Here is a 56,718-nt window from a genome sequence, read left to right as displayed (position 1 = left end):
TTGAGCTGTATGAATCCGGCAGGAAGGCCGCGGCCAAATTTTTCGATAAATGGTCGTACGAGGATTACCTTGCCAAATGCAAAAAGACGGACGTAGCCGCAATGGCAGTCGTCCGTCAGTGATACCGGGGCGGCTCGTCTTCATCCCCGGAATTATTCTTGTTTCCTTCAATGACCCGGAAGCGAGCCCGTTTTCTCTGTGCGGGTCCGCTCCTCCCCGTCCGCTGCTTGGGCTTGGGCCGGGAATAAGACGAGGAGGACGTGAACAGGCGGCGAAGGCGGGCCGGAGGGAATTTATACAGCAGAAAAATCGCTCCGAAGATAATGACCGGGAGCAGGAAGGACCCCGGCGATTTGACTAAATTATATAATATACCAATGGCGATCAGTGTTAGTACGATATAAACCGCAGTCGGATATCGTCTTCTCATGGACGGCCTCCTTAGGGAACTAGGGATTTTTTGCCGAAATCGGAATCCAGTTCTCTCATGCGGTTGAACGAAGCGATCGACACCTCCACCTGGTCGTCTGTAGGCTGTTTGGTTGTCAGCATCTGAAGCCAAAGCCCCGGATAGCCCAAGTATTTAAGCACAGGGGTATCCCGCAGCAGGTTGGTGAAGCGCAGAGCTTCATAAGATACGCCGATTACGACCGGCAGAAGAACGATCCGCTGCCAGATTCTATCCCATAAGTTATCGTATGGCACGAAGGAATAAATGATGACCCCGATCAGAACTGTCAGTACCATAAAGCTGCTTCCGCAGCGGTAATGCAGGGTGCTGAACTTCTGCACATTCTGGACGGTCAGCGGGACCCCCGCTTCATAAGCGCTGATCACTTTATGCTCGGCCCCGTGATATTGGAACAGTCTCTTAATCAGCGGTGTTAAAGAAATAATATAAATATAGCCGACGAGGAAAATGATTTTGATCAGGCCTTCAATCAGATTGTGCAAAATTTGGTTCTCGAATCGATCTTTAAAAATGATGTGTTCCACAAAGGCAGGGACAACGGTGAAAATAAGCTTGCCGAAAATAAAGGAAAGCACTCCGACCACGGCTACCCCGAGTACCAGCGTCAGCTTGCCCATCATTGACGATTCTTCCTGCTTGACTTCCTCGCCTTCCTCCTCGGCAAATACCTCTGCGGAAAAATTAAGATGGCGGGAGCCGTTAGCGGTAGATTCCACAATAGCGACAAGTCCCCTCAGGAAGGGAATTTTCTTGAGTATGCGAACCCATTCCTTACCGCTTTTACGAGGAACCTCCAGAAACGAGATTTCCTTGTCCTTGCGGCGCACGGCCGTAACATGGACGGACTTACCGGCAAACATAACCCCTTCGATTACCGCCTGTCCGCCATAGATGTTGTTCTGAGACAATAAGTTCACCTTCTCAACATTAATCTTTTTCTTTATTTTAACGAAAACGGGTACGGAATGCCAATGATTTACGCAATCATATAATGGATATACTATCGGAAGCATGCCAACCATCGACCTTATAAGTCTTTCCAAGTTTTTTCAACAACTCATAGACCCCCGCGAAAATCAAAAAGTATTCTCAAACCGGGGAAACTTATGGTAAAATGGCTACGTTATCAAGCCAAACTATCCAGGTGATCTGATTGAAAAAAATTTTGGTGCTGCACGGTCCGAATTTAAACATGCTCGGAATTCGTGAACCCGGCGTCTACGGCACAACTTCATTGCCGGACATAGAGCGTAACCTGCAGCAGCTGGCCGGAAGGCTGTCTGTGGAATTGGAATGCTTCCAATCCAACCACGAAGGAGAGCTCATCGACCGCATCCATCAAGCGTACGGGGTTATGGACGGGATTCTCATCAACCCCGGTGCCTTCACTCATTACAGCTATGCGATCCGCGATGCGATCTCCTCGGTGAAGCTGCCGGTCGTAGAAGTGCATCTGTCGAATATCCATCAGCGCGAAGCTTTCCGTCATGTATCTGTTACTGCTCCGGTGTCTGTGGGCCAAATAACCGGATTCGGGGAATACAGCTATGAGCTTGGCCTGATGGCTTTGCACCGGCATCTTACAAAGGAAGTCAGGTGATTGCGATGAAAACGTCCAGATTGACCCGGTTAAGAGAAGCGATGGAAAAAGCCGAGCTGGAAGCACTTTTTGTAACCAATGGCTATAACCGAAAATATCTTACCGGATTTACAGGAAGCTCCGGATACGTTCTTGTGACGCAGGACCGGGCTGTTCTGCTGACCGATTTTCGCTATACCGCTCAAGCGGCCGAGCAGGCCAATGACTTCGAAGTCATAGAACATCAGCGCAAGATTATGCTCTCGGTCAAGGAGATTCTGCACAAGCATGGAATCCGCAGACTCGGCTTCGAGCAGAATGACGTCACCTACGGCACGTATTTGAGTTACTCCGCCGATTTGGGTGATGTAGAGCTGGTGCCGACAGAATCGCTCGTACAGAAGCTTCGAATGATCAAGGATCAGGATGAGCTGCGAATTATGAAGGAGGCCGCCGCTTTGGCCGATGACACTTTCTCCTTCATTCAGACGAAGCTTAAGCCGGGTGTTTCCGAGAAGCAAATTGCGCTGGAGATGGAATTTTATATGCGCAGCCGGGGGGCCGCATCTTCTTCCTTCGAAACGATTGTCGCCTCCGGGGAAAGATCCGCGCTTCCTCATGGAGTCGCCAGTGATCGTTTGCTGGGAACGAATGAATATGTTAAGCTCGATTTCGGAGCCTATTACAAAGACTACTGTTCGGATTTGACCCGCACGGTCTGCCTCGGACAGCCGACAGACAAGCATAAGGAAATTTACCAGATCGTGCTGGAGGCTCAGATGCATACGCTGGCTAATCTTAAGCCGGGAATGACAGGCAAAGAAGCCGATGCGTTAGCCAGGGATATCATCAAGCGGGCAGGGTACGGCGATAACTTCGGGCACAGCACCGGCCACGGCCTTGGCATGGAGGTTCACGAAGCCCCGGGCTTGTCCTATTTGTCCGAAACCGTGTTGGAGCCTGGAATGACCGTTACGGTCGAGCCGGGCATCTATATTCCGGGCTTCGGAGGCGTCCGCATTGAGGACGATATCGTCATAACGGATACCGGAATAGAACGGTTGACATATTCGGACAAAAATTTGATCGTCATTGATTAATTTCACTCGTGAGCCCTGGGTTCACTTTCTTCAAGGAGGATAAACCATGATTTCTGTTAACGACTTTAAAACCGGATTGACAATTGAGCATGATGGAGACCTGTTCTCGGTTATCGATTTCCAGCATGTGAAACCAGGTAAAGGAGCGGCATTCGTCCGTTCCAAATTGAAGAATATGCGCAATGGCAACATTGTGGAGAAGACATTCCGCGCCGGAGAAACTGTCGGACGGGCCCATGTGGAAAATCGTGAAACCCAATACTTATACTCTGCCGGAACGGAGCATACGTTCATGGATACGGAAACGTATGACCAGTTCAGCCTTCCTTCCTCTCGTCTGGAATGGGAGCTAAAGTTCCTCAAGGAGAATATGAGCGTTAACATTATTAGCTATCAGGGAGAAATTCTGGGCATCAGCCTTCCTAACAGCGTGGAGCTCAAGGTCGTTGAGACGGAGCCGGGGGTTAAAGGAAATACGGCAACCGGCGCTACCAAGAATGCAGTACTCGAGACCGGCTTGAACGTACAGGTTCCTCTGTTTATTAATGAAGGGGACGTGCTTCTGATCGACACCCGGGATGGCAAGTATATCTCCCGTGCCTAATCTAAGCTTCTGTGGCAAGCAGGTTTAACTAAAGCCTTCTGTCCGGAAAGGGAATTTTAATTCTTTTTCTGGATTGAAGGCTTTTTATACGTATTAATAAACCGGCTGATCGAACCTTTCTGAGGCAGGGGGATAACATCGAAAGCTATAGCAAGAGGGTGGTTAAAGAAGCAGAAGAAACAGCGTTTCTCCTTAGCGTTACTTTTAGCAAATAAAATCCTATTGGAAGGCGAGGAAGTACCTGCCGCTGAATAGAATTAAACATGGCTTTTACCCTCGATTGTTCTGCAGGAGAATTTCACAGTTTCTTGTCACAATTTGTCGGGAGTATGCTATAATAGAAAATTGTTAAATGCTTGGGTGGGGAGTGAACCAACTTGTCATTAATCGTTATGAAATTTGGCGGCAGCTCTGTTGGGGATGCCGATCGCATGAAGCGTGTCGCGGCAAGAATAGTGGATAGACAAAGACAAGGAAACCGATGTGTTGTTGTGGTATCTGCTATGGGTGACACGACGGATGATTTGATAGATTTGTCCAAACAAATAGTTTCAGGCGCTCCTCCCGCTCGTGAGATGGATATGCTGTTATCTACCGGTGAGCAGGTTTCCATGGCGCTCTTGGCTATGGCAATCCGGGAATTGGGAGAATCAGCCGTATCTTATACGGGTTGGCAGGCCGGGATGATAACGGATCCTGTTCATAGCAAAGCCCGCATTACCGATATACGCCCGGACCGGGTTATTAAATCTGTAGAAGAGGGCCATATTGTCATTGTTGCCGGCTTCCAGGGAATGACTGAAGACGGACAGATTACGACGCTCGGCCGCGGAGGTTCGGATACGACGGCGGTAGCGTTAGCCGCAGCTATTAAAGCTGATTTATGTGAAATTTACACGGATGTGGACGGAATCTACTCGACCGATCCGCGGGTAGTTAAAGTCGCCCGTAAATTAAACGAGATTTGTTATGATGAAATGCTGGAGCTGGCCAATTTGGGTGCCGCGGTGCTGCATCCGCGCGCGGTAGAATACGCCAAGCATTATCAGGTCCCGCTGGTGGTACGATCCAGCTTCTCAACTAACGAAGGTACTTATGTGAAGGAGGAAGCAGTGATGGAGCAAGGGGTTGTCGTGAAGGGCATCGCCTACGATAAGAACGTGTCCCGCATTAGCATATTGGGGGTTCCGGAGAAGGTGGGGCAGCTGGCCAAAGTATTCTCCGCTCTTGCCAAAGAAGGCATCGATGTGGATATTATCGTGCAAAGCGGAGTCAAAGACGGAGCCGCCGATTTCTCGTTCACCGTCTCTTCCTCCGACAAAGACAGAGCTATGGAAGTGATTGCTTCCATTCAGTCCGAAATCGGATTCCGCGAAGCCGTATCTGAGGTTAACCTGGTGAAGGTTTCGATCGTCGGAGCGGGAATGGTCAGCAATCCCGGAGTGGCAGCCACCATGTTTGAGACGATTTCCGAGCTGGGTGTCAGTATCAATATGGTAAGCACATCCGAAATTAAAATGTCCTGTGTCATCGATGCCGACCGGTTGAACGATGTTGTTCGCGCGCTGCACACCGCTTACGGTCTGGATACGGATGTCCAGGCATTCGTTGGCGGACCGGCGGAACGGAGATAAGGGCCTAGCCGAAACGCTCGAAAATATAATTGAAAATTTTCAATAATAGAGCGGTTATTCCGGCGGCCATCAAGGGGCCTACCGGAATACCGCGCATGAAGACGATCCCGAAGATCGATCCGATTACCAGACCCACAATAATTTGTGGGTCTATTTTTAATAGTTCAAGCCCTTTGCCGTTCATATAAGTGGCGATCGCTCCTCCGGCAAGAGCAAGAATACCCGGCCAGGACGTGAAGACGGTGGATACTTCCTTCCAGGAAATTTTCTCGCTGGCAAAAGGCACGAGAACTCCCATAGTCAGGAACAGCAGGCCTAATTCAAGCCCTCTGCGCTCGATTCCCGGCAAATAGCGGTCCAGACTGACCAGCTTGACGACTAACAGTATGCAGGCAGCCGTTGTAATAATATGGGACCGTCCGATAAGACCGATAATGATCAATGCGACGAGGATGAAATTTCCGTTCATTCAGGATTGCCCCTTGTCCAAGTGGATTCTATTTAAGTGTATGAGGGGCATGTGGAATTAGAACAGGCTTTTGAGGGAGCTAGCAGGCTGCGGACTATCCGGCAAGGCCAACAAGCATACCTTCCGCTCCTCGTCCAGCACCGGCACGACCGGCATAGCATCGACCTGACAGCAGAACAGCACATCATCCTTACAGCCCAGACGACTGAGCCTGATTCCGTTGGCGCAGCTCAGAACGATACGGGACAAGTCCCTGCTTGCCTGACGATAGCTCTGTTCCATAGCCAGGCCGAAATCGTTCATCCTTCCTTCGTCTCCCAGACCGCGCAGGATCAATCCCCCGATCAATCCCGCGCACAGACCATCCTCCAGGGAAAATTGTCCCTGGGTGCCGGAGCAGAGCAGCATGACGTCTCTTCCAGATGCTGAGGCTGCGGCTGCGCAGGCTGACGCATTAAGGAAAGAACCGATGAACACCTGCTTGGCTTTCCTCGCTTTGCTTATGGCTGACGTTCCGTTAGTGGTGGTCATGACGATTTTTCTGCCTCTTACCGCAGGTGACATATATTCGGAAGGTGAATTTCCGAGATCGAATCCGGCTATTCGCTCGCAGTTGCGTTCGCCGCCGAGCAGATCGCCCGCTTCTTTCATTTCCCAGGCTTGCTGAATAGTTTTAACCGGTATGACCGATACGCAGCCATGAGACAGCCCTGTAACGATATTGCTGGTGGCGCGCAGAACGTCAATGACAACGACTGTTTTGTCAGCCAACTCTTGTTCTGTCTTCTCGTTAAGAGTGGGAATGACCTCAATCTGCATATTCTTTTCCTCTCTATTAACTTATTCATTCACAACAACAGCGTTATTTAGGTTTATGCAGGCTGCTCACCTTGGCGAGCGGTTCGTCAATACGCCATTCGGATGCTTCATACCCCAAATTGAGAGAATCACCGGTTTTTGCTGCGGGATCGGTTTCAATATCAAACTTCTGGGCGGCGGCCGCCAGCGTGAAGGTATCCGCACGCAGCCCTCGGCGAAGCGCCTCCAGCGAGAGAACTTCCTGCGGAGCTACGTTACCCAGATTGATCGTCGGCCCCAACCGGTTAATAAGATGGACCTGCTGGGATTTCTGAGGCGCTTCCCACATGAGAATATGCTGTCCCGGAATTTGGCTTAATACCTGCTCAATCTGATCGTCCCGGCATTCCCCGTTCTCATCGAAGATTCCGACCCCGGCTCCGGATTCTCTTCCCTCGATCGTTACCAATTCCGCTCCCAGCCGGATATCCTCATTCATGGTTTCCACCAACTCAGAGGCTTCAATGGTGGAGCCCCATCCTTTTTTTCCATATTCCGTGTAGACCTTCAATCCGTGTGAAAGCGCGCAGCTGATAAGCTCATTCCTTCTCCTACGGTCCAGATCAATGATTCCATCGGATATTTCAATGGAATTAAAGCCAATTTCCTTAATCATGGCAAAATATTCATCGACCGCCCCTCCATGGACAGCGACTTCCAGAAAAGTTCCTCCGGGATAAATGTCGATTCCGAAGGCTTTGGTCATTTCCACCTTGTGGGCCAAAAGACGCTTCGGATATAAGGGCGATGTGCCGAATCCGATTTTGATCATATCGATATACGGGGCTGTCGTGGCCAGCAAATCCTCCAGCGCATGCAGTCCCAGCCCTTTGTCAATCACCATGGTTTTACCGCAGGTCCGCGGCTTCTCTAATCGGCTTCGGGTCGGATCCGATAGAAGCGGATGCCAATCCAGTGAGGTTGCTTCCATAGAAATAATCTCCTCGCGTTAAGAATTGATTCCACATGTGACCATCATATGCATTTGAAAATAGCGTTGTGCCCATCATCCTAAAAAGAGACAAGCCCGCATAGAGTAGAGTAAATGAATCAAGAAGGAAGGGGGGAGTCTATTGATTAACAAAATCGTTATGAGCATGGCTTCGCTTCGGATTATATCGGGGAGCCTGGAAATTTTGGCCGCTCTGCTTATTCTTCGGCTCAATCAGGTGGACAAAGCTCTCTTGGTCAACACGGGTCTGGCGGTCGTCGGACCGATCGTTCTATTAACTACCACGACCATTGGTTTAATAGGAATCGCAGACAAGCTGTCCTGGGGTAAATTCGCTTGGGTGATTGTCGGGGTAACCTGCATTTTTATTGGGATTTTAAAAAAGTAATCTGTCATAAATCATTCGGCCAAGCATAAGTATGTTGTAGACACTGGACAACTTGGAGGCAGCCGAAAATGCTAGAGTCCTTAAAGAACATTCTACCTCATCCATTGAAATCCGCCGTAGAGCGTCTGCCTTCTCCTATCGGCTCTCAATTGGAAGAGCTGCGAATCAGGGAGGGCAGGCCTTTAGAGATTGGGTATGGGGGCCGCTATGGTTTCGTTACCCGGGAAGGGACGGTTGCCAGTCATCCGGCGGAAGCGATGCGTCCTACGAACGAAGATTGCACGATGCTGCTCGATCTGCTGACCAATCATTCGGTATATTCCTTCGAAGAAGAGCTGAGGCGAGGGTATATTACGATTGCCGGCGGGCATAGAGTAGGCCTGGCTGGTAGAACTGTCTTGGGCCAGGGGCAGGTGAAGCTGATCCGGGACATCTCCAGCTTCAATATCCGGGTCGCCCGGGAGAAGCCGGACAGCGGTCTTCCCGTATTGCCGCTGCTGCTGGACCGGGAGCGGCGAAAGGTTCGCTCCACTCTGATTGTTTCACCACCTCAGCACGGCAAGACGACAATCATCCGGGATTTGGCCAGATTGATCAGCGGTGGAGGGGCTTCATGGCCCCGGGAAATGGACACATTCAAAGTGGGCATCGTCGATGAGCGCTCCGAGATTGCAGCTTGCTACAAGGGGGTTCCGCGATTCGACGTCGGTCCGCGAACCGATGTGCTGGACTGCTGTCCCAAAGCGGAGGGGATGATGATGCTGATTCGTTCCATGTCGCCCGACGTGCTGATTGTGGATGAAATCGGCCGGGCCGAAGATGCACTGGCTGTTCACGAGGCGGCCCATGCAGGCATAGCGGTCATTGCCACCGCCCATGGAGCGGACCTCGCAGACATCCGCCGCCGGCCTGTTCTGAAGGAGCTTTGGGAATCCGGGGCTTTCGAACGCTATGTGCAATTGCGCAAAACAGGCTCCTCCGTTAGGGTCGAAGCGGCATACGACAGCGCCGGAAAGCGGCTTGATGCACTTGTGCCGGCCACGGGCCTGCGGAGGAAGGCGGATGCTTAAGCTGCTGGGAGGATTACTCATTATTGGTGCCGGAACGATGTTTGGCTTTTACCAATCGATGCAGCTCAGCAGACGCCCCAGGCAAATACGGGAGCTTATCCACATGCTGCAGAGACTGGAAACGGAAATTGGGTACGGCTCCACTCCTCTCTCGGATGCGCTTCTGGCTTCAAGCAAGTCTCTGTCGGAGCCTGTAGCCGTTCTGTTCCGCCGGGCCGCCGAATATTTGGACCAGCCTACGGGAATGACGACAGAGGCGTGCTGGCGCAAGGCCGTGGTCGAAGGCTGGCGGGATACCGCCATGAAAGCCGGGGAAAGAGAGGTTCTTCTGCAGCTCGGACATTCCCTTGGAATAACGGACAGAGAGGATCAGCTCAAGCATTTGCGGCTCGCCGTCAACCATCTGCTGGCGGAGGAGGAGCAAGCTGCCGAGGATCAGAGAAAGTATGCGAAAATGTGGAAAAGCCTGGGGGCGCTGGCCGGAGCTCTTATCGTTATTCTTGTTTACTAAATGGCTGGCCGCCAGCCAACGCTCGGAATGAAGAATGAGGTGCCGTCTATGAACGTGGATGTGAACGCGATATTCCAGATTGCGGGAATTGGCATCATCATTGCCATGATCCATACCGTACTCAAGCAGATGGGAAAGGAAGACATGGCTCACTGGGTCACCGTCATCGGCTTTGTCGTGGTGCTTTTCATGGTCGTCAGCATGCTGAACGATTTATTCAGGGAAATCAAGACGATATTTCTTTTTCAGTAGGTGAAGGCAGTGGAAATCATCCAAATTGTAGGGGTGGGCCTGCTTGCCACCATTCTGATTCTCGTCCTGAAGGAACAAATGCCGTTATTCGCATTCCTGCTCGCTGTTTTTACGGGGATCGTCATTTTTTTCTTCCTGCTTGGCAAAATCTCTTCGGTGATCAACGTTCTCGAGGGATTGGCACGTAATTCCGGGGTCAATCCCGTCTTTCTCAAGACGATTCTGAAGATTATCGGGATCGCCTACATAGCGGAATTCGGGGCGCAGATTGTCAGGGACGCGGGACAGGAAGCCATAGCCGCGAAGATTGAATTGTCCGGCAAAATTTTGATTATCGTCATGGCCATTCCCATCATAACTGTCATTATCGAAACCGTAGTCAAACTGCTGCCGGTTTGACGGTACGAAGCAAGCATAGGAGCTGATCGCCGATGACCCTGCGGAACAGATGGGCGTGGACGGCCCTGTGGCTGTTCATTCTTGTATTCGGCGCCTCGCTGGGAGAAACTGCAGCACACGCTATGGCGGGACCGGTTGATATCATCATACGGGAGCAAGCCGAGAATTTGCCGACGGACAAGGTGGAGCAGTTCTGGAACCGGCTGATGAAAGAATACGGCGGTTATTTTCCGGAAGGCCGGACTCCCGGATTTTTCGAACAGTTAATCCCGGGCCAACAGGGCTTCAGTTTCTCGGGAGTTTTGAAAGCAATTCTTTCTTACTTCTTTCACGAAATTTTGGTTAACGGCAAGCTGATGCTGACGATCGTGATTCTCACCGTATTCAGCATGATACTGGAAACCTTGCAGAGCGCCTTCGAGAAAAATGCGGTCAGCAAGATCGCCTACGCCATCTCTTACATGGTTCTGATCGTCATCGCGATCAACAGCTTTAACGTGGCCATCGGATACGCCAAGTCGGCCATTACCGACATGATCAATTTTATGATAGCGGTCGTTCCGCTGCTGATGACGATGCTTGCATCCATGGGAAATTTGGCCACCGTGTCCATCATGCATCCGCTGATCGTCTTTATGATCCATACCATTGGGACTGCCGTCTATGTATTTATTTTCCCGCTCCTGTTCTTCTCTGTAGTGCTGCATATTGTCAGCTCATTGTCGGACAGGTACAAGGTGACCCAATTGGCGAATCTTATTCGCAAGGTCAGTATGGGGTTGTTGGGCTTTTTTGCCACCGTCTTCCTTGGAGTGGTATCGGTTCAGGGGTTTTCCGGAGGTGCTGCAGACGGAGTGACCATCCGGACGGCCAAGTATATTACCGGGAACTTCGTACCTGTCGTCGGCAAGATGTTTACTGACGCTTCCGACACCGTCATTGGCGCGTCTCTTCTGGTCAAGAATGCGATTGGCCTGGTAGGTGTGGTCATCATTGTCCTGCTGTGCGCTTTCCCCGCGGTCAAAATATTAACGTTGGCCTTCATCTACCATTTGTCCGCGGCCGTCATTCAACCGATGGGTGACAGCCCGATTGTTACCTGCCTGCAAACGATAGGGAAGAGCATGATTTATATATTCGCGGCCATGGCGGTCGTCGGGCTGATGTTCTTCCTATCGATCACGATAATGATCACGGCCGGCAATATTTCCGTCATGATGAGATAGAAGATCGGGCAGTCTTGGAGGGGAAGAGGATGCAATGGCTTAGCGGCTGGTTGAAAGAATTGATATTGCTCATCTTGATTGCCACGTTTGCGGACTTGATTCTTCCTAACAATTCTTTACAGAGATATGTTAAAACAGTCATCGGCTTGTTTCTGATTCTGGTGCTTCTCTCTCCCGTCGTTCGCTTGCTGCAAAACCAGTGGGATGCGAATCGAATGATGAGGGCGGCCGAAGCCCTGCAGACGGAATCCGGCCGCCGAGGGATTCCTTCCCTGGAATCGATCACCCGCGAGGCGGAGAAGCTGGCAGCCTCCAATGAACGGCAGGCGGTGGCCATTCTGGAAACGAGGCTGGCGGAGGAAGTGAAGAAGGATTTGATTGAGAATACAACGGAACGGGTCGAGAGTGTCCAGATAACGGCGGGACAGGATTCCGAGGGGAAGCTGACGATTGAACGAATGAATATCGTTCTTGCCCTCGTTAAGCCGAAGGACGAGTCGTCCAAGGATGCCATTCCGGCTGCCGGCGGCCGGAAGATAGACATCGAACCGGTCCGGCCTATCGAGCCCGTTGAACCGGTAAAGCCGGTCATTATCGGCCGGGATTCGCCGCCGGAAGCGGAAGGGGCGACCGGGACAAGCGGGGGAGGCCGGTCTGCGGAGCTCGAATCCAGACGGGAGACGGTTATCCGGTATTTGCATACACAGTGGCAGATTGGGCCGGGGCAAATCCATCTAACCTTTGGGGGAAGGCCGGAAGGTACTAATGGCAATCGAACGAAGGGATGACGGGCATTCCGAACGCATCCGCGGTCTCCAATAGATGAATCAACGACAGCGATTCCGAAGTCCAATATGGGCTCGTAGTGAGGTGCCGTATGGGTAAGTGGAAACAAATGATAGAACAATGGATGAGCGGCGGCCCAGGCGGGCCTAAACGGATACAAGCCCTGCGAATGCTGCTCATTATCGGATTGGCGGGAGCAGCCCTGATGATTTTGAACTCCTTCATTACGGTCAAAGAGATCGATCCCGCGAGTACCGGACCGCCGTGGCGGGAGGACGCGCAGGAGACTATCGCCTTCGGGGGAGGCGGCAAGGACCGTTCGGTCTTCCGTGAATATGAGCAGGCTTACGAATCGCAATTGAAGGATATTTTGGCGAAGGTTGTAGGAGTCGGAGAGGTCGAAGTGCTGGTTACGATTGATTCCACGGAAGAGATAACCGTTGAGAAGAATACCCAGGAGAGCCAGCAGGTCACCAACGAGAGGGACCAGAACGGTTCCACGAGAAATAACTCGGATGTCACGCGCAGCAGTAACGCCGTCATGATGCAGCAATCGGGCGGCGAACAACCGCTCGTGCTGAAATATATCAAGCCGAAAATCAGGGGGGTGATGGTGGTAGCCAATGGCGCCGAAAATGCCACAGTCAAAAAGCTGATTGTCGAAGCCGTAAGCAGAGGCCTGGATGTTCCGGCCAACCGGATCTCGGTCGTTCCGCGCAAACAATAATTGCGGCAGGGGCAACACCCACCCATACCAAAGCGCATATCAAGGAGGAATAGATCAATGAATACCAAACGGCAAACGATATGGTTAGTTTCCATGCTCAGTTTAATGGTTGTGTTATCCGCCTACTATTTGTTCACCGAGGATGTAAACAAGATGGATTTAAATGCGGGCGGCGCAGCGCTGGAGCAGGTTAATGTGGATATTCAGCAGCTTGATCAGCATCCTAAGACCGATTCGGATCAGGCGGTTTCCGGCCAGGTTCAGAAGGAGACTGCCGGGCAGCAAGAAGCCGATAAGGGAGCGATCAGCCAGTCCGATCAGCAGATCCTGGAGCAATTGGAGAGCACGGCGACTTCCGGTGCCGACTATTTCTCCGCGTTGAGTCTGAAGCGGTTGGAAAGTCTGCAGAAACGGACCGAAGAATTGATGGAGCTGGCCAATAGCAAGGAGAAGAGCAGTGAGGAAGTGGGCCAGGCCTTGGAGGAGCTTCAGCAAATTGAAATGACTAACGCTAAAGTGGAAAGCTTGGAGGAACAGCTTACGCAAGACTATAAGAGCGCCATTGTTATGGAGCAGGACAATAAGTGGAAGGTCATCGTGCAAGCGGACAAATTGGAAAAAAGCGAAGCGGTCACCATTGCCGACTTGGTAATGACAGAAATGAACATAGGTCCTGAGAAAATTCAAGTACAATACATTCCATAAAAAAAGCTCCTGACGGAGCCTCTTCGAAGATGAATAACCCGGTATTAGAGGTAGCTTTTTATGCCAATTAGAAAGTTGTTCCATTTTAATGCTTTAATGAACTTAAACTTTCTAATGTGGTAAAAAAGAATCCTGTCGAAAATTCCGTTTTCAGCGTTTTTTTCTCGCTTTTTGTCGCCGGAGCCCGGGTAAACTGGGCTCTTTCCATTTCCATCGTTTATGTTATAATTACTAACGTTGCAAGTGATGCCGCTGCCTGTCCTTCCATAAGGACAGTGTCATTTTACAAATTCCAAAGCCCTATGCTTTCGAAGCCGGTTTTTGCTTCGCAAAAACATTAAGGAGTGAACGAGTTTCATGTTTAAATTAAGTGAAATCAAGGAATTGATTCAACTGGTGGATCAGTCCTCCCTTCAGGAATTGGAGATCCAGAATGAAAATTGCAAGCTGTTCATCCGCAAGCCTTCTCCATCCAAATCGGAGACGGTCTACGTAGCTTCGGCCCCCCAGCAGCAGGTCGCAGCCACTCCACAAGCTTCGCCATTACCTCAGGCCGCTGCCGTTCAAGCGGAAGCCGAGAGCAAGGATGGCCAACAACCTGACAGGTCCCATTTACATACAATCACATCGCCTATGGTCGGCACATTCTATTCGGCTCCTTCCCCGGAAGCACCGCCATTTGTCAGTGAAGGCTCCAAGGTTAAAGAAAACACAGTGGTTTGTATTGTTGAAGCGATGAAGCTGATGAATGAAATCGAAGCCGAAGTAAACGGAGAAATAGTCGAGGTTCTTGTAGATAACGGTCAGCTCGTTGAATTCGGTCAGCCTTTGTTCCTGGTTAAACCGATATAATCAGCCATACCTTCAGGAGGAAATCGAATGAAGTTCCAAAAAATATTAATTGCAAACCGTGGTGAAATAGCTGTCCGAATCATTCGCGCTTGCCGGGAATTAGGGATTTACAGCGTGGCGGTTTATTCCGAAGCCGACCGTGATTCGCTGCATGTCAAGCTGGCGGACGAGGCCTACTGCATCGGTCCTACGCTTTCCAAGGACAGCTATCTTAATTTTACGAATCTGATGAGTGTTGCCACACTTACGGAAGCGGACGCGATTCACCCGGGCTACGGATTTCTTGCGGAGAACGCCGACTTTGCGGAAATTTGCGAGCGATGCAACATTACCTTCATAGGCCCATCGCCGGATGCGATTTCCCGGATGGGGGACAAGTCGGTAGCCAAGCAGACGATGAAGGAAGCCGGAGTCCCGGTCATCCCGGGTTCGGACGGTCTGATCGTTGAAGTGGAGGATGCTGTCCGGATAGCCCGTGAAATCGGGTATCCCGTCATTATCAAGGCCACCGCAGGCGGCGGGGGCAAGGGGATAAGGATTGCCGAGAACGAGGAATCGCTCATCCAGCAGATTACGACCGCACGTCAGGAAGCGGAGAAGGCGTTCGGAAACGCAGGCGTATATTTGGAGAAATACTTGACGGGCATGAAGCACGTTGAAATACAGATCATTGCCGACAAGTATGGGAACGTTGTTCATTTGGGCGAAAGGGATTGCTCTGTCCAGCGCAGGAGACAGAAGCTGGTGGAAGAAGCTCCATGCCCGGTATTGACGCCGGAAATTCGGGAAAGAATGGGAGAAGCGGCCGTTCGCGCCGCGAAAGCCGTTCAGTATTCGGGGGCGGGAACGCTGGAGTTTCTGCTCGGACCGGATGGAAACTTCTATTTTATGGAAATGAATACGAGAATTCAGGTGGAGCACCCGGTTACCGAAATGATCACGGGCGTCGATATCATCAAGGAAATGATTATGGTTGCACAAGGAGAAGCGCTGTCCATCTCTCAAGAGGATGTTCAAATCGACGGCTGGGCGATAGAATGCCGAATCAACGCAGAGGACCCGGACCGGAATTTCATGCCTTCGCCGGGGCAGATCGATTTCTATCTCGCACCGGGAGGATTCGGGGTCCGCGTCGACAGTGCAGCTTATCCCGGGTACATGATATCCCCCCATTACGACTCCATGATTGCCAAGCTGATCGTATGGGGCAAGACGCGGGAGGAAGCGATAGAACGAATGAAACGCGCACTGATCGAATTTGCGATTGATGGGATCAAGACGACGATTCCTTTCCATCTCAAGCTGCTGAACCATCCGAAATTTCTTAAGGGAGATTTCGATATCAAGTTTCTGGAAGAATATGATGTCAATAAGCAAGGGTAGCCTATTGGCTGTTCGAAGCAAGATGACCGGGAGAGTTCGATCTTTCGCCTGAATTTCCAAGAACCCGGCCCGAAAGAACTTGGATTGTCATATTTTTTCAGCAATGGTATAGTATTTAGATAAGACAGACCTGTCCTTGTACGAGATTCGCACGGTCTGAAAGCGATCAGGAGGTCATTTATTATGAGTACAATTGCCCCGGATTATGAGAAAACGGATTTGGGCAACATTCAGATTGCCCCGGAAGTCATTGAGGTAATTGCCGGTCTGGCAACGATTGAGGTGCCTGGCGTCGCGGGAATGAGCGGCGGTTTCGCGGGCGGTATCGCCGAGCTGCTGGGACGGAAGAACCTGTCCAAGGGAGTCAAGGTGGAAGTAGGACAGAAGGAAGCCGCGATCGATGTTTCTATCATTGTTGAATTCGGTCATAAGATTCCGGAGGTAGCCGGAGAGATTCAACAGAACGTCAAGCAGGCGATTGAGTCGATGACCGGTCTGGATGTAGTGGAAGTCAACGTACATATTCATGATGTTCAATTTAAAGCCGTGGATAAGACGAACGAAGAAGAAACGGCTGTTCAACGTGTTAAGTAAGCCCGCTGAAACCGACTTTAACCCCCTCTTCCAAGCAGGGGGTTTCCTTTAAGGAGGGACAAGCCGCAGTGGCCAAAATCATCGACCGATTGTTATTGTTTATATTCAGTTTGTTTATTATCGTGGCGGCCAGTGTTATGCTGATAGCTACGTTTAATGCTATTCCTATGGAGACGACCAAAAAATTCGTAGAGCAGGTCTATACGGAATATCCGACAGCCGCCGCAGTGATCGCCACGCTCGTCGTCGTTATTCTGATCAGCATCCGGCTATTTGTCATAGCTGTACGTCCGGCTCAAGCGAATGCGGCTTCCATTGATCAGAGAACCGATTATGGAGATATTAGAATATCGCTGGATACGGTTGAGAACCTCGCTTTGAAATCCGCCAACCGGACCCGCGGGGTCAGAGATTTGCGTGCGAGAGTGCGCGTAAGCAATTCCGGGATTGAAATTGAATTGCGCACGGTCGTCGACGGCGAGACGCCTATTCCCGAGATGACCGAGGAGATCCAGCAAGCCGTTAAGCAGTATGTGGAGGAAATCACAGGAATTCCGGTAGCTATCGTTTCGGTCTATGTGGCCAATATCGTCCAGTCCTCCCCAACGTTCAAAAGCCGGGTTGAATAAAGGGGGGTACCGGGATGTTTAAACAGATGCTGGAGGATCGTCCGGGGACCGTCATCGGAACGTTAGGCGGAATTATTCTCGGCATTCTTTATTTGATAGTCGGTTTCTGGGATATGCTGATTTTTGCTTTTATCGTATTTATCGGGTATTATGTTGGAAAAAAAATCGATCTCAAGGAGCTTCGGCTGCAAGCGGGGAACCTTTGGCAATGGTTATCGGAAAGATGGAGAATGTTCAGATAAAATTCCTGCAAAGGACAACTACTCTGATCCGGTTGTTCCTTGCAGGTTTTTTGGCTTTGGATAGAGCCGGGGAAATAGCCCTGGATTTCATGCAGGAAGCTTTCCTGGGCAGAGGTTTCGCGGGGGCAGAAGCTTTATTGGAATAGGGTTAACGGGGCCGCTCGGATTCCGCCGGGATAACCGGAACGTATAGTAGGCTTAACCGCTGAACGCAGAAATTTAGCTGCCAAATTCATCTTCGAAAAGGTTCCGTCAGGAGCTTTTTTACCCTAGATCACAGGAGGAAAATCAATGAAACGGCGCTTAGCCAGAGAATTAGCATTGCAGAGCCTTTATCAAATGCAAATGAACGAGGTCACTTCACGGGAAGCGATTCAGATGGCCATCGAAGAGGCGGTCCATGAGAATGAGGCCGGACTGGAGGTCACTAATGAAGAGATCAGCACCGAGTACATCCGGGAGCTGGTGGATGGAACCTATAACCGTCTTGAGGAGATAGACCGGCTGCTGGAGAAATACATCAAAGGCTGGAAGATGGACCGGCTTTCGAAGGTGGACCGAGAAATACTGCGTCTGGCCACCTACGAAATGATTTACCGGGACGACGTACCGGCGAAGGTTGTCGTCAACGAGGCGATTGAACTGGCCAAGCACTTCGGCAGTGAGGAATCGGGCAAATTCGTTAACGGGGTTCTCGGACAGATGATTCGCGAAGTCGATCAAATCAAAGTGAATTTACAATAAAACACGAACATTCAGCTAGTTTTCCTTCTTATTTTTCGCCTTTACACTACCCGCTCAAAAGGTTAAACTGAAATTAGGAAAACCCTTGACACTAAGGAGGAAAATGAATGGCAGCGGAGAGAATTAACGGAAAACAGATCGTGGCTGAAATCCGCGAGCAAATTTCACAAGAGGTTCAGAGCTTGAAGGATAAAGGAATCCAGCCCGGATTGGCGGTTGTGCTTGTTGGGGACGACCCGGCTTCTGCCGTTTATGTTAGGAATAAGGCGAAGTCCTGCGCGGATGTCGGAATTCATTCCGAGGTCTACCGGCTTCCGGCCGAAACGAGTCAATCGGAGCTATTGCAATTAATCGGGAAGCTTAATGCAGACAGCCATATTCACGGAATTCTGGTGCAGCTTCCGCTGCCTGCTCATATTAACGAAGACGCAGTCATTGACGCCATATCGCCGGACAAGGATGTCGATTGCTTCCATCCCGTCAATGTAGGCAACCTGATGATCGGCAAGCCGGGAATGCTTCCGTGTACGCCTGCGGGGGTTATCGAGGTTTTGAAGAAGATCGGTATTTCGATCGAAGGTAAGCACGCCGTCGTAGTGGGCCGCAGCAATATTGTCGGCAAGCCTATGGCGATGCTGTTATTGCGCGAGAATGCAACGGTTACCGTCTGCCATTCCCGTACTCCGAATATGGAGGAAATAACGAAGCAGGCCGACATTCTGGTTGTTGCCGTGGGCCGGGCGCAGATGATAGAGGCCAGACATATCAAACCGGGGGCCGTAGTCATTGACGTCGGCATGAACCGTCTGGATAACGGAAAGCTGACGGGAGATGTTCATTACGATGATGCCGCGCAAGTGGCGGGCTATATTACTCCCGTACCCGGATGTGTCGGACCCATGACGATTACCATGCTGCTGCAGAATACGCTGCAGGCCGCCAAGAACAAGGCATCTCAAGCCTAGACAAGCGAAAGGTGAACATGAACCGGGATACGATATTTTCTGTAAAAGATCTTACCCGGCATATCAAGGTGACACTGGAAGGCGATGAGCGGCTGCAAAATGTTTGGGTAAGAGGAGAAATTTCGAACTTTACCCACCATTCGAGCGGGCACATGTATTTTACGCTTAAAGACGCCCAAAGCCGGGTAAAGAGCATTATGTTCAACTCCCACAACCAAAGGCTGTCCTTCGTTCCCAAGGAAGGGATGAGGGTGCTGGCGAGAGGGAGTATCTCCATTTATGAAAGAGACGGCCAGTACCAGTTTTATATCAATCAGATGCAGCCCGACGGGATAGGAAACTTGTATCTTGCCTTTGAACAGTTGAAGAAGAAGCTGGAAGCCGAGGGTTTATTCGCGGCGTCGCGCAAGAGGCCGATTCCCCGTTTTCCCCGGGCCATCGGGGTAGTGACTTCGCCCACCGGGGCAGCCGTCCGGGATATTATGACCACCTTGCAGCGGAGGCTCCCTTCGGTGCCGGTACAATTATACCCGGTGCTTGTCCAGGGAAAGCAGGCGGCACCCTCGATCGTCAAAGCGATTGAGACATTCAACCGGACAAGGGAGGTTGACGTGCTCATCGTCGGGCGAGGGGGCGGTTCGCTAGAGGAGCTGTGGGCCTTCAATGAAGAGATCGTCGCCCGCAGCATTTACGCCTCGGAAATTCCCGTTATATCCGCGGTTGGGCATGAGACGGATTTTACGATAGCCGATTTCGTTGCCGATCTGAGGGCGGCAACGCCTACCGCGGCGGCAGAACTGGCGGTTCCCCATCATATGGAACTGAAGCAGCAGCTTCATTATTCGGTTCATCGGCTGCGTCGCGGATTGTACCGAATGCTTCAGGAGCAGCGCGAAAGACTCGACCGGATTAACCGGTCCCAGGTTCTTACGAATCCGCTCAAGCAGCTCCAGCAGCCGGCGGAGCGCTTGGACAGGCTTAAGGAACAACTGCAATTCCGCATTCAGCAGCGATTGTCCGAAGCCAGGAGGAAGCAGTCCCGTCTGGAACAGGCTATCAGCGGCTATAATCCCAAGCGGCAAGCGGAATATGCCCGCAGGCGAACAGCGGACTCGTACAAGCGCATGGTCCAGGCTATGCAGGTGATGTACCGGATGGAGCGAAGCCGGTTCGAATCCCAACTGCGACAGTTGGATTCTCTAAGCCCGCTGAAAATTATGCAGCGCGGATACAGTCTGGTCTATGACGAACAGGAGAAGCGGTTGATCAAATCGATTCGGAGCGTGCAGCCCGGGGATATAGTGAAAGTAAGGTTGACGGACGGACAATTGGATTGCCATGTATGGGGGATGGAGGAAAGGAACGATGACAACGGACAAAACGGAGCTTAGCTTCGAGCAAGCGATGGATAAGCTGGAGGAAATCGTAACCCAGTTGGAAAATGGAGATGTGCCGCTTGAGAAAGCGATTGGCTTATTTCAGGAAGGGATGGAGATGTCCCGGATGTGCAGCCAAAAGCTGGACCAGATCGAACGCAAAATCGAGATGCTGGTGGAGGAGAACGGCACGATAGGCAAGAAGCCTTTTCTAGCGGAAATGGATGAAGGTGAATCAGTTTGAACCGAACTCTAAATATCCAGCAGTATATTAAAGCCTCGGCTGCATCGGTGGAGCAGGAGCTTAAACGTTCGATTCCCGAAGAATGGGAAATACCGGACACCCTGCGGGAAGCGGTCATGTATTCGCTTCTGGCCGGAGGCAAAAGGCTGCGGCCTGTTCTCATGATGGCGGCTGTGGAGGCGCTGGGAGGCGAAGCCGAGACGGCTTTGCCTGTTGCTTGTGCCGTCGAGATGATCCATACCTATTCGCTGATCCATGACGATCTGCCGGCAATGGATAACGATGATTACCGCCGGGGCAAGCTGACGAACCATAAGGTCTACGGGGAAGCCATGGCTATTCTTGCCGGGGATGCTCTGCTTACGCATGCGTTCTACACAGCTGCCCAAGTGTCCCGCAGAGCCGAGGTTCCCGCTGAACGGGCTCTCGCCATTATCGAAATGCTGTCCGAGCTGGCAGGGCCCAAGGGGATGGTAGGCGGACAAGTGGCCGATATGCTCGGTGAGCAGGGGTTGACCAAGCAAGAAGAGCTGGACGGTATCCATAGGCATAAGACCGGGGACTTGATTGTATTTTCGCTCAAAGCGGGAGGGATTCTCGGGGGAGCCAATGCGGAACAATTGACTGCCCTGGAACGATTCGGATACAAGATCGGGCTGGCCTTTCAAATTCAGGACGATATTCTTGATATTACCGGCGACGAGAAGAAGCTGGGCAAATCGGTCAACAGCGACGAGAAGCAGCAGAAGGTGACCTATCCGTATCTTATCGGCCTTGAGGCCTCGCGGCGGAGAGTGGAGAAGCTCACGGAAGAAGGGAAGCAAGCGATCGCTTCCGCAGGCTTCGTTCATCCCGAGCGGTTGAATGATCTTGCCGATTATTTAATGCAGCGCGATTATTGATAGAAGCGCTTTACGCAGGAGATTTGCGCTTATTTGGACGGATACCCCATTTTTCTGTAAGAAGGCTTCCATTGAGAAGGATTTGACTCCTGTGCTATAATGGTAGTCATTATAGGGTGGCGCAGTATTCTAGTCAGTCTACCATTTCTGAGGGCGGGCCTAAAAATTCGCCAAAGGGCACATCGATGAAGTTCCTGGTGTTGGCTTCTAACGCCCAGTTGGGGGCTGATGCTGGGAGTTAAGGTTGGAGGGCGATCCACAAAGGCATGTGGGCGTTGACCCTACTTCCGCGGAGGCCCAAGTTCGTGGCTTTTGCGCCACCGTGCGCTCGGCTACGGCTTGGGGTATGAACCTGCAAAGGCGAGCCTCACTTGTATCAGGGCGGTCAGCCCATGTATACTAAAACGGCTTGCGTGCAGCGTAGCCTGCCTTGAGTGAGTCAGAGGGGATTACAGAAAGTAGGACACTGTTTTTTCGGCCAAAAAAACAGTGGCTGGATGCTGTATGAAATCTGGCTTGCAAAAGAGGCTAAGGAATGGTTAAGGACTGCTGAGGAAAACTCCTAGACTGTTCACTTTCGTGAGGCTTTTTGGGGATTATAGTGTGGACTAAGTGGTAATCCAGTCTGGCGGTCGGTGACGGCGTCAAGACAGGCATAAAGGGAAACCGCCCTGTCGGCGACGACAGGGAGACTTGTCTGGGAAAACCTACTGGACCTAAGCCACAGCGTTTACTCAAGAAGCTGCCACTCCAATCCATGGAATGGGAGACGGTTTTCGAATAATGAAATATTCGTTAAGGCACTCCATGAAATGGAGTATTTTTATATCGGTTGTCACCTTCCTTCTGGCCAGCCTGTTTACGGTTACCTCGACATCTGTTCTCGAAGGAGTTTCCTGGGGCGTCGGGATGATTATTGTTTTAGTGCTGGTTCTGATCGGAGTCTTTTTTGATATATTGGGCTTGGCTGCCGCGGCGGCCAGTGAGGCCCCTTTTCACGGAATGGCATCGGAACGGGTCAGGGGTTCTAAGCATTCCATATACATTGTCCGCAATGCGGATCGGTTTTCGAACTTTTGTAATGACGTTGTAGGGGATATATCCGGGGTGATTAGCGGTGCGGCATCCGCAGTTGTCGTGATCAAGCTGATGGGCAACATCGGGAGCAGCAGCCAGGCGCTAAGCATTGCGGTCAGCGTAGTTTTTACGGCATTGGTTTCGGCCTTGACCGTCGGCGGCAAAGCGATGGGTAAATCGTTTGCTATCCATTATTCAACGGATATCGTGCTCATGATCGGGAAATTATTCTATTATCTGGAGCGTCATCTGAAGATTCGATTCTTTAACCCGAAAAAGCGGAAGCGCAAATCACTCAACGGGAAGCGAGGGAATAAACGTGCTCGAACTAGTGAATCAGCCTGAAGATTTAAAGAGGCTGTCCGTAGCTGAATTGGAAATTTTGGCCGATGAAATCCGTCAATTTTTAATTGAAAAGCTTTCGGTCACCGGGGGCCACCTCGCCCCAAACTTGGGTGTTGTTGAGCTTACGCTGGCGATGCACTATTTGTTTGATAGCCCGAAAGACAAATTTATTTACGACGTAGGCCACCAGTCCTACGTACATAAGATATTGACCGGACGCAAGGATCAATTCCATACCCTGCGCAAGTACAAGGGCTTGTGCGGCTTTGTCAAAAAATCCGAAAGCGAGCACGATGTATGGGAGGCCGGCCACAGCAGCACCTCTCTGTCCGCTGCTATGGGGATGGCGGTTGCCCGGGATTTGAAGGGCGAGGATAATAAAATTATCGCCGTTATCGGAGACGGAGCTATGACCGGGGGTATGGCCCTGGAAGCCATGAATCATATCGGTCATGAGAAGAAGAGGATGATCGTTGTCCTGAATGACAATGAAATGTCCATTGCTCCGAATGTCGGCGCTATTCATAATTATTTGAGCCGGATTCGATCGGATAAGCATTACAAGAAGGCCAAGGAAGAGGTCGAGAATATATTAAAGAAAATTCCCGCCATCGGGGATTCTTTGGCCAAGAAAGCCGAGAAAATAAAAGACAGCTTCAAATATTTGTTAGTGAACGGAGTGCTTTTTGAGGAGCTGGGCTTCACTTATATGGGGCCGATTGACGGGCATAACCTTCCTCTTCTGTTGGATTCGTTCCAGCAGGCGGATAAGGTGGATGGTCCCGTCTTGCTGCATGTCGTTACCATTAAGGGCAAAGGCTACAAGCCGGCGGAGGCCAACTCTCAGGCTTGGCACGGAGCGAGCCCTTACAAAATCGAGTCCGGCCAGATGCTGAAATCGGTAGGTCCGCCAATGTATACCGAAGTGTTCGGCAGTACGCTTATCGAGCTGGCAGAACAAGATTCCCGGATTATTGCGGTGACTCCCGCGATGTCGGCTGGCTCCGGTCTGCTTAAATTCGCTGAACGTTTTCCAAACCGGATGATTGATGTCGGTATCGCCGAGCAGCATGCCGCCACCCTCTGCGGGGCTCTGGCGGGTGAAGGAATGAAGCCGGTATTCGCGGTCTATTCGACCTTCCTGCAGAGAGCGTATGACCAGGTGGTGCACGATATTTGCCGGCAAAATCTGAACGTCGCCTTCGCCATTGACCGTGCGGGGTTCGTTGGACCCGATGGGGAAACCCATCAAGGTGTGTATGATATTGCTTATTTAAGAAGCATTCCGAATATGGTGCTGATGATGCCCAAGGACGAGAATGAATTGCGCCATATGCTGAAAACAGCCATTGAGTACAACGAGGGGCCGATTGCTGTGCGCTATCCGAGGATCAATGGTCTGGGAGTGGCGATGGATGAGCAGATGAAGCCCATACCGATAGGGACGTGGGAAGTCGTAAGGGAAGGTGCCGGTTACGCCATTCTCGCGGTTGGACCGATGGTGCAGCTTGCCGAGCAGGCGGCTGAGCTGTTGAAGCCGCAAGGGATGAATGTGCGTGTAATTAACGCCCGCTTCATCAAGCCTTTGGATGAAGCAATGCTGCTGCAATTGGCCAAAGAGCGGGTCAACTTGATCACTATGGAAGAAGGCGCAGCAATGGGCGGCTTCGGAAGTGCGGTGCTCGAGTTCTATGCGAATAAAGGTATTTATGGAATGCAGATTAAGCCGATCGGAGTGCCGGATTATTTTGTAGAGCATGGAAGCATTGCTGAACAGCGGACAGAGGTCGGGCTCACTCCCGAAAATATCGCGCTGCAAATTCAGGCCATGCTGCCCCGCAAAAAAGTCAGAGCCTAGAACGGAGAATAGGTAAAGGAATGCCTTCGGATAAAGAAAGAATTGATTTGCTGTTAGTGGAGCGAGGCTATTATGGCAGTCAGGAGAAAGCTAAAGCAGCCATCATGGCCGGAATAGTCTTCGTCGGTGAGGAACGTGTGGAGAAAGCGGGGACCAAGGTTCCCCGTTCTTCCGCGCTGCGGGTCAAAGGCGCCTCGCATCCCTATGTAAGCCGTGGAGGGCTTAAGCTGGAGAAAGCTCTCCGGACCTTCGGGATCGATCTTCGGGAGAAGGTGATGCTGGATATAGGAGCCTCTACCGGCGGCTTTACCGACTGTGCCCTCCGGCACGGCGCTTCCTATGTCTATGCCGTTGATGTCGGTTATAATCAGCTCGATTGGGCCATTCGCAGCGATAAGCGAGTGTGTGTTATGGAGCGGACGAACTTCCGCTATTTGGAGCCGGATGCGCTACAAGGCCCGAAGCCGGAATTCGCATCGATTGACGTTTCGTTTATTTCGCTCAAGCTCATCCTGCCTCCTCTTAAGGCTATACTGGGAGCGGGTTCGGAAACCGTTGCGCTGATCAAGCCGCAATTTGAAGCGGACAGAGGCCAGGTCGGCCCATCGGGGGTCGTCCGCAGCCAGGACGTTCATCGGGAGGTTCTGGCCGATATTCTCGATTATGCATCAGAATTAGGATTCGCGCTTCAGGGGCTGACCTTCTCACCGATAACCGGAGGGGAAGGAAACATCGAGTTTTTGGCTTATTGGAAGCTGGCTGACACCGCAGGGGAGATGCCGGATGGAATGAACGGATTGATCAGTGAAGTCGTTAGTGAGGCGGCTTGTACATTAGTGGGGAACCCATCGGAATGATGGGTTTTTTTGTTTAAATATAAGAATAAGTATAAGTTTCACCTTATACTTATTCTTATATTTCATCGGCAAACGCGCCTGTCCAAAGGACGGCGATAGCCGTTTATCCTTGCATGGAACAGAAAATTTGACGGCTTGTTAAAGGAATTTCGGATCTCGAAAGAGAATAATTGTACCGAGGTGATGGGATGCAAAATATCGATCGGTACATCCTTCTTCTCATTTTGGTTCTTCTTATCGTTTGGGGATGGTCGCGGCTCCGCCGCTGGTGGAGCAAGCCTCCGGAGAGCGAATGGGAAATTGAAGTCGATGAGGAAATTCCGGTAACGGACGCTGTAGCCCTGCTGGAAGAGTCGGGCTATGAAGTGATGACCTTGAAGCGCAGAGTAAATATTCATATTATGGTTAATGATGAACAGGAATACCAAAGCCGGCTTTTCGTCGATCATTTCGCCCGCAAGGATGACGGACTGTATGTCGTCAAGCTGGCCAAGGATCGCATGCCGTTGGATATGACGGGGAGCGGGTTGAGAGATCGGCTGATGCCTTATGCTTTAATATTCAAGGAAGCCGAAGGAATTCTCTATGTCGATCCGAAGCTTCGCACAATTCATAATATTCGATTTGAAATCGATGGAGATAAAGGTGATGATTAAGTGAAAGGACAAAGACATATTAAGATACGGGAAATTTTAGCCAGCCAGGAAATCGAGACACAGGATGAATTGGTAGATGCTTTGCGGCAGGCGGGCTTTCAGGTTACGCAGGCGACCGTTTCGAGGGATATTAAGGAGCTCCAATTGGTGAAGACTCCTTTGAATGACGGCCGGTATAAGTATTCTCTTCCTCAGGACAAGCATTTTAACCCGTCTTATCGTTTGAAGAGGTCTCTGACCGATCATTATGTAGGAATTGATTTCACGGACAATCTAGTCGTTATGAAATGTATGCCGGGAACGGCCAATGCGATCGGAGCCTTGATGGACAACTTGGAATGGGAGGAGGTCATGGGCACGATTTGCGGCGACGATACAATCCTCATTATATGCCGGAGCAAGGAACAGAGCAAACAGGTGGTGGACCGCATCCACAGCATGATTTCTTAAGGGGCTTGGCGAAATATTGAAATTTGATTAAAGGGCTACTAGGCAGAAGCATTAGGTCAATTAACTAGAGCCGTTAGTTTAAATTACTGAGCTGCATGGGAGGCTATATATGTTAGCAGAACTGTCCATCCGTAATTTGGCTGTTATCGAATCCGTCCAGCTTTCTTTCCGGGAAGGCTTTCAAGTGCTGACGGGGGAGACGGGAGCCGGTAAATCCATTATTATTGACGCTCTTGGACTGATCGCCGGAGGCCGCAGTTCCTCGGAGCTTGTCCGCTATGGATGCGATAAGGCGGAGATCGAAGCCTTATTCGATCTGGAACCGGATCATCCCGTTTGGGATGTGCTGGCGCAGCTGGGGATTGAGGCTTCGCGGGAAGAGCATCTGGTCATACGCAGAGAGGTATCGGCCCAAGGCAAGAGTGTCAGCCGTATTAACGGGCAATTGGCCAATCTGTCCATGCTGCGCGAAGCCGGGGAATGGCTGGTCAACATACACGGACAGCATGAGCATCAATCTCTGATGAAGCCGGAGCAGCATATTCATTGGCTGGATCTTTATGGCGGTAAGACACTCCAAGCCGCCAAAGAGGAATATCAGGCCGCGTATACAAAATACAAGAGTTTGCAGAAGCAGTTGAAGGAATTGCAGGAATCCGCCAGGGAAGCGCTTCATCTTCAGGATTTGTACCGGTTTCAGGTAGAGGAGATTTCCGCAGCCGAATTAAAAGCCGGAGAGGATGAATGGTTATCGGAAGAAAAGCACAAGCTAGGAAATGCGGAAAAATTGTTCCAGAGTGTGACGGAGGCTTATGATACCATTTATGGCGGTGGCGGACGAAGTGCATTGGACGCGGTGGGCAAATGCATTCAGAAGCTGCAGGATATAGCCAGAGTGGATTCCAAGGTCCTTCAGCCGTTGGTTGAGCAGATTCAATCGGCATTTTATCAGCTTGAGGATGCCGCTTACCAGCTTCGCGATTACCGGGAGCAAATTGAATTCAATCCAATAAGGCTGGAGGAAATCGAACAGAGACTGGATTTGATCTCTTCCTTTAAACGAAAATACGGCCAAAGCACGGAGGAAATCCTGGCTTATTTGGAGCAAATTCAGAAGGAACTGGAGCTTCTGGAAAATAAGGATGAGACGATGCTCAAGCTTCAGAAGGAATGGACGGAATTAAGGGCAGAAGTGATGGCCAAGGCCGAGCGTCTTTCCTCTCTGCGCAAGGAGGCGGCGGTCAAGCTGGCCTCAAGCATAGAGCGTGAGCTGCAAGATTTACATATGGAACGCACCCGGATAGCGGTTCGGGTAGATAGAATGGAAGACCCTAACGGTCCTTCCGTAGATGGTCAGAACGTCCGGATCGGCTCTAATGGAATTGATCAGGTGGAGTTCGTCCTATCCGCCAATCCCGGCGAGCCTCTGCGGCCGCTTAGCAAAATTGCTTCGGGAGGAGAATTGTCGCGCGTCATGCTCGCGATGAAGACGATCTTCGCCAAAGTCGATCAAATTCCTGTATTGGTATTTGACGAAGTGGATACAGGAGTAAGCGGCAGGGCCGCCCAGGCCATAGCGGAGAAATTGTCCCGGCTTTCCAGGGAATGCCAGGTTTTCTCCATTACTCATTTGCCCCAAGTAGCCTGCATGGCGGACGGACATTACCTTATACGCAAAGAGGTGGAAGGGGAGCGAACGTTCACCCTTGTGACCGCTTTGGACGAGCAAGGCCGTATAGTCGAGCTGGCCAGAATGCTCGGCGGAGTCGAGGTGACCGAAACCACCCTTCATCATGCCCAGGAAATGATCCGTTTGGCTATGGACAGAAAGGCTTCCGAAGAAGCGCCAAGCCGTTAATTTCCTTGTCTTTCGTGGCATCATTTACAGTAATAAAACGATTTGGCTGGGGTTAACTTATAGGTACGCTTTTGACGACAAGCCTCGTCAGGCAGCAGAAGTAAGGGAGCGTGGTATGTTTGAACCCCAGCAACAGAACAAGATGGATTGGATTACTCCTCGTCTTCTTCGTAGGTTTAATCAGCGTCTCCGCACCTTTCCAAAGTTTTGCGGCATTCCCCGAGGAGCTGCACATCTTTTCGGGACAAGGCAAGCAGTTGGCATTGTCTATGCCTGTTCAGGCGCAAGTGAGTGTCAAAGACCCGGGAATCATCAAAGTGAACGGCTCCTCCCAGCCTTCGTTCGAATTGAATTTGAAGGAACCATTCACCCTTCAGTCGGAAAAAGTGGGACAGACGGAAATGAAAGTCAAGCTGTTTGGCAAAATTCCGCTAAAGACAGTCAAAGTGAATGTCGTTCCCGATCTGAAGGTCATCCCGGGCGGACAGACGATTGGCGTTAAATTAAAATCGTCCGGAATTCTTGTCGTCGGGCATCATCTGGTGCCGGTATCCGAGGATAAGAAGGTATCCCCGGGGGAGGAAGCGAAGATTCAGGTGGGAGATCTGATTACAGGCATTAACGGGGTGGCCATTAACGATGTCACCAAAGTAGGGGAGCTGGTCAAGAAAGCCGGCGAATCCAATCAGCCATTGAAGCTGACCGTGAAACGGAACAAAGAACAATTCGATGTTTCCTTGCAGCCCGCTTATGATTTCATCGATAAGGCTTACCGTCTCGGACTTTATATTCGTGATTCTGCTGCAGGTGTCGGAACATTAACCTTCTATGCTCAGGATCAGGGGGTGTATGGTGCTCTAGGACATGTCATTACCGACATGGATGCCCAAACGCCTATTGAAGTGGGGGGTGGCGAGATTGTTCATTCCAACGTTACCTCCATTTCCAAAAGCCAAAGCGGAGAACCGGGGGAGAAGAGAGCTCATTTCTTCAAGGAGAGCAAAGTGATTGGAAACATTGAGAAAAATACGCCTTTCGGTATTTTCGGCCGGATGTTCCAGCAGCCTGACCATGGACTGGAGCACAAATCGATCCCGGTAGCTTTTGCCGAGGAAGTAAAGGAAGGACCTGCACATATTTACACTGTAGTGAACGGCCAGAAGGTCGAGAAATTCGATATTGAAATTATGCATGCAGCAAAGCAGGAGTTTCCGGCAACCAAAGGACTCGTAATTAAAATAACCGATCAGAGACTGTTGGATAAGACCGGAGGAATCGTGCAGGGCATGAGCGGAAGCCCGATTATTCAGAACGGCAAGCTGATTGGAGCGGTGACTCACGTATTTGTTAATGACCCGAGCTCAGGCTATGGCTGTTATATTGAATGGATGCTGCAGGATGCGGGAATTTTACTGAGAAATCCGAATGCCAATAAAGAAAATGCTGCGTAGCCCCAGAATAGGGGCTTTTTTATTTTGCGGAGAAATATGCGGAATTTGTCTGAAGAAAACGCCGGTTTTGTGGGATTTTGTAGAAAAAGAAAGAAATATAACTAAAATTATTAATTATAAATCATTACCGAAAAAAAAGAAAGAAAAATAATTTTCGACAGCAGGAATTTAAATTCAGATGTCGAAATGGTTTAAGGTAAGAAGCTCTCATTCCAGTTCATAAGGAGGATAATAGCTTGCAAAAGATCGAAGTGCTGTTAGCGGATGACAACCGGGAATTTACAAACTTGCTTTCGGAGTTTATTGATAACCAAGAGGATATGGAAGTTACTGGCGTTGCTTATAACGGAAATGAGGTTCTTCGTTTGATTGAACAGCAGGACAAGGTTCCGGACATTCTGATCCTGGACATTATAATGCCGCATCTGGACGGTTTGGGCGTGCTGGAGAAGCTGCGCGAGATGAATTTGTCGCCTCAACCGAAAATTATAATGCTGACCGCATTCGGGCAGGAGACCATCACGCAGAAAGCTGTACAGCTCGGTGCTTCTTATTATATTTTGAAGCCGTTTGACATGGAAGTGCTGACCAGCCGTATCCGGCAGCTCGTCGCCAATAACCAGAACTCGGTCACTTCCACTGCCGCTTCTTCTTCGAAGAGCAATGTTGTTCCAATGACGAAGGGCCGCAATCTGGATGCCAATATTACAAGCATTATCCATGAAATCGGAGTACCTGCCCACATTAAGGGCTATCAATATTTGCGCGAAGCGATAACGATGGTCTACAACAACATCGAAATTTTGGGCGCCATTACCAAGACATTATACCCGGCCATTGCGGAGAGGTATAAGACGACTCCGAGCCGGGTGGAGAGAGCCATTCGCCATGCTATTGAAGTAGCCTGGACGCGCGGCAATATCGATTCCATCTCGCACTTGTTCGGTTATACGATCAACATCAGCAAAGCTAAGCCGACCAACAGCGAATTTATCGCAATGGTGGCGGACAAGCTGCGTATTGAGCATAAGGTGTCGTGAAAGCAAGAGCAGGATTCCGGAAATTCCTGATTGCCTAAACGGAAGCTATGCTGCTCAGTCGAAGGACGGCTGAGAATCATCGGGTTGTCCAGTGAATCATATAAACCCGTTTTGTTTGAAAATTATACAACCTAAGGCAGAGCCGGTACGAATCCGGACTCTGCTTTTTTTACCACATTAGAAAGTTTAAGTTCATTAAAGCATTAAAATGGAACAACTTTCATTCATCTTCGAATAGGCTCCGTTAAGAGCTTTTTTTAAAATCTACACTCCCGGCCGGGTGTTTTTACAATCGGGGCTTCGTTACCAAGAATGGTTTGCGCCGGATAGGCAACACTAAAGAGAAGCAAATCAATACGGAACGGAGTGCTTGACATTGGCAGTAGTTGCGGAGGATACGGCAGGCATCGTCATTAAAGGCAGAATAAAAGCGGGACGAAGGACCAAGACTCTTCTTCCTTTCCTTAAGCAAGGCATGATTGCCTTATTGCAGCATTCCAATCTGGATGTGACGACGGCTGAGACTATAGCGAGGGCCGGGGTGTCGGCCGTCATTAATGCGGGCAAATTTATTACCGGCGACTTTCCCGCTGGTGGAGCGAATGTACTGCTCCAGGCAGGCATCCCGATGTATGAAATCAGCCCGCAGCAGTATGACCGGTTTGATGATGGGCAAGAGGTCTGTATAACGGGACCGATGATTCACACGGACGATTTCCTGATCCCTTGCCGCAAGCTCGATGAAGACGGCTTAAGGGAGGCTTATGTACGCTCACTCAACGACTACCCCGACCTTTGCTACCAATTTGTTACCAACTCATTAATCTTTGCCGATATGGACAAAGAATGGCTGTTTGAGCCGGGCAAGCCGCTTCGCTTGCGGACATCCCTGCAAGGGAAAGAGGTGCTTGCAGTCATTCGCGGTCCCCATCATGAAGATGATTTGGAGGCGCTTGAACCATACATTGCCGCCTCCCGACCGATCTTGATAGGAGTGGACGGAGGGGCCGACGCCTTGCTCCACTGCGGATATACACCAAACATCATTATCGGGGATATGGACAGCGTGAGCGACAGGGCCCTCTGCTGTGGCGCTGAAATCGTCGTCCATGCTTATACGGACGGAAGAGCCCCCGGTTTGCAGAAAACCGCACTATACGGACTGTCCGCCCAGGTTTGGAAATGCCGGGGGACAAGTGAGGATGCTGCTTTACTGCTTGCTTATGAACAAGGAGCCGACAAAATCGTCGCCGTCGGCACCCATACGGGTATATTGGATTTCCTGGGCAAAGGACGGAAGGGAATGGGCAGCTCGCTGTTGGTGCGGATGATGCTGGGGGACAAGCTGATCGATGCCAAAGGATATAGCCGGTTAACCCGATCGATAATCGCGGGAGCCCTGCAATGAAGGCTGTCTCCATCATTATTCCGGCCTGGAACGAGGAACGGACGATTGCCGCTACTTTACAGGCGTTGCAGTCTCTGGTTGAAGAAATCGGCGCCGAAATCATCGTCGTGGACGACGGAAGTACGGACCGGACGGCGGAGGAGGCGGAACCTTTATGCACACGGCTGATTCGTCTGCCCCTCAATCTCGGGAAAGGCAGGGCGCTTCATTCAGGGATTGAAGCGGCTTCCGGAGAGATTTTCCTATTTCTGGATGCGGATTTGCAAGAAAGCGCCGAACACGCAGGCTTATTGCTAAGACCTGTATTGGAGGATACGGCGGATATGGCGGTGGCCTGCTTTGCTCCCGCCAAGAAGCGGGGAGGATTGGGCTTGGTCAAGCTGCTTGCGCGCTATGGGATTATGGCGCTGAGCGGCTTCCGATGCCAAGCGCCATTATCCGGCCAAAGAGCCGTTCGCAAGCAGGTGCTGGAGAAGATTACTTTATCCGACGGATTCGGTGTTGAAGTGGGGCTGACCATTGATGCCGCTGTGCTGGGCTTCAGAATCGTAGAGGTGGGAATTCCGTTCCGGCACAGGCTGACGGGCAATGATGCAGCGGGATGGATGCACCGGGGCAAGCAATTCGCTGAAGTAGGGCGAACATTATGGAGTAAATGGAGGAAGCCGGTATGCTAGCTTGGGCTATTTTGTTTACAGTCTTATTCATAGCTTCCGCTTATTTGCTTCTTCCTCCGACTCTCCGTTTATTGACGGCTCAAGGGCTGGTCAGGGAAAATTATACCGGCAAAGCGATACCGACCGGTCTCGGAATTTATTTGCTTCTATTGGCTATCGGCTATGGTTGGATAATGGAAGCTGCAGCTTCCGTCGACTGGCTTCGGGAACCGCTCAGAAGTGCACTTGTGCAGGGCGGAATTCCTTTCTCGTATCCCGTTTATCTGATCGCACTCACGGCGGTAGGGTTGACCGGCTGGTGGGATGACCGGTGGGGGGATGCGGAAATAAAGGGTCTCAAAGGTCATTGGAACACGTTAATCCGGGATGGAATCGTTACCTCGGGGACGGCTAAAGCTCTAGTTGCTTTAGCTATGGCGGTATGGATTTCTTTCATGACGGCAGGAATGGAGCTGCGGGGAATGCTGGGGGTTCTGCTGATCCCGCTTATGACCAATACCATTAATCTTATGGACGTACGCCCCGGCAGAGCGCTAAAGGCGTTTACCGTCATATCGCTAATGCTGATCGGTGTAGCGGCCGCAGCCGGGAAAGCGCCGGGTATCGCCGTTTATATGTTCCCACTGTGGGTCGGTGCGTTTATGCTATTTCCCCGGGATCTGCGGGGGGAGCTGATGATCGGCGATACGGGGGCCAATCTACTAGGGTTCGCCGCAGGCAGTCTATGGTTCGCAGTTTCCCCGGTCTGGCTGACCATATGCGTCGTCCTCCTCCTGGCTTTGCTACACCGCTTCGCAGAGCGCCGCTCGATTACGGAACTTATTGCCGGCATTCGCTGGCTCTCGCGGATGGACCGGTGGGGCAGAACTCAAGAATAGTGTTAGCGGGTCCGCTTTTTCTTGAAGCGGGGAGCCACATAGTTTCTTTTCTGATCCCGGAAGAAAATCCAGCCGGCAATAAAGCCTACCCCGACTATAAATAAAAGCAGTCCCAGTAAAAATTTCCCCCAGGCAAAAGAAACCTGCGGATCAAATTGCTCAAAGATCGTATTTTTCATTAGCAGGAAGCCATAGGTTGCTCCAATTCCCGGTATGACCAACAACAGTGCCGCGATCATTCGGGAAGCGGAGCTTGGATTTTTGTCGCTCATCTTGTATTCTCCATCCAATTGATCTATTTCTCTTTATCATACAAGGAATGGGCGAATGTGTCTAATTCGACTCTATGATAATATTTTCCGATATTCTTTCGCTATGTAGACAAGCTTGTCCGAATTATAGGAAAATAACGCCTCTGTGCTGTTTGGTTAACTTTTCATCGTATCGGGGGCTTGCGAGCTCTTGTGGTACCGTTAGAGAAGTTTTTCGCACAAATACTATATTTATGGCAGACAAAAAGAGTACAATAAATGATGCAGCCGTCTATTCATTCCGGCTCAAAACGTTTAATGGATCAGTAATTAATTATTATAGCAGGCGAGCCTGTCAATATATCAGGGGGTAAGAGGATGTCCAACCAATATGATATAGCTGTGCTTGGGGGCGGTACAGGAGGATACGCAGCCGCCATCCGTGCGGCCCAATTGGGCAAGAAGGTTGTCGTAATAGAAAGGGACAAGCTGGGGGGAACCTGCCTTCACCGGGGATGCATTCCCAGCAAGTCGCTGCTGAGAAGCGCAGAGCTCTATGCCGAGATGAAGCAGAGTGAAGACTATGGGATTAGCGTCTCTTCCTTGGCTCTAAATTATTCCAAGGTGCTGGAGCGCAAACAGAAGGTGGTCGAACAGCTGCATCAAGGCGTTCAATATTTGATGAAGAAAAACAAAATCGATGTCGTTTCCGGGAACGGCCGCATCATCGGGCCTTCTATTTTCTCCCCCAGAAGCGGCTCTATTGCCGTTGAGAAGGCGGACGGAGAGATGGAGACGATTGTTCCCCAGCATCTTATCATTGCTACGGGCTCCAGACCGAAAACTCTTGACGGCCTCGAGGTGGACGGGGAGACCGTCTTAACCAGTGATGAGGCGCTCGGATTGGAAGAGCTTCCTTCTTCCGTTCTCATTGTGGGGGGCGGAGTGATCGGTGTGGAGTGGGCTTCCATGCTTAACGATTTCGGGGTTAGCGTGACCTTGGTTGAATTCGCAGAGCGGATTCTTCCGATGGAGGACGATGAGATTTCGAAGGAAATGGCAAGAATCCTCGCGAGAAGAGGGATCAAGCTTTATACCGGGGCTAAGGTGCTTCCTGATACTATGGTCAAGGAAGCCGGCACAGTCCGTATTGAAGCTGTACATAACGGAAGCTCAATTGAGCTGACAGCCGACAAGATCATTGTTAGCGTCGGCAGACAGGCGAATGTCGAGAATATTGGGCTGGAGAATACCGACATCCGTGTGGAGCGCGGGGTAATTAAAGTCAACAAGCATTTGCAGACGGCGGAGCCTCACATCTATGCGATAGGGGATGTCATTGGAGGACTGCAGCTTGCCCATGCGGCCACTCATGAAGCGATAGCGGCTGTGGATCATATAGCGGGCCTGGAGCCGAACCGACTGCCCGACCACCGGATTCCCCGCTGTATTTATACCCGGACTGAAGCGGCCAGCACCGGATGGACCGAGGCGCAGGCCAGGGAGCAGGGGTATGATGTCAAGGTCGGCAAAATTCCATTCAAAGCGATCGGCAAGGCGTTGATTCACGGAGACAGCGAAGGGTTTGTCAAGGTTATCGCCGACCGCAAGACCAACGACCTCCTGGGAGTTCATATGATCGGGCCGAGGGTAACCGAATACATTGCCGAGGCTTCATTGGCTCAGCTTCTGGACGCTGCTCCATGGGAAGTATCCTTGGCGGTGCATCCTCATCCCACACTTTCGGAAATTTTGGGCGAAGCGATGCTGGCCGTTGACGGCCGGGCCATCGGATTGTAATTGGGATTGCATCCGAGAAACTGGAACTATTCATAGACCTGGCTGAATATAGTATGATATACTAAAGTTAAGTCTTAAGACCAGGTAATAATTTTGTGAGAAACCTGGTAATAATGATTATAGGAAGTTTGAAGACCGATAAGAGATTACAACGATTGGAAACAACTTATTTCAGGCACGAAGTTGATCAGACTTTAGACTATGCACTTAATCGATGGAAATGAGTAGCCAATTGTCCCGATTCGAGCAAGCTGCATGTTTTCAAGACCTAGAGGATTTAACCAGCTTTTCAAAAAAAGGAGGTTTCGCTCCATGTCTATCGGACAACTGACCAAACACCGTTCCTTGGGCTTATCCGATCAGCAGGTCATAGAAATGTATCGAAATATGGTGAGAGCGCGGAAATTCGACGAGCGGTGCTTGCTTCTGCAACGAGCGGGCAAAATTCAGTTCCATGTTTCCGGGATCGGCCAGGAGGCTGCCCAGGTTGGATCGGCCTTTGCCCTGAACCGGGAAGAGGATTATTTTCTGCCGTATTATCGGGATTACGCCTTTGTGTTAAGTGTCGGAATGACCATGAAGGAATTGATGCTTTCGGTATTTGCCAAGGCGGAAGATCCGAATAGCGGGGGTCGGCAAATGCCCGGGCATTTCGGCCATAAGAAACTCCGTATCGTGACCGGATCGAGCCCTGTAACGACACAGGTGCCTCATGCGGTTGGCATTGCTCTGGCCGCCAAGATGAACCGCAAGCCGTTCGTATCCTTCGCCACCTTCGGTGAAGGATCCAGCAATCAGGGAGATTTTCATGAAGGCTGCAACTTCGCGGGAGTGCATAATCTGCCGGTCATTCTTATGTGCGAGAACAATCAATATGCCATATCGATACCGCTGGAGAAGCAAGTCGCCGGGCAAGTGGTGGACCGGGCTATCGGATACGGATTTCCCGGTGTCCGGGTGGACGGCAACGATGTGCTCGAAGTTTACCGCGTCATTAAGGAAGCCCGTGAACGGGCGCTCCACGGGGAAGGTCCCACATTGGTCGAGGCGGTCATGTATCGCTTGTCCCCTCACTCAACCTCCGATAATGACATGCTTTACCGGACCAAAGAAGAGGTGGAGCAGCACTGGAAGCACGACGGCTTGCCGAAATTCAAGCAATATTTGACCGATTGCGGAATCTGGACGGAGGACAAGGACCGTGAGCTTCATGAAGCGGTGCAGCGGGAAGTGAACGAGGCGACCGATTATGCCGATCGCCAGCCTTATCCCGAGCCCGAAGATTTGATGCTTCACGTTTACGCACAACCTTAAACAAGGAGGACTACCGGGTGGCAGTGATCACATATTTGGAAGCAATTCGTTCCGCGATGCAGGAAGAAATGCAAAGGGATGATCAAGTTTTCGTTCTTGGGGAAGACGTTGGCAAAGGCGGGGTCAATAATGCGACCAAGCACTTGCGGGATGTATATGGTGAGGAACGGGTGCTGGATACCCCGCTGGCCGAATCGGCGATAGCGGGGGTCGCTATAGGTGCCGCTATGTACGGAATGAGACCGATTGCCGAAATGCAGTTCGCGGATTTTATCTTCCCGGCTACGAATCAAATCATCAGCGAGGCGGCCAAAATTCATTACCGTTCCAACGGGGATTGGACTTGCCCGGTTGTCATCCGGGCTCCTTACGGCGCAACGGGGGGCGGCGGACTCTATCATTCCCAATGCCCGGAATCGGTATTTTTCGGCACACCGGGATTGAAACTGGTGGCTCCGTCCACGCCATATGATGCGAAGGGATTGCTGAAAGCGGCGGTCAGAGATGAAGACCCGGTCCTGTATTTTGAACATAAAAAATGCTATCTGCTTATTTCCGGGGAAGTGCCGGATGAAGATTATATCGTGCCGATCGGTAAGGCGGATGTCAAGAGGCAGGGGACGGACATCACGGTCATCACCTACGGAATGACGGTTCATTATGCTTTGAAGGCTGCGGAGGAGCTCGAAGAGGAAGGAATCAGCACTCATGTATTGGATCTGCGGACCCTGCAGCCGCTCGATAACGAGGCGATTCTGGAGGCGGCGGCTAAGACCGGCAAGGTACTTATCGTTCATGAAGATAACAAGACCGGCGGGGTGGGAGCCGAAGTGTCGGCGATTATTTCCGAAGAGATGTTTTATGACCTGGATGCTCCTATTATGAGACTGTGCGGCCCCGATGTTCCGGCAGTCGGCATGAGCCCTACGCTGGAGAAGAATTTTCTGCTGAATCCGGAGAAGCTTAAGGAAGCGATGAGGCAACTGGCCGCTATTTAAAGCTCCTGGCGAAATATGAAGATGAAATCCGGAGAGAAAGGATCCTTAGGAGGATGAATGAATGAATCAAACCAAAGGGCGGGAAGTTGAAGTCACCGTTCCCCACCTGGCCGAAACGCTCGTATCGGCTACAGTTAGCAAATGGCTCAAGCAGCCTGGAGATTATATTCAGCAATACGAAGTGTTATGCGAATTGATGACCGAAAAAGTAAACGTGGAGATGCCGTCGACCGTTGAAGGAACGATAACCGAAATTCGGGTGAAGGAAGGGGAAACCGCGGATGTCGGGGATGTGCTCTGTATCGTTCGTCTGGAGAAGGATGCAGAGATGGAGTCGGCAGACAGCAAACCGTCCGTATCAAGCGGAGAGCGGGTTAAGCCTGAAGAGGCCGAGTCCGGGCTGCGTTCCCGTTATTCGCCTGCCGTATTGAAAATAGCGGCGGAGAATAACATTAATTTGGATGAGGTGGAGGGTACCGGGCTGGGCGGCCGGATTACACGGAAGGACGTTCTGGCCTATGCGAGCAAGCGGGAAGAGGCGCCGCTGCCGGGAGCCCAAGCCAAATCGAAGGCAGATGCGGTGAATCCGCCGGCTCCCCAGGTTCCGGTGCGCACCACCGGGCTGCATCTGTCCCAGGATCCGCCGATCTCCTGGGTGAAGCTGGAGGATCCCCAGCAGGCGGGTACAGGGGATCACTATATCGACGTGACTCCCATTCGGCATACTATTGCCAGCCGGACCCGGCAGAGCGTATCGGAAATTCCGCATGCCTGGACGATGATTGAGGTGGATGTCACCAATCTGGTCGTGCTCCGCAACAAGTGGAAGGAAGAATTCCGGCGGAAAGAAGGCATCAACCTGACCTATCTGGCCTTTTTACTGAAGGCGGTCGTCAGTGCCATCCGCGATTATCCGATTATGAATTCTGTCTGGGGCGTCGACAAAATTATTGTCAAGAAAGATATCAATCTTTCCTTGGCTGTAGGTACGGAGGACATGGTGGTCACACCGGTCATCAAAAATGCGGACCAAAAAAATATAGCCGGCTTGGCGCGGGAAATCGACCAATTGACGAAAAAGGCGCGGGCAGGCAAGCTTGGGCTAGATGATATGCAGGGGGGAACCTTCACAGTTAACAACACCGGTTCCTTCGGGTCGATCCTATCCTATCCGATTATCAATTACCCGCAGGCGGCTATCCTTACCTTCGAATCGATCGTCAAGAAGCCGGTTGTCATTCAGGACATGATCGCTGTCCGCTCCATGGTTAATCTGTGTCTCTCCCTGGATCACCGGATTCTGGACGGGGTCATCTGCGGCCGATTCCTGCAAAGGGTAAGGGAAAATCTGGAAGGCTACAATGCCGACACGAATATTTACTAGAGCGTAAGGTACCAAGCAAGGCTGTCAGGCCTTACTGGAATATAAACGCGAAGCTGAACAGCAGTGTGGAGAGCAGCATGCTGGCAAGCATGATGTAAATGACGATGCGGAACCACAATTTGTTCTTTTTCATAGGAAAGTCACTCCTCTATTTGTTAGGAAAATTATGTATCGGATCATGAGGAAGCCGGAAGGACAAGCCTCTTAAAGCTTCACTCCTTATTGTACCCTACTAATCCGGATGGAGGAAAGTCGATGATTCAACAAAACCGATTGATCGAAGAATTTATGGAGCTCGTTCAGGTAAACAGCGAATCCGGCCATGAGCAGGAAATATGCCGGGTACTGAAGCAGAAATTTTCAGCCCTGGGACTGCATGTGCTGGAGGATGATTCGGCGTCGCGTTCCGGGCATGGGGCCGGGAATCTGATCTGTACTCTGGAAGCTACGGAGGGAGGAGAACAAGCTCCCGTCATCTTCTTCACCTCGCATATGGATACCGTCGTTCCGGGAAATGATATTAAGCCGAGGCTGGACGAAGACGGCTACATCCGCAGCGATGGAACGACGATTCTCGGCAGTGACGATAAAGCCGGAATTGCCGCCATGCTGGAAGCGATTCGTGTGCTTCAGGAGCAGAAGATCGCTCACGGACGCATCCAGTTCGTCATTACCGTCGGCGAGGAATCCGGGCTGAACGGTGCCCGCGCCATGGATCCGAAGCTGATGGAGGCTGAGTTCGGCTATGCGCTCGACTCCAACGGTGAAGTGGGTCAAATTGCGGTCGCCGCGCCGTCGCAAGCCAAGATTTCGATCACATTCGAAGGGAAATCCGCTCATGCCGGGGTCAATCCCGAGGATGGAATCAGTGCGATTACCGTAGCCAGCCGGGCCGTTTCCAAGATGCCCCTGGGCCGGATAGATTCTGAAACGACAGCCAATATCGGCAGCTTCATGGGCAGCGGACAGACGAACATTGTGTGCGATCAAGTGAAGCTGGAGGCGGAGGCGCGCAGTCTCGTTCAAGAGAAGCTGGAGCGGCAGGTGGAAGCGATGCGCAGCTCCTGCTATGCCGCAGCCGAAGAAATGGGCGCCAAGGTGGAGTTTCACAGCGAGCTGATTTACCCCTCTTTTAAATATGATGAGAATACCCCGGTAGTCAGCTTGGCCATGAGGGCGGCGAAGGCGATTGGCCGGACTCCGGCAACGTTCCATACCGGCGGGGGCAGTGACGCCAACATTTTTAACGGCATGGGAATCCCTACCGTCAATCTGGCCGTAGGCTATGAGCATATCCACACCACCTCCGAGCAAATGCCGGTGCGCGAACTGGCGGCCACCGCTGAGCTGGTAGTAGCCATTGTGCAGGAAACGATGCGCTCTTAATCAAGCATGACGGAGAATTAATTGCCCGCCAACCTAATTAAATAGATTTCAACTTCTTAACTCTTGGACCCGAATGGTTCAAGAGTTTTTATTTTTCACATAGGAGCTTTCTTTGTTGAGAGAGGGGCTGAAATTGCCGGGGACTGCAGGTTTTGAACTCTTCTATCCGGGGTAAGATAGAAATAATTCGAAATATTTTTCACGATTTAGAAGGAGACGGGTATGAAGCTTAAGCTGTGGAAACCGGAATGGCTGGTTGTTGTTTTTACTGCTCTGATTTTGGCCTATTTGCTAATGGTAAAGCCGCTGGTCGGAATGGCGAACAACGGGGATTTCGAGAGAATTATGAATTCGGCGGGGTTGGCTTATATGCCTGTGGAGCAGGCGGATAAATACTTTTCCTATTTTTTCAGCAAATATGCCTTTGTCGACGACGCGTTAACCGCTGTGGGCGGTTATTTGTCCTCCCAAGCGCTTCTGGTCAAGCTGACCGCTTGGGTCCAACAATGGTTTCAGGCGGATTGGTATGATATTCGGGTGCTCTCCGGACTGTACAGCCTGATCCTGATGGCTGCTCTTTACCGGATTGTTAAAGAACATCGGGCGATCTCGGCCTGGCCCCGTTGGGTTCTCGCTGTCCTGCTCGTGCTTGTTTTTGCAGACGGGGCATATGCCGCTTATTTCAATTCCTTATTCGGAGAGCCGGTATCGATGCTGTTCCTTCTGCTGACGTTTGCCTTCGGCGCCGCGCTAACCTTGCGTGAACGTCCCTCGATCGGTTTGCTGGCGGGCTTTTACGTCTCTGCCGTTTTCGCGATCAGCGCGAAGGTCCAGAATGCGCCGATCGGGATCGTACTGTTTCTGCTGAGTCTCCGCTTGTGGAAATGGGGGGAAGGAAGGAAATGGAAGTATACGGCGATGGTCGGTTCTGTGCTCATTATCCTTACCTCGGCCATCGTATTCCTATCGCACGGCAGCAGCATCAAGATCATTAATAAGTACCAAACCGTTTTCTACGGAATATTGAAGGATTCTCCAAATCCGCATAAGGATTTGGAGGAGCTCGGGCTGAATCCGGAATGGGCCGTCCTGGCGGGGACGAACTATTTTATTCCCGATTTGCCTATTAATATTAAATCTCCCGAGTTTGAACAAGAGTTGGATGAGAAGATAGGACATTCCAAAATTGCTTTGTTCTATCTGAAACATCCGGTCCGTTATTGGGAAAAGCTGAAGATTACCGCGACCCAGGCATTTGCCATTAAACCTTCCTATTTGGGCAATTATGAGCTTAGCGAGCACAAGGCTCCGGGCGCATTGTCCCATACCTATACTTTGTGGAGCAAATTCAAGGAACATCTGCTTCCCAATCAGCTGTGGTTTCTTATCGCCTTCTATGGCGCCTTTATTCTGGTTTGGGTCAAGTCGTATTTGGAAACGAAACGGCCGGCTGCAAGAATGTATATGGAGCTGCTGATGACCATTGCCTTAATTGGCGTCATCCAGTTTATTGTGCCGGTCATTGGCGACGGGGAAGCGGACTTGGCGAAACATTTGTTTTTGTTTAACGTATGCTTCGACATGCTGTTCGTCTCCGGAGTCGTCTGGGTGGTTCATTTCATGGTGAGGCGGCACAGAAGACTGCAGCAGCTTCTTTCACCGAATGTAAGATAGAGGAAAATATAGATGCAAGCGGCAGTGCGGCACGATCTTCCCCAATGGCGTTATGCGGACAGCATTAACGACATACATATACGGTAGAAGCCATGTGGGGGGATGGGGATGGTCGAGTGGGAATGGGGGACGGTGGTCAAAGAGCGGGAACGACGGAACGGCTATCAGGAGGTGTGGGTTCGGCTGTCGGGTCCGCGGACTCTGACCAAGGCCGTCGTCTATATGGAGCTGTACCCTGCGGCGGCCCCGGGAGATACCGTACTGCTTAACCGCACAGCGATCGGCCTGGGGCTTGGCTCCGGAGGCATCGATTTCGTGGCTGCCGTGCTCCGCAAAGGTCAGCTGAAGCGTCCGACAGAGGATATCCGGACTAGCAAAATTCCTATCCGATGTGTGGAGGACGAAGAGGCGATCTGGGGGCGCGGGGCTTCGCTGCGGATCGAAGCCTGCGACGAGTGGGCTGCTGAAGCTGTCAAAGCCGCGAAAACCTCAGGTGCAGCGGAAGCCTTAATTTGTGCGGAAACGGGAGTAATCCCGCTGAACTCGAATAGAGCGGAATCCGCTTCAGATACTAAGATTGATAGGCAGCAGCACGGACATATCATGAAATGGCGTTATACTCCCGTTCAGACTGTCGTGAAATCCGTCGAGGAGCCTGATAGCGAGCATCATTCATTATTTACGGAGGAGCGAAGCCTGGAAGGGACTCCGGTATTGATAGGAGAGCTTCACAGCATGCTCCCCGTTGCGGTCTGCTGGCTCCGGACATTGGCAGCGGCCGAATGCACCGAACGGATGCCGCGAATTGTCTATGTCATGACCGATGGGGGAGCTCTTCCGCTGGCCTTCAGCAGGCATGCTTCCATCCTCGGCGAGTGCGGATTCCTGGCTGGAACCGTTACATATGGCCATGCAGTCGGAGGAGATCTGGAAGCGGTTAATAAATATACGGCGCTCCTGGCGGCCAAACATGTTCTGAGGGCCGATCTGATCATTGTCACGATGGGACCCGGCATAGCCGGAACGGGTACGGTCTATGGCTTCAGCGGAATAGAGGCTGGGGAGATTGTTAACGCAGCAGCAGCGCTCGGGGGCCGGCCGATCGTTATTCCGAGGGTCAGCTTTGCCGATGAACGGGTACGCCATCGGGGACTGAGTCATCATGTGCTGACGACTTTGGCCAAGGTAGCCTCGCATCGGGCCATCCTGCCATTGCCGGATGATTTGCAGCCGTGGGAGAAGGAGCAAATCGTGCGGCAAGCCGAAGAATCAGGATGCGCCCGAAAGCATGACTTGATTTGGGTCGGCGGGAACAGCTCCGAACAAGTCGCGGAAGCGATTCGCTCTTATCCGGAGCCTATTCGGACGATGGGCAGGGGATGGAATGAAGACCGTGCCTTCTTCCTTGCCGTGGCCGCCGCTGCCGAAACCGGCTGGCGTCTGTGGAGATACCCGCATTACCGTTTGCCGAATGGCGGCTAGGGCCGGCCAGCCATTCGGCTACCTCCATTTGTCCTCCGTTGTGGCTTATCCGGTTTAAATAATGGCGGATTTCCCAGGCTTTTCCGACCAATCTGAACTGGTTAGCAGCTCTATAACTTTTCATGGAAGCCCCTCTTTCCTGCTAAGATCATGTTATAATTAAAAGATATGGATCTCCGGGACAAGTTATTCGCGATATTGTCGGCGGATGACCATGATTCACTCCGGAGGAACTTTAGCATCAAATCTATTTTTAGGGAGAAGGAAACCATGACAAATGCTAATGATAAATACGCTGAAGTGACACTGGAAACCGAGAAAATTTTTGACGGAAAGGTCATTTCCCTGCAGGTGGACCGGGTGAGGCTGCCGAACGGGGAAACGGCGACAAGGGAAATTGTCCGCCATCCGGGGGCGGTCTGTGTGCTGGCCTTGGTAGACGATAAAATGCTGGTTGTCGAGCAGTATCGCAAGCCTCTCGGCAGAAGTCAGGTGGAAATTCCGGCAGGGAAGCTGGACCCCGGCGAAGAGCCGAGCGAAGCGGCGAAGCGTGAATTGGAGGAGGAGACCGGCTATCGCTGCGGTTCAATGCGGCCTATCAGCTCCTTCTATACTTCGCCTGGTTTCGCGGACGAGCTCCTGCATTTGTTCTTCGCGGAGCAGCTAACACCCGGGCAGGCGAACCTTGATGAGGACGAATTTCTCGATTGCACGGCCCTCACCTTTGAACAGGCCAAGCAATATATAGCCGAGGGCCGTATAAGCGATGCCAAGACGATAGCCGCCGTCTATGCGTGGCAGATTTACCGGCTGACGGGAGACTTTCTATGAACCGGTATTACGTCGATTTGCACATTCATATAGGCCGGACTGAGAAGGGCAGCCCGGTCAAGATCAGCGCTGCCCGCAATCTTACTTTTTACAACATTGCCAAGGAAGCGGCCGAACGCAAGGGAATAGAGATGATCGGCATCATAGATTGTCAATCGCCTTCCGTACAGGAAGAAATTGATTTCTATTTGGATAAAGGGGAAATGACGGAGCTGCCCGGGGGCGGCATCCGCTATCACGACACGACCGTCATTCTGGGTAGCGAAATCGAAGTGCGCGATCCGGGGATGGGGCCTGCCCATCTGCTCGTTTATCTGCCTACCTTGGACCATATGCGCCGGTTTACAGAATGGCTGCGCCTCCATATGAAGAATGTGGAGCTCAGCTCCCAGCGCATCTATGTTCCCGCCCGGGTGCTGCAGCAGGAAGTAACGGCACGCGGCGGCATCGTCATCCCCGCCCATATTTTCACTCCGCACAAGAGTGTGTATGGAAGCTGCTCCTCCCGCATTTCCGATCTGCTGGATCTGGAATCGCTGGCCGCGGTAGAGCTTGGATTAAGCTCGGATACGGAGATGGCCGGCACGATTTCCGAACTGGATTCCTTGTCCTTCGTTACGAATTCCGACGCCCACTCCTTAGGGAAAATTGGCCGTGAATATAACCAAATGGCGATGAAAGAGCCTTCCTTCGAGGAATTGGTGCGGGCATTATCCGGCTGCGAAGGAAGAGCCATCACCGCAAATTACGGATTGAACCCGCGGCTGGGGAAATATCATCGAACCTTCTGTTCGCAGTGCGATACCATCCTCGATGATCAGGATTCCGCGGTAGACCGCTGCACCTGCTGCGGCAGCCGTAAAATTGTGCGCGGGGTTCTGGATCGGATCATGGAAATCTCGGACCGCGAAAGAGCGCCTGAAGTCGGCACCAGACCGCCTTATTTCTTCCAGGTCCCTCTGGAATTCATTCCCGGACTCGGTCCGTCCAAGCTGAATCAGCTCCTGAACCGGTTCGGATCGGAGATGAATATCCTTCATCAGGCTACGGAGGAATCGCTGGAAGCAGTCGTTGGCGGGGAAATAGCCCGTTACATTATGCAGGCCAGAGAAGGGGTTCTGCCTGTGGAGGTAGGAGGCGGGGGCCATTACGGGAAGGTTGTCCGATCCTAGCAATCTTCAACCCTCTCCTTCGAAAACATAGAATAATCTTCTATCTTGTCTCATAAGGTGAATTAATGGGACAAGAGGAGGAAGCCGCATGCCGAAGGATTTGCGCATGTATTCGAAGGATCAGTTATCGTTATATGTCTTCGTTGCTATGTTATTTGTTACCGGAGTGGTGTTCGGGGCCGTCTTGGTCCAAGCTTTGACGCTGGAGCAGAAGCAGGAAATCGCGCGGCATTTGGGACATTTCTTCCATACAATTGACCAAGGGGCGGAAGGCGATTTCAGCGGCAAGCATTCTTTCCTGCAGGCCCTGTCGCTTAATTTGAAATGGGTAGGCATTATCTGGATATTCGGTTTGTCCGTCATCGGGCTGCCGCTTATTTTCGCCCTCGATTTTATTAAAGGGGTGCTGATCGGCTTCAGCGTCGGTTTTATGGTCGGCCAATTTTCGTGGAAAGGGATGCTGTTCGCTCTAGCTTCCATCGCGCCTCAGAACTTGGTGCTTATCCCCGTCATTCTGACAGCCAGTGTAGCGGCGATCAGCTTCTCGATTCATCTGGTCAAAAACCGGTTCATCCAGCGCTCGGGCAGCATATATCCTATATTTGTAAAATATTCGACGACCATTCTGACCTTGGCCCTGATTGTGGTCGTTGTCTCCTTGTTCGAGGCGTATGTCAGCCCGGTCATTATGAAGTGGGTTACTCCGTATCTCCTGGCCCTGGCAGGATTGCCCGAAATGCCGGTCTCTCTCCTGTAGGCTGCTCGTCCGTGCAAAAGGTTTGACTTTATCGTTATAATCCCCCTATAATGAAAATAAATGTCGGTATGCCTTTCGACTGCTGGCAGTTTGGTAAGGGGGAGGAGAATGGAAACGCGGATCGAGAAGATTAAACAGCAGCTTCAATCTCAAGGTTATAAATTAACTCCCCAGCGAGAAGCGACCGTTCGCGTTTTGTTGGAGAATGAAGAAGATCATCTGAGCGCCGAAGATGTGTTCATGCTGGTCAAGGATAAATATCCGGATATCGGTTTGGCTACGGTATATCGGACATTGGAATTGTTAAGCGAGCTTCATGTCTTGGAGAAAATGAACTTCGGTGACGGTGTAGCCCGTTATGATTTGCGTAACGACAGCTCGCACCACCATCATCATCATTTAATATGTGTTCAATGCGGCGCGGTGGATGAGATCATGGAGGATTGGCTGGGACCGCTGGAAGAAAGACTCGAGAAGGAATTTTCGTTTAAGGTGTTGGATCATCGTCTCGACTTCCAAGGAATCTGCCATCGGTGTATCGGTAAGGAGAAGGAACAAGCCGCTGCCCCGGTTAAAAGTAGAATTAAACACTCTTAAGCCTGAATGTGCTGTAGGAGTGTTTTTTTACCACATTAGAAAGTTTTAAGTTTATTAAAGCATTAAAATGGAACAACTTTCTAATTGGCATAAAAAGTTACCTCTAAAACCGGGTTATTCGTCTTCGAAGAGGCTCCGTTAGAAGCTTTTTTTTACCACATGTGGACAATTTAAAGCATTGAGTTGAAAAAAATGCGATGGGCATAAATAGCCGGGCCCTGACTAGTACCCGGAATCAGCTTCTGTGGCCTTACTCTACTTACGAAGTGTTACAACGGATATTAACATCTAAGTAAAGGCTTCTCATAGAAGCTTTTTTTGTTGCTGTTCGGAGGGACGGATGGTAGAACGGCTTCTCCGGAAAGAATAGAACAAGGATTATCGAATCGATGGAAAGGAGCTTATTTGAATGATCATAGGTGTTCCCAAAGAAATTAAAGATAACGAGTATAGGGTCGCATTGACGCCTGCAGGAGCCTCAGTGCTTGCCGGGCAAGGACATCAGGTGCTCATCGAGAGGGGCGCGGGCAGCGGCAGCGGGTTCATGGATGAGGAATATATTCAGGCCGGTGCCTCCATAGGGAAGGATGCGGCTGAAGTATGGGGCCGCTCCGAAATGATTATGAAAGTCAAAGAGCCGCTTCCCTCCGAATATTGTTATTTTCGCAGCGGGTTGATCCTGTTCACTTATCTTCATTTAGCGGCCGCCGGGGAACTGGCTAATCATCTGACGGATAGCGGAGTAACTGCCATTGCCTATGAGACGATCCAAATGCCTAACGGAAGCCTGCCTTTATTGACGCCGATGAGCGAGGTTGCCGGCCGGATGGCAGTGCAGCTGGGGGCACGGTTTCTGGAGAAATTCCATGGGGGAAGGGGAATATTGCTGGGAGGGGTTCCTGGGGTGCCTCCGGCGGATGTCATCATTCTTGGAGGCGGTGTTGTCGGGACGAATGCCGCCAAGATCGCCGTCGGTATGGGGGCCAACGTAACGGTTCTGGAGAACAGCCCGGATAGAATGCGTTATTTGGATGATGTATTCGGGGGGCGGCTGCATACGCTTATGTCGAATTCGTACAATATCGCGGAGGCCGTCCGGCATGCCGATTTGCTGATCGGGGCCGTGCTGATTCCGGGGGCGAAGGCGCCGAAGCTGGTAACGGAGGAGATGGTTCGGACGATGAAGCCGGGAGCCGTCATTGTGGATGTCGCCATCGATCAGGGAGGAACGATCGCAACCATTGACCATGCAACCACCCACAGCGAGCCAACCTATTTGAAGCACGGTGTTGTTCACTATGCGGTGCCCAACATTCCTGGGGCCGTACCCCGCACCTCTACATTGGCATTAACCAACGTTACTCTTCCCTACGCCCAGCTATTGGCGGGCAAAGGATTGAAGGAAGCTGTGCAGGTTAATCCGGCGCTTGCTCTTGGGGTCAATACATATGGAGGAGCGGTCACGCATCCGGCGGTTGCCGAAGCAGTGGCACTCTCTTACCGGAAACTGTCCGAATTGCTGTAGCCCCAGGCATACATAGACGGACAAGATCATACTTTATCCATAACAGGAAGGGATGGAGGAATGGTCATGATCTTGTCTGTCCGGAAATGGGTGCAGAGATTTAAGTTTCTTATTACATTTATCGTCCTTACTTATTTGATGTATCTGTTGCTGGCGGTCATTTCCGAATGGATTCAGCCCGCCGACCGGTACAAAGAGCCGGGAGGCAGGGCCGTGAAAGTGTTCCAACCCGGCAGGCTGGCCGAAGAGCCTGACGGGATGATCGACAGGCTCAGAATGTTCTATTGGTATGGCCAGTAGCGTAAGTCGGATCAGATTTGGACAACCATGCCGTCGTAGGCGACTTGAATCCCGTCCGGCGCGAAAATACGAACCAAATCCTCATGGAGCAAGCCGCAGTTATGGGAGAAGTGGGTGGCAAACAACTGGGATTGGTCATCGATTTGGCCGCCCTCCCGAAGACGGCGCTTCACTTCCCGCACAGTCTCTACGTTCATATGATTTCTTTCCCGCTTGTCTGTAGTCAGCTGTCCGTTCGTGCAGTCCAGGAGAGCCATATTGATTTTTTTGCCCTCCAGCCAGCTCCAGGTTTCTTCCGGAAACCAGCCTGTGTCATGGCCATGCAGCAGGGCTTTTCCGTCTTTTTCGATATAATACAAATAACAGGTCTCCAGCGGATTGTGATCAGCCAGCAAAGCCGTTGCGCGGAAGGAGCCCAGGGCAACCGTTTGGAAAGGAAGCAGTCGGTGAAAGGCATACCGTTCCGAACGCGCTGGAACCGCTTTATAAGTTTGGGAGATAGCGGCATCATTTCCATAAATATGTAGAGGGGAAGCGCAGCCATGAGAATACCCTTCGACCCGGTTATACAAATCGTCGGGGAAGAAATGGTCGTAATGGGTATGCGTAAACAGCAGATGCTCGATTTTTCCGTAATCGATTTGGTCCCGCCATGCATGGAACAGAGAATCTGCCGGATAATCGATCTTGATGATATCATCAACAATGACCGAACTGCGCGATCGCATATTTCGGCCTCCAAGTTTTCTGGCTCTTTCGCAAGGCTCACAGCGGCAATGAGGGTTAGGGAATCCTTCCGCCGCGGCGGTGCCGAGAACGTGAATTTTCATAGTAAATCACACCGTCCTTGTCCCGATATAAAATAGTTAATTATGTTTATAAAAAGAAGGCGGCAAATATTGCCGACAATTGAATAATAACATAAGCGGGGACGATTTCCAGACTATTTTTGGGCGGAGAGAGTTCCTTTTTTGTATGCATAGAATCCGAAGAAAAATGCGGTATCGCACCCTTCGGATGTTTTTTCTGCTTATACGGTAAGCAGGAAACGCCGGGCTAATGGCGAATTTTACAAATAGGCCGACATTCGGGTAATCTGATGAACTCCGTTATGGAATGTTTGCCTCCTGCACATATCCAGTGACATGAACGCCATTTGTTCGTGAGGCGAATACGCTTTAATAGAAGCGATGAGACCGCCGGGTGGACTGGAAATGCCGACGAAGGGATGGAAGCGATGAAACCGAATATTCTTCTGATCATGGTGGATCAAATGCGTGGAGATTGCCTGAGTGTCCTGAATCATCCTGTAGTGGAAACCCCTAATCTGGATCAGTTGGCAAGGAACGGAGTGTTATTCCGCCGGGCCTACACGGCAACGCCAAGCTGCATACCGGCGCGGGCAGCCGTATTAACGGGCATGAGCCAACGTTCCCATGGAAGGGTAGGGTACCAGGATAAGGTACCTTGGGATTACGAGCGCATGCTGCCCGGCGAATTGGCCGCGGCAGGATATCATACCCAATGTGTCGGAAAGATGCATGTCTATCCAACCCGCAATTTGTGCGGTTTTCATAATGTAATTCTGCATGACGGTTACTTGCATCATAACCGTTATCGCCATGCCAATACGGTAGCGGAATCGTTCGACGCATGCGATGACTATTTGCCGTGGTTAAGGCAGCGGGCAGGAACGGAGGCGGATCTGACAGACCTCGGCCTCGATTGCAATTCGTCCACAATGGCCAGACCTTGGCACTTGCCGGAGGCATGGCACCCGACCAATTGGGTCGTTACGCAATCCATAGATTTTCTGAGGCGCAGGGATCCGCGGAAACCCTTCTTCCTGAAGATGTCGTTCGTACGTCCGCATCCGCCGTTCGACCCGCCTCAGTCATATTTAGACCTGTATAAGGACCTGGCGCTTCCCGAGCCTCCTTGTGGAGATTGGGCGGATACCGAGGATTTGGAACGGAACGGGCTGGACCCGGTAACCTCCCGCGGGAATGTTCCCAAGGAACGCTTAAGGCGGGCAAGAGCCGCTTACTATGCCCTAATCACTCATATAGATGCCCAATTGGGCCGTTTCTTCCAGACCATGATTGAATTCGGAGTGATGAATAATACAATTGTGTTATTTACTTCCGATCATGGAGAAATGCTGGGAGATCATCACTTGTTCCGAAAATCGCTTCCTTATGAGGGCAGCGCGAACGTGCCGTTCCTGCTGGCCGATCCCGGAAACCTGCTGGGGCTCCGTAAGGGAAGCGAGGTTAGGGACGTCATCGAGCTGAGGGATATAATGCCGACGCTGCTGGATTGCGCAGACCTGCCGATTCCGGATACGGTGGAAGGAAGCAGTGTCCTTCCGCTAGCGCGGGGCGACAAGGATGTTCAATGGCGCAATCAACTTCACGGGGAGCATTCCGCGGGCAAGTGGTCGAACCACTGGTTAACCGACGGCCGCCGGAAGTACATCTGGTATTCGCAAACCGGAGAGGAGCAGTTGTTTGATTTAACCGAAGACCCCCAGGAGCTTGTCAATCTTGCAGGCCGGCCGGAATATGCCGACGAACTGAGCGCGTGGCGTGCGAAGCTGGCTAAGGAATTGGCAGGCCGTGAGGAAGGATATAGCGACGGAACCCGGCTGCAGACAGGGATCCGGCCGGTAAGCTGCCTGTCGAGTGTGGCGCGGTCCTAATGACCGGCAGTTTCCGTTTTGGGCCGACGTTTAGTTTTCCCGCTAGGGGTATAGGATGGGTCATGACAGGGTAGTCCTCTTGGGAAAAGCTCATACTATTTTCAGGGAGGGAGTTTAAGTCATCCATGAAGTCTTATTTGCAGTCTTATATCTATTTTCTCTCCGTGGAACGGGGGCTCTCCTCCAACACGCTGGAAGCCTATGAACGGGATTTAAGCCAATATATTGACTATTTGAAGGAATCGGGCGTACATTCCTTAGACAGCCTGGCGCCGACGGATGTACAGGGATATCTTCTTCACTTGCGAAAGCAGGGCAAAGCAGCCTCGACGGTGTCCAGAACGATGGTTTCGATTCGCTCCTTCCACCGGTTCCTGCTGCAGGAGCGGATGATCGCGAAGGATCCCTCCGCGAATATGGATTCCCCCCGGCAGGAGAAGAAGCTGCCGAAAATTTTGTCACAGGAAGAAGTCGAGAGGCTTCTGGATACGCCCCAATGCTCCAAGGCGGCCGGCATCCGGGATAAGGCGATGCTGGAATTGCTCTATGCCACCGGTATTCGCGTAAGCGAGCTGATTTCGTTGGATATGGGGAGCGTCAACCTGGGCATGGGGTTCGTTCGCTGCATAGGCAAAGGCTCCAAGGAGAGGATTATTCCCGTTGGGCGTCTCGCCACCGAGTGGCTTAACCGTTACTTGGAGTCGGCCAGGCCGCAGCTTGCTAAGCCGGACCGGCCGGAGGACGCCTTGTTCCTCAACCAGAGAGGCACCGGAATGACACGCCAAGGATTCTGGAAAATTATTAAGCAATATGCACGCGAGGCGAATATAACGAAGGAGATCACCCCGCATACGCTGCGTCATTCCTTTGCGACCCATCTGCTGGACAACGGAGCCGATTTGCGGGCCGTTCAGGAAATGCTGGGTCATGCGGATATTTCGACGACCCAGATTTATACCCATGTCTCGCGGACACGCATGAAGGAAGTGTACGACCGAACCCATCCCCGGGCGAAATGGTAGGGTATCTATCGATTCACGATGACAAGGAGTGAGAGAACAGGGATGAAGTATGAACGGATTTGTCTGATTGTGCTCGACAGCGTAGGGATCGGAGAGCTTCCCGACGCCGCACGCTTTGGAGACGAGGGTGCCGATACCCTCGGTCATATTGCCGGGAGGGTGGACTTTTTCGATTTGCCGAACATGAAGCGCTTGGGGCTTGGCAATATTGCGCCGCTTGCCAAGGTTCCTTCCGTTCCGGATCCCGCAGCCTATTACGGAAAAATGGCGGAGGTCTCCGTCGGCAAAGACACGATGACCGGCCATTGGGAATTGATGGGGCTCAAGGTGACCATTCCTTTCAAAACTTATCCGGACGGGTTTCCACCGGAGCTGATAGAGGAATTCGAGAACAGAACCGGCCGCAAGGTGATCGGCAACAAACCGGCCTCCGGAACGGAAATCCTTCAAGAGCTCGGCGAGGAGCAGATGCGAACCGGGGCCTGGATCGTCTATACTTCGGCGGACAGCGTATTTCAACTGGCTGCCCATGAAGAGGTAATTCCGCTGGAGGAATTGTACCGGGCCTGCGAGATTGCCCGGGAATTGACTCTGCGGGACGAGTACGCCGTCGGCCGTGTCATCGCGCGTCCGTATGTCGGATCGTCCGGCAATTTTACGCGTACGGCCAATCGTCACGATTATGCCGTCAAGCCGCCGGCTCCTACGGTCATGAACAAGCTCAAGGACGCAGGGCTGGATTGCATTGCTGTGGGCAAAATCAACGATATTTACTCTGGAGAAGGGGTCACCGAAGCCATCCGCACAACAAGCAATGCGGACGGTATCCAGAAGACGGCGGACCGACTCAAAAGCCCTTATCGGGGGCTGCTGTTTACCAACTTGGTCGACTTCGATTCCTTGTACGGGCATAGACGCGATCCGGAAGGCTATGCGAAGGCCCTGATGGAATTTGACCGGAGCCTTCCCGGCTTGACGCAGGGAATCGGGAGCAAGGATTTACTGATTCTCACGGCCGATCACGGAAATGATCCTTATCATTCCGGGACCGATCATACCCGGGAATACGTCCCGCTTCTCGTCTGGAGTCCTTCACTGCAATCCCCGGTATCATTGGGGATAAGATCGACCTTTGCCGATTTGGGGGCCACGATTGCCGATAACTTCGGTGTGGAATGGAGAGAGAACGGAACCAGCTTTCTGTCCCAATTAATTTGATAAAGCGGAGAAATAGCCTCGAAATCTTGAAAGTAGCTAACGGCAGCATACGCTGCCGCTTGGATTTATCTGAAGCACTACACCGGATTAATAACATGGGAGAAAGGAGCCAGGCAAATGACACATGAAGAACAAGCCTCCACATACGCCAAAATAGAGGAGGCGGCTCAATGGATACGCCAACGGATTGCCATTACCCCGTCGGTCGGCCTTATTCTCGGCTCGGGGCTCGGGGTGCTGGCCGATTCCGTAGAACGGCCCGCCGTACTTCCCTATCGGGATATTCCTCATTTTCCGGTTTCTACGGTCGAAGGGCATGCCGGTGAGCTTATAGTCGGAACTCTGGACGGACGCCCTCTCGTTATGATGAAGGGGCGGTTTCATCTGTATGAGGGGTATGACGGAGAAGCGGTTACGCTCCCGGTCAGAGTGATGAAAGCACTCGGTGTCCGCACGTTACTGGTGACGAATTCCGCCGGAGGAATCAACCCTGATTACCGGGTGGGAGACTTCATGCTTATTCGCGACCATATCAATTTCATGTTCCGAAACCCGCTGATCGGACCGAATGACGGCCGACTTGGCCCCCGTTTCCCCGACATGTCGGAAGGGTACAGCCGCCGGCTGCTGGAGCTGGCAAGACAAGCCGCTTCTGAACTGGGGCTGGAAGTGAGGGAAGGGGTCTATGTAGGGATGACCGGCCCCACCTATGAAACTCCTGCAGAGGTCAGAATGCTCAGGAAACTGGGCGGAGACGCCGCCGGAATGTCCACCGTACCTGAAGTAATCGCCGCCCGTCATTCCGGCATGGAGGTATTCGGGGTGTCGTGCATTACTAATATGGCGGCGGGAATGCTGGATCAGCCGCTATCGCATGACGAGGTAGTCGCCACAGCCAATAGAGTCCGTTCCAAATTTATCGATTTGATGCGGACTTTGCTATCCAAGCTGAATTAAGGGAGGAAGGGAATATGCAGACAGTCCAGTATTGGAATGAGGTTCGGGAAGCGGCGGAGAGCTTGCGCAATCTTTTGCAGGGAAGAACCCCGCAGATCGGGCTGGTGCTGGGTTCGGGACTCGGAGACCTCGCGGAACAAGTCACCGAGGCGGTGAGCATCCCTTACCGTCAGCTCCCGCACTTCCCGGTTTCTACCGTGGAAGGCCATGAAGGGCAATTCGTGGCGGGGCTGCTGGAAGGCAAGCCGGTGATCGTTATGCAGGGAAGGCTCCATTATTATGAGGGCTATACCATGAAGAAAGTAGTTTTTCCCGTCTATGTAATGAAAGCTCTTGGAGTCCGTTCTTTAGTGATGACCAATGCGGCTGGAGGAATGAACCGGACGTTCAAGCCGGGCGATTTAATGGTGATAAGCGATCATATCAACATGACCGGAACGAATCCGTTGATTGGCCCGAATGACTCCGGATGGGGACCCCGATTCCCCGATATGTCGGAGGCCTATGACCGCGGATACAGACAATTGGTACGCCGTTTGGGCGAAGAAATGGGGCTGGGAGAGAGCGCCTCTCCTTCACGGCTGCAGGAAGGAGTCTACTGCGGAATCAGCGGCCCGTCCTATATGACTCCAGCGGAATTAACGATGCTTGCCCGCCTGGGAGGAGACGCCATAGGGATGTCCACGGTAGGGGAAGTCATTGCCGCACGGCACTGCGGACTTAAGGTGCTGGGTATATCCTGTATAACGGACATGGCTATTGGCGAGGAACTGGAGGAATTAACCCATGAGCAGGTTGTCGAAACAGCCAATCGCGCCAAGCCGGCATTTCAGTCTTTAATTCGTGCTTTCTTGCGGGAGCTGCCTCTTTAACAACTTGCGTCAGAAGTCTCCTTCCTCAGCGAAGCAGGTGGGAGATGAATGACGCCTTTCCCGAAAATTTTCGCTGGGAAGAGCATGTGTTTGTTCTAATCACTTTGATGCAAATGTATGGTATACTGATGATATAGAACAAACGTTCCGGAAAGGTAGGTTTTCCATGATTCGAGCTCAAATTGTACGTTTCCATGCCTCGAAACGAGATGTCGAACGACTATATGCCTGTAATCGCGAATCTGCCCAGGTGTGGAAT

The 56,718-nt window shown here is 51.5% G+C and carries 61 protein-coding genes and 1 pseudogene (1 of these 62 only partly in view); 53 read left to right on the top strand and 9 right to left on the bottom strand.

What is annotated here, in order from left to right:
* A protein-coding gene (locus ACTHRH_RS03240) for a patatin-like phospholipase family protein (protein ID WP_440414068.1) crosses the window boundary here: on the top strand, positions 1–122 show its 3' portion. It extends 859 nt beyond the left edge of the window; the window shows 122 of its 981 coding nt (coding positions 860–981); its start codon lies off the left edge, out of view; it ends in the stop codon at positions 120–122.
* On the opposite strand, the gene ACTHRH_RS03235 is transcribed toward ACTHRH_RS03240, so the two are convergent.
* Positions 116–430 (bottom strand): hypothetical protein, encoded by a 315-nt coding sequence (locus tag ACTHRH_RS03235; RefSeq protein ID WP_150960528.1) that lies wholly within the window; start codon positions 428–430, stop codon positions 116–118. The genes ACTHRH_RS03240 and ACTHRH_RS03235 overlap by 7 nt on opposite strands.
* A gap of 11 nt (positions 431–441) precedes the next feature.
* Positions 442–1,332 carry a DUF1385 domain-containing protein gene (locus tag ACTHRH_RS03230; RefSeq protein ID WP_225312809.1) on the bottom strand — a complete coding sequence of 297 codons (891 nt, stop codon included), beginning with the start codon at positions 1,330–1,332 and terminating at the stop codon, positions 442–444.
* Between the two features lie 293 nt (positions 1,333–1,625).
* Here ACTHRH_RS03230 and aroQ point away from each other — a divergent pair, with 293 nt between their 5' ends.
* The 4 genes from aroQ to ACTHRH_RS03210 all read left to right on the top strand — a co-directional run bounded on the left by aroQ (position 1,626) and on the right by ACTHRH_RS03210 (position 5,389).
* The gene (gene aroQ, locus ACTHRH_RS03225; protein WP_440414065.1) at positions 1,626–2,072 is read left to right on the top strand and encodes a type II 3-dehydroquinate dehydratase; all 447 of its coding nucleotides are present in this window, start codon (positions 1,626–1,628) and stop codon (positions 2,070–2,072) included.
* A 5-nt stretch (positions 2,073–2,077) separates the two neighbouring features.
* Positions 2,078–3,151 (top strand): M24 family metallopeptidase, encoded by a 1,074-nt coding sequence (locus tag ACTHRH_RS03220; RefSeq protein ID WP_144935715.1) that lies wholly within the window; start codon positions 2,078–2,080, stop codon positions 3,149–3,151.
* 46 nt (positions 3,152–3,197) lie between these two features.
* Positions 3,198–3,755: an elongation factor P gene (gene efp, locus ACTHRH_RS03215; protein WP_144935712.1), complete on the top strand. Its 558-nt coding sequence runs from the start codon at positions 3,198–3,200 to the stop codon at positions 3,753–3,755.
* Positions 3,756–4,132: 377 nt separating this feature from the next.
* Entirely contained in the window at positions 4,133–5,389 is a 1,257-nt protein-coding gene (locus ACTHRH_RS03210) for an aspartate kinase (RefSeq protein ID WP_144935710.1), read from the top strand.
* Positions 5,390–5,393: 4 nt separating this feature from the next.
* On the opposite strand, the gene ACTHRH_RS03205 is transcribed toward ACTHRH_RS03210, so the two are convergent.
* From ACTHRH_RS03205 to ACTHRH_RS03195, 3 genes are read right to left on the bottom strand one after another with little or no spacing between them, the layout of a single operon-like run.
* Positions 5,394–5,858 (bottom strand): DUF441 domain-containing protein, encoded by a 465-nt coding sequence (locus ACTHRH_RS03205; RefSeq protein ID WP_144935708.1) that lies wholly within the window; start codon positions 5,856–5,858, stop codon positions 5,394–5,396.
* Positions 5,859–5,915: 57 nt separating this feature from the next.
* Positions 5,916–6,677 carry a 2-phosphosulfolactate phosphatase gene (locus ACTHRH_RS03200; RefSeq protein WP_150960526.1) on the bottom strand — a complete coding sequence of 254 codons (762 nt, stop codon included), beginning with the start codon at positions 6,675–6,677 and terminating at the stop codon, positions 5,916–5,918.
* 43 nt (positions 6,678–6,720) lie between these two features.
* Entirely contained in the window at positions 6,721–7,647 is a 927-nt protein-coding gene (locus ACTHRH_RS03195; protein ID WP_144935702.1) for a phosphosulfolactate synthase, read from the bottom strand.
* Between the two features lie 142 nt (positions 7,648–7,789).
* Between ACTHRH_RS03195 and ACTHRH_RS03190 the strand changes: the two genes are divergently transcribed.
* The 30 genes from ACTHRH_RS03190 to ACTHRH_RS03045 all read left to right on the top strand — a co-directional run bounded on the left by ACTHRH_RS03190 (position 7,790) and on the right by ACTHRH_RS03045 (position 34,218).
* Complete coding sequence (locus ACTHRH_RS03190; RefSeq protein WP_144935699.1) at positions 7,790–8,056, top strand: YqhV family protein; 267 nt, start codon at positions 7,790–7,792, stop codon at positions 8,054–8,056.
* A gap of 68 nt (positions 8,057–8,124) precedes the next feature.
* On the top strand, positions 8,125–9,126 hold the full coding sequence (spoIIIAA, locus tag ACTHRH_RS03185) for a stage III sporulation protein AA (protein WP_440414061.1): 1,002 nt from the start codon (positions 8,125–8,127) through the stop codon (positions 9,124–9,126).
* Positions 9,119–9,637: a stage III sporulation protein SpoIIIAB gene (gene spoIIIAB, locus ACTHRH_RS03180; RefSeq protein WP_150960524.1), complete on the top strand. Its 519-nt coding sequence runs from the start codon at positions 9,119–9,121 to the stop codon at positions 9,635–9,637. The genes spoIIIAA and spoIIIAB overlap by 8 nt, the downstream gene beginning before the upstream one ends.
* A gap of 48 nt (positions 9,638–9,685) precedes the next feature.
* Positions 9,686–9,889 (top strand): stage III sporulation protein AC, encoded by a 204-nt coding sequence (spoIIIAC, locus tag ACTHRH_RS03175; protein ID WP_144935690.1) that lies wholly within the window; start codon positions 9,686–9,688, stop codon positions 9,887–9,889.
* Positions 9,890–9,898: 9 nt separating this feature from the next.
* Positions 9,899–10,288 (top strand): stage III sporulation protein AD, encoded by a 390-nt coding sequence (gene spoIIIAD / locus ACTHRH_RS03170; RefSeq protein ID WP_144935687.1) that lies wholly within the window; start codon positions 9,899–9,901, stop codon positions 10,286–10,288.
* 32 nt (positions 10,289–10,320) lie between these two features.
* A complete protein-coding gene (gene spoIIIAE, locus ACTHRH_RS03165) occupies positions 10,321–11,514 on the top strand; it encodes a stage III sporulation protein AE (RefSeq protein WP_440414058.1) in 1,194 nt (397 codons plus the stop codon).
* A 29-nt stretch (positions 11,515–11,543) separates the two neighbouring features.
* A complete protein-coding gene (spoIIIAF, locus tag ACTHRH_RS03160) occupies positions 11,544–12,302 on the top strand; it encodes a stage III sporulation protein AF (protein ID WP_144935681.1) in 759 nt (252 codons plus the stop codon).
* Between the two features lie 89 nt (positions 12,303–12,391).
* Positions 12,392–13,027, top strand: a complete 636-nt coding sequence (gene spoIIIAG / locus ACTHRH_RS03155) for a stage III sporulation protein AG (RefSeq protein WP_144935678.1) — start codon at positions 12,392–12,394, stop codon at positions 13,025–13,027.
* Positions 13,028–13,084: 57 nt separating this feature from the next.
* Complete coding sequence (locus ACTHRH_RS03150) at positions 13,085–13,732, top strand: SpoIIIAH-like family protein (protein ID WP_440414055.1); 648 nt, start codon at positions 13,085–13,087, stop codon at positions 13,730–13,732.
* A 357-nt stretch (positions 13,733–14,089) separates the two neighbouring features.
* Complete coding sequence (gene accB / locus ACTHRH_RS03145) at positions 14,090–14,584, top strand: acetyl-CoA carboxylase biotin carboxyl carrier protein (protein ID WP_144935671.1); 495 nt, start codon at positions 14,090–14,092, stop codon at positions 14,582–14,584.
* A gap of 27 nt (positions 14,585–14,611) precedes the next feature.
* Positions 14,612–15,967 carry an acetyl-CoA carboxylase biotin carboxylase subunit gene (gene accC / locus ACTHRH_RS03140; RefSeq protein ID WP_144935668.1) on the top strand — a complete coding sequence of 452 codons (1,356 nt, stop codon included), beginning with the start codon at positions 14,612–14,614 and terminating at the stop codon, positions 15,965–15,967.
* A gap of 183 nt (positions 15,968–16,150) precedes the next feature.
* The gene (locus ACTHRH_RS03135) at positions 16,151–16,561 is read left to right on the top strand and encodes an Asp23/Gls24 family envelope stress response protein (RefSeq protein WP_144935665.1); all 411 of its coding nucleotides are present in this window, start codon (positions 16,151–16,153) and stop codon (positions 16,559–16,561) included.
* A 68-nt stretch (positions 16,562–16,629) separates the two neighbouring features.
* Positions 16,630–17,190 (top strand): alkaline shock response membrane anchor protein AmaP, encoded by a 561-nt coding sequence (gene amaP, locus ACTHRH_RS03130; protein ID WP_144935662.1) that lies wholly within the window; start codon positions 16,630–16,632, stop codon positions 17,188–17,190.
* Between the two features lie 14 nt (positions 17,191–17,204).
* Positions 17,205–17,432 carry a DUF2273 domain-containing protein gene (locus ACTHRH_RS03125; RefSeq protein ID WP_144935659.1) on the top strand — a complete coding sequence of 76 codons (228 nt, stop codon included), beginning with the start codon at positions 17,205–17,207 and terminating at the stop codon, positions 17,430–17,432.
* Positions 17,433–17,723: 291 nt separating this feature from the next.
* Positions 17,724–18,176, top strand: a complete 453-nt coding sequence (nusB, locus tag ACTHRH_RS03120; RefSeq protein WP_144935656.1) for a transcription antitermination factor NusB — start codon at positions 17,724–17,726, stop codon at positions 18,174–18,176.
* Positions 18,177–18,283: 107 nt separating this feature from the next.
* Entirely contained in the window at positions 18,284–19,141 is an 858-nt protein-coding gene (gene folD / locus ACTHRH_RS03115) for a bifunctional methylenetetrahydrofolate dehydrogenase/methenyltetrahydrofolate cyclohydrolase FolD (protein WP_144935653.1), read from the top strand.
* 17 nt (positions 19,142–19,158) lie between these two features.
* Complete coding sequence (gene xseA / locus ACTHRH_RS03110) at positions 19,159–20,532, top strand: exodeoxyribonuclease VII large subunit (RefSeq protein ID WP_144935650.1); 1,374 nt, start codon at positions 19,159–19,161, stop codon at positions 20,530–20,532.
* On the top strand, positions 20,507–20,761 hold the full coding sequence (xseB, locus tag ACTHRH_RS03105) for an exodeoxyribonuclease VII small subunit (protein WP_144935647.1): 255 nt from the start codon (positions 20,507–20,509) through the stop codon (positions 20,759–20,761). Before xseA ends, xseB begins: the two co-directional genes overlap by 26 nt.
* Positions 20,758–21,663: a polyprenyl synthetase family protein gene (locus ACTHRH_RS03100; protein ID WP_144935644.1), complete on the top strand. Its 906-nt coding sequence runs from the start codon at positions 20,758–20,760 to the stop codon at positions 21,661–21,663. Before xseB ends, ACTHRH_RS03100 begins: the two co-directional genes overlap by 4 nt.
* A gap of 783 nt (positions 21,664–22,446) precedes the next feature.
* Positions 22,447–23,085, top strand: a complete 639-nt coding sequence (locus ACTHRH_RS03095; RefSeq protein WP_144935642.1) for a hypothetical protein — start codon at positions 22,447–22,449, stop codon at positions 23,083–23,085.
* The gene (gene dxs / locus ACTHRH_RS03090) at positions 23,060–24,943 is read left to right on the top strand and encodes a 1-deoxy-D-xylulose-5-phosphate synthase (protein ID WP_379291376.1); all 1,884 of its coding nucleotides are present in this window, start codon (positions 23,060–23,062) and stop codon (positions 24,941–24,943) included. Before ACTHRH_RS03095 ends, dxs begins: the two co-directional genes overlap by 26 nt.
* Before the next feature lie 20 nt (positions 24,944–24,963).
* Positions 24,964–25,800, top strand: coding sequence for a TlyA family RNA methyltransferase (locus tag ACTHRH_RS03085; protein WP_440414049.1), 837 nt, complete (start codon positions 24,964–24,966; stop codon positions 25,798–25,800).
* A gap of 188 nt (positions 25,801–25,988) precedes the next feature.
* Positions 25,989–26,456: a hypothetical protein gene (locus ACTHRH_RS03080; protein WP_440414047.1), complete on the top strand. Its 468-nt coding sequence runs from the start codon at positions 25,989–25,991 to the stop codon at positions 26,454–26,456.
* Positions 26,457–26,906 carry a transcriptional regulator AhrC/ArgR gene (gene ahrC, locus ACTHRH_RS03075; protein ID WP_379291369.1) on the top strand — a complete coding sequence of 150 codons (450 nt, stop codon included), beginning with the start codon at positions 26,457–26,459 and terminating at the stop codon, positions 26,904–26,906.
* Positions 26,907–27,015: 109 nt separating this feature from the next.
* Entirely contained in the window at positions 27,016–28,764 is a 1,749-nt protein-coding gene (gene recN, locus ACTHRH_RS03070) for a DNA repair protein RecN (RefSeq protein WP_379291367.1), read from the top strand.
* Between the two features lie 119 nt (positions 28,765–28,883).
* Complete coding sequence (spoIVB, locus tag ACTHRH_RS03065) at positions 28,884–30,215, top strand: SpoIVB peptidase (RefSeq protein WP_440414044.1); 1,332 nt, start codon at positions 28,884–28,886, stop codon at positions 30,213–30,215.
* A 236-nt stretch (positions 30,216–30,451) separates the two neighbouring features.
* Positions 30,452–31,255: a sporulation transcription factor Spo0A gene (spo0A, locus tag ACTHRH_RS03060; protein WP_144935621.1), complete on the top strand. Its 804-nt coding sequence runs from the start codon at positions 30,452–30,454 to the stop codon at positions 31,253–31,255.
* A gap of 376 nt (positions 31,256–31,631) precedes the next feature.
* Complete coding sequence (steA, locus tag ACTHRH_RS03055) at positions 31,632–32,663, top strand: putative cytokinetic ring protein SteA (protein WP_440414042.1); 1,032 nt, start codon at positions 31,632–31,634, stop codon at positions 32,661–32,663.
* Positions 32,660–33,340: a glycosyltransferase family 2 protein gene (locus ACTHRH_RS03050; RefSeq protein ID WP_440414040.1), complete on the top strand. Its 681-nt coding sequence runs from the start codon at positions 32,660–32,662 to the stop codon at positions 33,338–33,340. Before steA ends, ACTHRH_RS03050 begins: the two co-directional genes overlap by 4 nt.
* Complete coding sequence (locus ACTHRH_RS03045) at positions 33,334–34,218, top strand: hypothetical protein (protein WP_379291360.1); 885 nt, start codon at positions 33,334–33,336, stop codon at positions 34,216–34,218. Before ACTHRH_RS03050 ends, ACTHRH_RS03045 begins: the two co-directional genes overlap by 7 nt.
* A gap of 2 nt (positions 34,219–34,220) precedes the next feature.
* Here ACTHRH_RS03045 and ACTHRH_RS03040 read toward each other — a convergent pair whose 3' ends face one another.
* Positions 34,221–34,490: a DUF2627 domain-containing protein gene (locus ACTHRH_RS03040; protein WP_144935611.1), complete on the bottom strand. Its 270-nt coding sequence runs from the start codon at positions 34,488–34,490 to the stop codon at positions 34,221–34,223.
* 357 nt (positions 34,491–34,847) lie between these two features.
* Here ACTHRH_RS03040 and lpdA point away from each other — a divergent pair, with 357 nt between their 5' ends.
* The 4 genes from lpdA to ACTHRH_RS03020 all read left to right on the top strand — a co-directional run bounded on the left by lpdA (position 34,848) and on the right by ACTHRH_RS03020 (position 39,965).
* Positions 34,848–36,269: a dihydrolipoyl dehydrogenase gene (gene lpdA, locus ACTHRH_RS03035; RefSeq protein WP_144935608.1), complete on the top strand. Its 1,422-nt coding sequence runs from the start codon at positions 34,848–34,850 to the stop codon at positions 36,267–36,269.
* Positions 36,270–36,581: 312 nt separating this feature from the next.
* On the top strand, positions 36,582–37,583 hold the full coding sequence (locus ACTHRH_RS03030) for a thiamine pyrophosphate-dependent dehydrogenase E1 component subunit alpha (RefSeq protein WP_379291357.1): 1,002 nt from the start codon (positions 36,582–36,584) through the stop codon (positions 37,581–37,583).
* Between the two features lie 17 nt (positions 37,584–37,600).
* Positions 37,601–38,581: an alpha-ketoacid dehydrogenase subunit beta gene (locus ACTHRH_RS03025; RefSeq protein ID WP_379291355.1), complete on the top strand. Its 981-nt coding sequence runs from the start codon at positions 37,601–37,603 to the stop codon at positions 38,579–38,581.
* Positions 38,582–38,642: 61 nt separating this feature from the next.
* Positions 38,643–39,965 carry a dihydrolipoamide acetyltransferase family protein gene (locus ACTHRH_RS03020; protein ID WP_144935598.1) on the top strand — a complete coding sequence of 441 codons (1,323 nt, stop codon included), beginning with the start codon at positions 38,643–38,645 and terminating at the stop codon, positions 39,963–39,965.
* A 31-nt stretch (positions 39,966–39,996) separates the two neighbouring features.
* Here the strand turns inward: ACTHRH_RS03020 and prli42 are convergent, their stop codons facing one another.
* The gene (gene prli42, locus ACTHRH_RS03015) at positions 39,997–40,098 is read right to left on the bottom strand and encodes a stressosome-associated protein Prli42 (protein ID WP_150960518.1); all 102 of its coding nucleotides are present in this window, start codon (positions 40,096–40,098) and stop codon (positions 39,997–39,999) included.
* Positions 40,099–40,220: 122 nt separating this feature from the next.
* Here prli42 and ACTHRH_RS03010 point away from each other — a divergent pair, with 122 nt between their 5' ends.
* The 3 genes from ACTHRH_RS03010 to ACTHRH_RS03000 all read left to right on the top strand — a co-directional run bounded on the left by ACTHRH_RS03010 (position 40,221) and on the right by ACTHRH_RS03000 (position 44,507).
* Positions 40,221–41,351 carry a M20/M25/M40 family metallo-hydrolase gene (locus tag ACTHRH_RS03010; RefSeq protein ID WP_144935595.1) on the top strand — a complete coding sequence of 377 codons (1,131 nt, stop codon included), beginning with the start codon at positions 40,221–40,223 and terminating at the stop codon, positions 41,349–41,351.
* 222 nt (positions 41,352–41,573) lie between these two features.
* A complete protein-coding gene (gene wsfD, locus ACTHRH_RS03005) occupies positions 41,574–43,025 on the top strand; it encodes a glycan biosynthesis hexose transferase WsfD (protein ID WP_144935592.1) in 1,452 nt (483 codons plus the stop codon).
* A 108-nt stretch (positions 43,026–43,133) separates the two neighbouring features.
* Positions 43,134–44,507: a DUF3866 family protein gene (locus ACTHRH_RS03000; protein WP_440414035.1), complete on the top strand. Its 1,374-nt coding sequence runs from the start codon at positions 43,134–43,136 to the stop codon at positions 44,505–44,507.
* Between the two features lie 58 nt (positions 44,508–44,565).
* Here ACTHRH_RS03000 and mciZ read toward each other — a convergent pair.
* A pseudogene (gene mciZ / locus ACTHRH_RS02995) lies at positions 44,566–44,631 on the bottom strand (Z-ring formation inhibitor MciZ); the annotation flags it as partial.
* A 146-nt stretch (positions 44,632–44,777) separates the two neighbouring features.
* Between mciZ and ACTHRH_RS02990 the strand changes: the two are divergent.
* From ACTHRH_RS02990 to ACTHRH_RS02965, 6 genes are all read left to right on the top strand, one after another.
* Positions 44,778–45,338, top strand: a complete 561-nt coding sequence (locus ACTHRH_RS02990; RefSeq protein WP_144935583.1) for an NUDIX hydrolase — start codon at positions 44,778–44,780, stop codon at positions 45,336–45,338.
* A complete protein-coding gene (locus tag ACTHRH_RS02985) occupies positions 45,335–46,510 on the top strand; it encodes an endonuclease Q family protein (RefSeq protein ID WP_440414033.1) in 1,176 nt (391 codons plus the stop codon). The genes ACTHRH_RS02990 and ACTHRH_RS02985 overlap by 4 nt, the downstream gene beginning before the upstream one ends.
* 88 nt (positions 46,511–46,598) lie before the next feature.
* Positions 46,599–47,267 (top strand): stage II sporulation protein M, encoded by a 669-nt coding sequence (gene spoIIM / locus ACTHRH_RS02980; protein ID WP_144935577.1) that lies wholly within the window; start codon positions 46,599–46,601, stop codon positions 47,265–47,267.
* A gap of 108 nt (positions 47,268–47,375) precedes the next feature.
* A complete protein-coding gene (gene fur / locus ACTHRH_RS02975) occupies positions 47,376–47,864 on the top strand; it encodes a ferric iron uptake transcriptional regulator (RefSeq protein ID WP_144935574.1) in 489 nt (162 codons plus the stop codon).
* A 409-nt stretch (positions 47,865–48,273) separates the two neighbouring features.
* Positions 48,274–49,389 (top strand): alanine dehydrogenase, encoded by a 1,116-nt coding sequence (ald, locus tag ACTHRH_RS02970; RefSeq protein WP_440414030.1) that lies wholly within the window; start codon positions 48,274–48,276, stop codon positions 49,387–49,389.
* 66 nt (positions 49,390–49,455) lie between these two features.
* A complete protein-coding gene (locus ACTHRH_RS02965) occupies positions 49,456–49,689 on the top strand; it encodes a DUF4227 family protein (RefSeq protein ID WP_440414028.1) in 234 nt (77 codons plus the stop codon).
* Between the two features lie 11 nt (positions 49,690–49,700).
* Here ACTHRH_RS02965 and ACTHRH_RS02960 read toward each other — a convergent pair whose 3' ends face one another.
* Entirely contained in the window at positions 49,701–50,417 is a 717-nt protein-coding gene (locus ACTHRH_RS02960) for an MBL fold metallo-hydrolase (protein ID WP_440414026.1), read from the bottom strand.
* 509 nt (positions 50,418–50,926) lie between these two features.
* On the opposite strand from ACTHRH_RS02960, the gene ACTHRH_RS02955 reads away from it, so the two are divergent.
* The 5 genes from ACTHRH_RS02955 to ACTHRH_RS02935 all read left to right on the top strand — a co-directional run bounded on the left by ACTHRH_RS02955 (position 50,927) and on the right by ACTHRH_RS02935 (position 56,459).
* Complete coding sequence (locus tag ACTHRH_RS02955; RefSeq protein ID WP_440414024.1) at positions 50,927–52,390, top strand: arylsulfatase; 1,464 nt, start codon at positions 50,927–50,929, stop codon at positions 52,388–52,390.
* Between the two features lie 125 nt (positions 52,391–52,515).
* Positions 52,516–53,412, top strand: a complete 897-nt coding sequence (gene xerD / locus ACTHRH_RS02950; protein ID WP_144935559.1) for a site-specific tyrosine recombinase XerD — start codon at positions 52,516–52,518, stop codon at positions 53,410–53,412.
* A gap of 42 nt (positions 53,413–53,454) precedes the next feature.
* Complete coding sequence (deoB, locus tag ACTHRH_RS02945) at positions 53,455–54,630, top strand: phosphopentomutase (RefSeq protein WP_144935556.1); 1,176 nt, start codon at positions 53,455–53,457, stop codon at positions 54,628–54,630.
* Positions 54,631–54,747: 117 nt separating this feature from the next.
* Entirely contained in the window at positions 54,748–55,587 is an 840-nt protein-coding gene (locus tag ACTHRH_RS02940; protein WP_144935553.1) for a purine-nucleoside phosphorylase, read from the top strand.
* Between the two features lie 14 nt (positions 55,588–55,601).
* Complete coding sequence (locus ACTHRH_RS02935) at positions 55,602–56,459, top strand: purine-nucleoside phosphorylase (protein ID WP_144935550.1); 858 nt, start codon at positions 55,602–55,604, stop codon at positions 56,457–56,459.
* Positions 56,460–56,718: the final 259 nt, after the last annotated feature.

Source organism: Paenibacillus sp. SAFN-117 (assembly GCF_051966115.1).
Lineage (GTDB): Bacteria > Bacillota > Bacilli > Paenibacillales > NBRC-103111 > Paenibacillus_L > Paenibacillus_L residui.
The sequence above is the reverse complement of the archived record's forward strand: the minus strand, read 5'-3'. Positions and strand labels throughout refer to the sequence as shown.

Coding starts and splice junctions, on each gene's coding strand:
- ACTHRH_RS03235 (WP_150960528.1), bottom strand. CDS start 430: ATGAGAAGACGATATCCGACTGCGGTTTATATCGTACTAACACTGATC.
- ACTHRH_RS03230 (WP_225312809.1), bottom strand. CDS start 1,332: ATGTTTGCCGGTAAGTCCGTCCATGTTACGGCCGTGCGCCGCAAGGAC.
- ACTHRH_RS03220 (WP_144935715.1), top strand. CDS start 2,078: ATGAAAACGTCCAGATTGACCCGGTTAAGAGAAGCGATGGAAAAAGCC.
- efp (WP_144935712.1), top strand. CDS start 3,198: ATGATTTCTGTTAACGACTTTAAAACCGGATTGACAATTGAGCATGAT.
- ACTHRH_RS03205 (WP_144935708.1), bottom strand. CDS start 5,858: ATGAACGGAAATTTCATCCTCGTCGCATTGATCATTATCGGTCTTATC.
- ACTHRH_RS03200 (WP_150960526.1), bottom strand. CDS start 6,677: ATGCAGATTGAGGTCATTCCCACTCTTAACGAGAAGACAGAACAAGAG.
- ACTHRH_RS03195 (WP_144935702.1), bottom strand. CDS start 7,647: ATGGAAGCAACCTCACTGGATTGGCATCCGCTTCTATCGGATCCGACC.
- spoIIIAA (WP_440414061.1), top strand. CDS start 8,125: ATGCTAGAGTCCTTAAAGAACATTCTACCTCATCCATTGAAATCCGCC.
- spoIIIAB (WP_150960524.1), top strand. CDS start 9,119: ATGCTTAAGCTGCTGGGAGGATTACTCATTATTGGTGCCGGAACGATG.
- spoIIIAC (WP_144935690.1), top strand. CDS start 9,686: ATGAACGTGGATGTGAACGCGATATTCCAGATTGCGGGAATTGGCATC.
- spoIIIAE (WP_440414058.1), top strand. CDS start 10,321: ATGACCCTGCGGAACAGATGGGCGTGGACGGCCCTGTGGCTGTTCATT.
- spoIIIAF (WP_144935681.1), top strand. CDS start 11,544: ATGCAATGGCTTAGCGGCTGGTTGAAAGAATTGATATTGCTCATCTTG.
- spoIIIAG (WP_144935678.1), top strand. CDS start 12,392: ATGGGTAAGTGGAAACAAATGATAGAACAATGGATGAGCGGCGGCCCA.
- ACTHRH_RS03150 (WP_440414055.1), top strand. CDS start 13,085: ATGAATACCAAACGGCAAACGATATGGTTAGTTTCCATGCTCAGTTTA.
- accB (WP_144935671.1), top strand. CDS start 14,090: ATGTTTAAATTAAGTGAAATCAAGGAATTGATTCAACTGGTGGATCAG.
- accC (WP_144935668.1), top strand. CDS start 14,612: ATGAAGTTCCAAAAAATATTAATTGCAAACCGTGGTGAAATAGCTGTC.
- ACTHRH_RS03135 (WP_144935665.1), top strand. CDS start 16,151: ATGAGTACAATTGCCCCGGATTATGAGAAAACGGATTTGGGCAACATT.
- ACTHRH_RS03125 (WP_144935659.1), top strand. CDS start 17,205: ATGTTTAAACAGATGCTGGAGGATCGTCCGGGGACCGTCATCGGAACG.
- nusB (WP_144935656.1), top strand. CDS start 17,724: ATGAAACGGCGCTTAGCCAGAGAATTAGCATTGCAGAGCCTTTATCAA.
- folD (WP_144935653.1), top strand. CDS start 18,284: ATGGCAGCGGAGAGAATTAACGGAAAACAGATCGTGGCTGAAATCCGC.
- xseA (WP_144935650.1), top strand. CDS start 19,159: ATGAACCGGGATACGATATTTTCTGTAAAAGATCTTACCCGGCATATC.
- xseB (WP_144935647.1), top strand. CDS start 20,507: ATGACAACGGACAAAACGGAGCTTAGCTTCGAGCAAGCGATGGATAAG.
- ACTHRH_RS03095 (WP_144935642.1), top strand. CDS start 22,447: ATGAAATATTCGTTAAGGCACTCCATGAAATGGAGTATTTTTATATCG.
- ACTHRH_RS03085 (WP_440414049.1), top strand. CDS start 24,964: ATGCCTTCGGATAAAGAAAGAATTGATTTGCTGTTAGTGGAGCGAGGC.
- ACTHRH_RS03080 (WP_440414047.1), top strand. CDS start 25,989: ATGCAAAATATCGATCGGTACATCCTTCTTCTCATTTTGGTTCTTCTT.
- recN (WP_379291367.1), top strand. CDS start 27,016: ATGTTAGCAGAACTGTCCATCCGTAATTTGGCTGTTATCGAATCCGTC.
- ACTHRH_RS03050 (WP_440414040.1), top strand. CDS start 32,660: ATGAAGGCTGTCTCCATCATTATTCCGGCCTGGAACGAGGAACGGACG.
- ACTHRH_RS03045 (WP_379291360.1), top strand. CDS start 33,334: ATGCTAGCTTGGGCTATTTTGTTTACAGTCTTATTCATAGCTTCCGCT.
- ACTHRH_RS03040 (WP_144935611.1), bottom strand. CDS start 34,490: ATGAGCGACAAAAATCCAAGCTCCGCTTCCCGAATGATCGCGGCACTG.
- lpdA (WP_144935608.1), top strand. CDS start 34,848: ATGTCCAACCAATATGATATAGCTGTGCTTGGGGGCGGTACAGGAGGA.
- ACTHRH_RS03030 (WP_379291357.1), top strand. CDS start 36,582: ATGTCTATCGGACAACTGACCAAACACCGTTCCTTGGGCTTATCCGAT.
- ACTHRH_RS03020 (WP_144935598.1), top strand. CDS start 38,643: ATGAATCAAACCAAAGGGCGGGAAGTTGAAGTCACCGTTCCCCACCTG.
- prli42 (WP_150960518.1), bottom strand. CDS start 40,098: ATGAAAAAGAACAAATTGTGGTTCCGCATCGTCATTTACATCATGCTT.
- ACTHRH_RS03010 (WP_144935595.1), top strand. CDS start 40,221: ATGATTCAACAAAACCGATTGATCGAAGAATTTATGGAGCTCGTTCAG.
- wsfD (WP_144935592.1), top strand. CDS start 41,574: ATGAAGCTTAAGCTGTGGAAACCGGAATGGCTGGTTGTTGTTTTTACT.
- ACTHRH_RS03000 (WP_440414035.1), top strand. CDS start 43,134: ATGGTCGAGTGGGAATGGGGGACGGTGGTCAAAGAGCGGGAACGACGG.
- ACTHRH_RS02990 (WP_144935583.1), top strand. CDS start 44,778: ATGACAAATGCTAATGATAAATACGCTGAAGTGACACTGGAAACCGAG.
- ACTHRH_RS02985 (WP_440414033.1), top strand. CDS start 45,335: ATGAACCGGTATTACGTCGATTTGCACATTCATATAGGCCGGACTGAG.
- spoIIM (WP_144935577.1), top strand. CDS start 46,599: ATGCCGAAGGATTTGCGCATGTATTCGAAGGATCAGTTATCGTTATAT.
- fur (WP_144935574.1), top strand. CDS start 47,376: ATGGAAACGCGGATCGAGAAGATTAAACAGCAGCTTCAATCTCAAGGT.
- ald (WP_440414030.1), top strand. CDS start 48,274: ATGATCATAGGTGTTCCCAAAGAAATTAAAGATAACGAGTATAGGGTC.
- ACTHRH_RS02965 (WP_440414028.1), top strand. CDS start 49,456: ATGATCTTGTCTGTCCGGAAATGGGTGCAGAGATTTAAGTTTCTTATT.
- ACTHRH_RS02960 (WP_440414026.1), bottom strand. CDS start 50,417: ATGCGATCGCGCAGTTCGGTCATTGTTGATGATATCATCAAGATCGAT.
- ACTHRH_RS02955 (WP_440414024.1), top strand. CDS start 50,927: ATGAAACCGAATATTCTTCTGATCATGGTGGATCAAATGCGTGGAGAT.
- xerD (WP_144935559.1), top strand. CDS start 52,516: ATGAAGTCTTATTTGCAGTCTTATATCTATTTTCTCTCCGTGGAACGG.
- deoB (WP_144935556.1), top strand. CDS start 53,455: ATGAAGTATGAACGGATTTGTCTGATTGTGCTCGACAGCGTAGGGATC.
- ACTHRH_RS02940 (WP_144935553.1), top strand. CDS start 54,748: ATGACACATGAAGAACAAGCCTCCACATACGCCAAAATAGAGGAGGCG.
- ACTHRH_RS02935 (WP_144935550.1), top strand. CDS start 55,602: ATGCAGACAGTCCAGTATTGGAATGAGGTTCGGGAAGCGGCGGAGAGC.